Annotated in this window: 49 protein-coding genes and 2 tRNA genes (2 of these 51 running past the window's edge); 34 read left to right on the forward strand and 17 right to left on the reverse strand. The window is 62.7% G+C overall.

Features of this window, described 5'->3' with window-relative positions; genetic code table 11:
* The 3 genes from FFI94_RS09280 to FFI94_RS09290 all read left to right on the forward strand — a co-directional run.
* On the forward strand, nt 1–2,705 hold the 3' portion of the coding sequence (locus FFI94_RS09280; RefSeq protein ID WP_138872709.1) for a DEAD/DEAH box helicase. It extends 112 nt beyond the left edge of the window; the window shows 2,705 of its 2,817 coding nt (coding positions 113–2,817); its start codon lies beyond the left edge, outside the window; it ends in the stop codon at nt 2,703–2,705.
* Entirely contained in the window at nt 2,702–3,472 is a 771-nt protein-coding gene (locus FFI94_RS09285; RefSeq protein ID WP_138872710.1) for an SWIM zinc finger family protein, read from the forward strand. The genes FFI94_RS09280 and FFI94_RS09285 overlap by 4 nt, the downstream gene beginning before the upstream one ends.
* A gap of 107 nt (nt 3,473–3,579) precedes the next feature.
* Nucleotides 3,580–4,332: a GntR family transcriptional regulator gene (locus FFI94_RS09290; RefSeq protein ID WP_260684468.1), complete on the forward strand. Its 753-nt coding sequence runs from the start codon at nt 3,580–3,582 to the stop codon at nt 4,330–4,332.
* Nucleotides 4,333–4,389: 57 nt separating this feature from the next.
* On the opposite strand, the gene FFI94_RS09295 is transcribed toward FFI94_RS09290, so the two are convergent.
* The gene (locus FFI94_RS09295) at nt 4,390–4,851 is read right to left on the reverse strand and encodes a glucose PTS transporter subunit IIA (RefSeq protein WP_138872711.1); all 462 of its coding nucleotides are present in this window, start codon (nt 4,849–4,851) and stop codon (nt 4,390–4,392) included.
* Nucleotides 4,848–5,078, reverse strand: coding sequence for a glucose PTS transporter subunit EIIB (locus FFI94_RS09300; protein ID WP_045071371.1), 231 nt, complete (start codon nt 5,076–5,078; stop codon nt 4,848–4,850). The genes FFI94_RS09295 and FFI94_RS09300 overlap by 4 nt, the downstream gene beginning before the upstream one ends.
* A 310-nt stretch (nt 5,079–5,388) precedes the next feature.
* Here FFI94_RS09300 and FFI94_RS09305 point away from each other — a divergent pair, with 310 nt between their 5' ends.
* Genes FFI94_RS09305 through FFI94_RS09350 form a run of 10 tightly spaced genes read left to right on the forward strand, consistent with a single transcriptional unit; the run spans nt 5,389 to nt 16,609 of the window.
* The gene (locus tag FFI94_RS09305; protein WP_138872712.1) at nt 5,389–6,732 is read left to right on the forward strand and encodes a PTS transporter subunit EIIC; all 1,344 of its coding nucleotides are present in this window, start codon (nt 5,389–5,391) and stop codon (nt 6,730–6,732) included.
* Nucleotides 6,733–6,735: 3 nt separating this feature from the next.
* Nucleotides 6,736–8,418, forward strand: a complete 1,683-nt coding sequence (gene ptsP, locus FFI94_RS09310) for a phosphoenolpyruvate--protein phosphotransferase (RefSeq protein ID WP_138872713.1) — start codon at nt 6,736–6,738, stop codon at nt 8,416–8,418.
* Nucleotides 8,415–9,599, forward strand: coding sequence for an N-acetylglucosamine-6-phosphate deacetylase (locus tag FFI94_RS09315; protein WP_260683968.1), 1,185 nt, complete (start codon nt 8,415–8,417; stop codon nt 9,597–9,599). The genes ptsP and FFI94_RS09315 overlap by 4 nt, the downstream gene beginning before the upstream one ends.
* A complete protein-coding gene (gene nagB, locus FFI94_RS09320) occupies nt 9,599–10,378 on the forward strand; it encodes a glucosamine-6-phosphate deaminase (RefSeq protein WP_138872714.1) in 780 nt (259 codons plus the stop codon). The genes FFI94_RS09315 and nagB overlap by 1 nt, the downstream gene beginning before the upstream one ends.
* A gap of 1 nt (nt 10,379) precedes the next feature.
* Nucleotides 10,380–11,120, forward strand: a complete 741-nt coding sequence (locus tag FFI94_RS09325) for a copper homeostasis protein CutC (RefSeq protein ID WP_138872715.1) — start codon at nt 10,380–10,382, stop codon at nt 11,118–11,120.
* Between the two features lie 51 nt (nt 11,121–11,171).
* Nucleotides 11,172–12,689 carry a CoA-acylating methylmalonate-semialdehyde dehydrogenase gene (locus tag FFI94_RS09330; protein ID WP_138872716.1) on the forward strand — a complete coding sequence of 506 codons (1,518 nt, stop codon included), beginning with the start codon at nt 11,172–11,174 and terminating at the stop codon, nt 12,687–12,689.
* Nucleotides 12,690–12,703: 14 nt separating this feature from the next.
* Complete coding sequence (locus tag FFI94_RS09335; RefSeq protein ID WP_138872717.1) at nt 12,704–13,861, forward strand: isobutyryl-CoA dehydrogenase; 1,158 nt, start codon at nt 12,704–12,706, stop codon at nt 13,859–13,861.
* Complete coding sequence (locus FFI94_RS09340; protein ID WP_138872718.1) at nt 13,858–14,916, forward strand: enoyl-CoA hydratase/isomerase family protein; 1,059 nt, start codon at nt 13,858–13,860, stop codon at nt 14,914–14,916. Before FFI94_RS09335 ends, FFI94_RS09340 begins: the two co-directional genes overlap by 4 nt.
* Before the next feature lie 23 nt (nt 14,917–14,939).
* A complete protein-coding gene (gene mmsB, locus FFI94_RS09345) occupies nt 14,940–15,836 on the forward strand; it encodes a 3-hydroxyisobutyrate dehydrogenase (protein WP_138872719.1) in 897 nt (298 codons plus the stop codon).
* Entirely contained in the window at nt 15,833–16,609 is a 777-nt protein-coding gene (locus tag FFI94_RS09350; protein ID WP_138872720.1) for an enoyl-CoA hydratase, read from the forward strand. The genes mmsB and FFI94_RS09350 overlap by 4 nt, the downstream gene beginning before the upstream one ends.
* Nucleotides 16,610–16,675: 66 nt before the next feature.
* Here the strand turns inward: FFI94_RS09350 and FFI94_RS09355 are convergent, their stop codons facing one another.
* On the reverse strand, nt 16,676–17,188 hold the full coding sequence (locus FFI94_RS09355) for a MarR family winged helix-turn-helix transcriptional regulator (RefSeq protein ID WP_138872721.1): 513 nt from the start codon (nt 17,186–17,188) through the stop codon (nt 16,676–16,678).
* A gap of 85 nt (nt 17,189–17,273) precedes the next feature.
* Between FFI94_RS09355 and mraY the strand changes: the two genes are divergently transcribed.
* On the forward strand, nt 17,274–18,350 hold the full coding sequence (gene mraY / locus FFI94_RS09360) for a phospho-N-acetylmuramoyl-pentapeptide-transferase (protein WP_138872722.1): 1,077 nt from the start codon (nt 17,274–17,276) through the stop codon (nt 18,348–18,350).
* On the opposite strand, the gene FFI94_RS09365 is transcribed toward mraY, so the two are convergent.
* On the reverse strand, nt 18,347–19,579 hold the full coding sequence (locus tag FFI94_RS09365; RefSeq protein WP_397495557.1) for a multidrug effflux MFS transporter: 1,233 nt from the start codon (nt 19,577–19,579) through the stop codon (nt 18,347–18,349). The two genes, mraY and FFI94_RS09365, sit on opposite strands and share 4 nt — an antisense overlap.
* A gap of 69 nt (nt 19,580–19,648) precedes the next feature.
* Nucleotides 19,649–20,881 carry a hypothetical protein gene (locus FFI94_RS09370; protein ID WP_138872724.1) on the reverse strand — a complete coding sequence of 411 codons (1,233 nt, stop codon included), beginning with the start codon at nt 20,879–20,881 and terminating at the stop codon, nt 19,649–19,651.
* Nucleotides 20,882–21,135: 254 nt separating this feature from the next.
* Between FFI94_RS09370 and FFI94_RS09375 the strand changes: the two genes are divergently transcribed.
* Together FFI94_RS09375 and FFI94_RS09380 are read left to right on the forward strand one after the other, a co-directional pair.
* Nucleotides 21,136–21,209 (forward strand) — tRNA-Cys (locus FFI94_RS09375).
* A 571-nt stretch (nt 21,210–21,780) separates the two neighbouring features.
* Nucleotides 21,781–22,620 (forward strand): alpha/beta fold hydrolase, encoded by an 840-nt coding sequence (locus FFI94_RS09380; protein ID WP_138872725.1) that lies wholly within the window; start codon nt 21,781–21,783, stop codon nt 22,618–22,620.
* A 3-nt stretch (nt 22,621–22,623) separates the two neighbouring features.
* Here FFI94_RS09380 and FFI94_RS09385 read toward each other — a convergent pair whose 3' ends face one another.
* From FFI94_RS09385 to FFI94_RS09400, 4 genes are all read right to left on the reverse strand, one after another.
* On the reverse strand, nt 22,624–24,009 hold the full coding sequence (locus tag FFI94_RS09385; RefSeq protein WP_138872726.1) for an alpha/beta hydrolase domain-containing protein: 1,386 nt from the start codon (nt 24,007–24,009) through the stop codon (nt 22,624–22,626).
* A 62-nt stretch (nt 24,010–24,071) separates the two neighbouring features.
* Nucleotides 24,072–25,211 carry a sulfotransferase gene (locus FFI94_RS09390; protein WP_138872727.1) on the reverse strand — a complete coding sequence of 380 codons (1,140 nt, stop codon included), beginning with the start codon at nt 25,209–25,211 and terminating at the stop codon, nt 24,072–24,074.
* 7 nt (nt 25,212–25,218) lie between these two features.
* Nucleotides 25,219–26,001 (reverse strand): SDR family oxidoreductase, encoded by a 783-nt coding sequence (locus FFI94_RS09395; protein ID WP_138872728.1) that lies wholly within the window; start codon nt 25,999–26,001, stop codon nt 25,219–25,221.
* A 3-nt stretch (nt 26,002–26,004) separates the two neighbouring features.
* Nucleotides 26,005–27,171, reverse strand: coding sequence for a hypothetical protein (locus FFI94_RS09400; RefSeq protein ID WP_138872729.1), 1,167 nt, complete (start codon nt 27,169–27,171; stop codon nt 26,005–26,007).
* Between the two features lie 115 nt (nt 27,172–27,286).
* Here FFI94_RS09400 and FFI94_RS09405 point away from each other — a divergent pair, with 115 nt between their 5' ends.
* The 5 genes from FFI94_RS09405 to FFI94_RS09425 all read left to right on the forward strand — a co-directional run bounded on the left by FFI94_RS09405 (nt 27,287) and on the right by FFI94_RS09425 (nt 32,584).
* Complete coding sequence (locus tag FFI94_RS09405) at nt 27,287–28,210, forward strand: IclR family transcriptional regulator (RefSeq protein WP_138872730.1); 924 nt, start codon at nt 27,287–27,289, stop codon at nt 28,208–28,210.
* A gap of 93 nt (nt 28,211–28,303) precedes the next feature.
* Nucleotides 28,304–29,230 (forward strand): sulfate adenylyltransferase subunit CysD, encoded by a 927-nt coding sequence (cysD, locus tag FFI94_RS09410; protein WP_138872731.1) that lies wholly within the window; start codon nt 28,304–28,306, stop codon nt 29,228–29,230.
* Nucleotides 29,230–31,074, forward strand: coding sequence for an adenylyl-sulfate kinase (gene cysC, locus FFI94_RS09415; protein ID WP_138872732.1), 1,845 nt, complete (start codon nt 29,230–29,232; stop codon nt 31,072–31,074). The genes cysD and cysC overlap by 1 nt, the downstream gene beginning before the upstream one ends.
* Nucleotides 31,071–32,216 carry a 3'(2'),5'-bisphosphate nucleotidase CysQ gene (locus tag FFI94_RS09420; RefSeq protein ID WP_138872733.1) on the forward strand — a complete coding sequence of 382 codons (1,146 nt, stop codon included), beginning with the start codon at nt 31,071–31,073 and terminating at the stop codon, nt 32,214–32,216. Before cysC ends, FFI94_RS09420 begins: the two co-directional genes overlap by 4 nt.
* Nucleotides 32,213–32,584 (forward strand): limonene-1,2-epoxide hydrolase family protein, encoded by a 372-nt coding sequence (locus tag FFI94_RS09425; RefSeq protein WP_138872734.1) that lies wholly within the window; start codon nt 32,213–32,215, stop codon nt 32,582–32,584. The genes FFI94_RS09420 and FFI94_RS09425 overlap by 4 nt, the downstream gene beginning before the upstream one ends.
* 7 nt (nt 32,585–32,591) lie before the next feature.
* Here the strand turns inward: FFI94_RS09425 and FFI94_RS09430 are convergent, their stop codons facing one another.
* Nucleotides 32,592–33,740 (reverse strand): N(5)-(carboxyethyl)ornithine synthase, encoded by a 1,149-nt coding sequence (locus tag FFI94_RS09430; protein WP_138872735.1) that lies wholly within the window; start codon nt 33,738–33,740, stop codon nt 32,592–32,594.
* A gap of 234 nt (nt 33,741–33,974) precedes the next feature.
* Nucleotides 33,975–34,352 (reverse strand): MarR family winged helix-turn-helix transcriptional regulator, encoded by a 378-nt coding sequence (locus FFI94_RS09435; protein WP_138872736.1) that lies wholly within the window; start codon nt 34,350–34,352, stop codon nt 33,975–33,977.
* 85 nt (nt 34,353–34,437) lie between these two features.
* Here FFI94_RS09435 and FFI94_RS09440 point away from each other — a divergent pair, with 85 nt between their 5' ends.
* Nucleotides 34,438–35,985, forward strand: coding sequence for an MFS transporter (locus FFI94_RS09440; protein ID WP_138872737.1), 1,548 nt, complete (start codon nt 34,438–34,440; stop codon nt 35,983–35,985).
* Between the two features lie 89 nt (nt 35,986–36,074).
* On the opposite strand, the gene FFI94_RS09445 is transcribed toward FFI94_RS09440, so the two are convergent.
* The 4 genes from FFI94_RS09445 to FFI94_RS09460 form a co-directional block, all read right to left on the reverse strand.
* The gene (locus FFI94_RS09445) at nt 36,075–37,937 is read right to left on the reverse strand and encodes an FAD-dependent monooxygenase (RefSeq protein WP_138872738.1); all 1,863 of its coding nucleotides are present in this window, start codon (nt 37,935–37,937) and stop codon (nt 36,075–36,077) included.
* A gap of 2 nt (nt 37,938–37,939) precedes the next feature.
* On the reverse strand, nt 37,940–39,250 hold the full coding sequence (locus FFI94_RS09450) for an MFS transporter (protein WP_138872739.1): 1,311 nt from the start codon (nt 39,248–39,250) through the stop codon (nt 37,940–37,942).
* A gap of 128 nt (nt 39,251–39,378) precedes the next feature.
* Nucleotides 39,379–40,305, reverse strand: a complete 927-nt coding sequence (locus FFI94_RS09455) for a LysR substrate-binding domain-containing protein (protein ID WP_138872740.1) — start codon at nt 40,303–40,305, stop codon at nt 39,379–39,381.
* A gap of 84 nt (nt 40,306–40,389) precedes the next feature.
* A tRNA-Arg gene (locus tag FFI94_RS09460) sits at nt 40,390–40,465 on the reverse strand.
* A 198-nt stretch (nt 40,466–40,663) separates the two neighbouring features.
* Between FFI94_RS09460 and FFI94_RS09465 the strand changes: the two genes are divergently transcribed.
* The gene (locus tag FFI94_RS09465; RefSeq protein ID WP_138872741.1) at nt 40,664–43,033 is read left to right on the forward strand and encodes a phosphoketolase; all 2,370 of its coding nucleotides are present in this window, start codon (nt 40,664–40,666) and stop codon (nt 43,031–43,033) included.
* 48 nt (nt 43,034–43,081) lie between these two features.
* Here FFI94_RS09465 and FFI94_RS09470 read toward each other — a convergent pair whose 3' ends face one another.
* Both FFI94_RS09470 and FFI94_RS09475 read right to left on the reverse strand, forming a co-directional pair.
* Complete coding sequence (locus FFI94_RS09470) at nt 43,082–43,801, reverse strand: DUF305 domain-containing protein (protein WP_138872742.1); 720 nt, start codon at nt 43,799–43,801, stop codon at nt 43,082–43,084.
* Nucleotides 43,794–44,621 (reverse strand): DUF3105 domain-containing protein, encoded by an 828-nt coding sequence (locus FFI94_RS09475; protein WP_138872743.1) that lies wholly within the window; start codon nt 44,619–44,621, stop codon nt 43,794–43,796. Before FFI94_RS09475 ends, FFI94_RS09470 begins: the two co-directional genes overlap by 8 nt.
* Nucleotides 44,622–44,838: 217 nt before the next feature.
* On the opposite strand from FFI94_RS09475, the gene argS reads away from it, so the two are divergent.
* The 11 genes from argS to FFI94_RS09530 form a co-directional block, all read left to right on the forward strand.
* Nucleotides 44,839–46,491: an arginine--tRNA ligase gene (argS, locus tag FFI94_RS09480; RefSeq protein WP_138872744.1), complete on the forward strand. Its 1,653-nt coding sequence runs from the start codon at nt 44,839–44,841 to the stop codon at nt 46,489–46,491.
* Nucleotides 46,488–47,909: a diaminopimelate decarboxylase gene (lysA, locus tag FFI94_RS09485; protein ID WP_138872745.1), complete on the forward strand. Its 1,422-nt coding sequence runs from the start codon at nt 46,488–46,490 to the stop codon at nt 47,907–47,909. Before argS ends, lysA begins: the two co-directional genes overlap by 4 nt.
* Nucleotides 47,906–49,219, forward strand: a complete 1,314-nt coding sequence (locus tag FFI94_RS09490) for a homoserine dehydrogenase (protein WP_138872746.1) — start codon at nt 47,906–47,908, stop codon at nt 49,217–49,219. The genes lysA and FFI94_RS09490 overlap by 4 nt, the downstream gene beginning before the upstream one ends.
* Nucleotides 49,216–50,298, forward strand: a complete 1,083-nt coding sequence (gene thrC, locus FFI94_RS09495; RefSeq protein ID WP_003941280.1) for a threonine synthase — start codon at nt 49,216–49,218, stop codon at nt 50,296–50,298. The genes FFI94_RS09490 and thrC overlap by 4 nt, the downstream gene beginning before the upstream one ends.
* 44 nt (nt 50,299–50,342) lie before the next feature.
* Nucleotides 50,343–51,287: a homoserine kinase gene (thrB, locus tag FFI94_RS09500; protein WP_138872747.1), complete on the forward strand. Its 945-nt coding sequence runs from the start codon at nt 50,343–50,345 to the stop codon at nt 51,285–51,287.
* A gap of 528 nt (nt 51,288–51,815) precedes the next feature.
* Nucleotides 51,816–53,972 carry a transcription termination factor Rho gene (gene rho / locus FFI94_RS09505; protein WP_138872748.1) on the forward strand — a complete coding sequence of 719 codons (2,157 nt, stop codon included), beginning with the start codon at nt 51,816–51,818 and terminating at the stop codon, nt 53,970–53,972.
* Between the two features lie 234 nt (nt 53,973–54,206).
* Nucleotides 54,207–54,440 carry a 50S ribosomal protein L31 gene (gene rpmE, locus FFI94_RS09510; RefSeq protein WP_033236138.1) on the forward strand — a complete coding sequence of 78 codons (234 nt, stop codon included), beginning with the start codon at nt 54,207–54,209 and terminating at the stop codon, nt 54,438–54,440.
* A gap of 148 nt (nt 54,441–54,588) precedes the next feature.
* Complete coding sequence (gene prfA, locus FFI94_RS09515) at nt 54,589–55,668, forward strand: peptide chain release factor 1 (protein WP_045071323.1); 1,080 nt, start codon at nt 54,589–54,591, stop codon at nt 55,666–55,668.
* 50 nt (nt 55,669–55,718) lie between these two features.
* The gene (gene prmC, locus FFI94_RS09520) at nt 55,719–56,651 is read left to right on the forward strand and encodes a peptide chain release factor N(5)-glutamine methyltransferase (RefSeq protein ID WP_138872749.1); all 933 of its coding nucleotides are present in this window, start codon (nt 55,719–55,721) and stop codon (nt 56,649–56,651) included.
* Nucleotides 56,648–57,310, forward strand: a complete 663-nt coding sequence (locus FFI94_RS09525) for an L-threonylcarbamoyladenylate synthase (RefSeq protein WP_033236099.1) — start codon at nt 56,648–56,650, stop codon at nt 57,308–57,310. The genes prmC and FFI94_RS09525 overlap by 4 nt, the downstream gene beginning before the upstream one ends.
* 40 nt (nt 57,311–57,350) lie before the next feature.
* Nucleotides 57,351–57,671, forward strand: the 5' end (the start) of a protein-coding gene (locus tag FFI94_RS09530; protein WP_138872750.1) for a glycosyltransferase family 4 protein. It continues 864 nt past the right edge of the window; 321 of the gene's 1,185 nt are visible here — the first part of the coding sequence; the start codon lies at nt 57,351–57,353; its stop codon lies beyond the right edge, outside the window.

Raw genomic sequence — 57,671 nt, forward strand, 5'->3', positions numbered from 1 at the left:
AATTCCGGCATCGCGTGAGTATCGCGATGCCGTCCGTGCCGGGTGGCCCACTGCAGAGTGAATACGCTGCGGTGGCGCTGGCACCGGGCGACGCCGTTGACCTGCTACTTCGGATCAAACCTGCAGATGGCCGGGTTGCCGGCGACCTGCACTATCTTGTCCACGTTGTCCGGGGGATCGAGCGGTGGGTGCGGGCCGGCCGGGTTGTTCCAGAACTGGGCCGAGCGGAGGGCAGTTGGTGGCCGCGCTGGCGACTGTTGATCGACGAGCGTCAGCGCGCGTGGCTGGGCGAGTTGGTTGTTGCGATGCCTCCCGTGCAGCGCGCGGTGGGATCACCCCGAGCCGTCCTGGACGACGTAGTTCTCGAACTGACCGATTCGGTTGTTCGCCGAGTGCTGGGCGAGTCGGTCGACATTCCCACGACCGGGCTGTGGGCGGCATTGGTGCGCGGCGAGCAGTTCGACAATGCGGAATTGCGAGTTGCGTCGTCTCTGACGGAGTGGCGCGGCACTCTCACTGCTGACGAACCCGATTTGGTTCTGCGGTTGATCGAACCGGAACTGAGCGAAGATGCTGATGTCGATGCAGAAGCGCTGTGGCGACTGCAGGTATGCCTTCGGGCGGAAGGTGAAGCCCCCGAACGTATCCGGCTGCACCGTGCCGATGCCGCGCGCCTGCAAGTAGGTAGCCGAAAACTCGAGGAAGCCATCGCGGCCTACCCGCGCTTTCGGGATGTGCCCCGCGACGACGACAGCTTGGATCTCCTGCTGCCGACCCCTGTCGTGATGGATCTGGTCGGTCATGGCGCTATCGCGTTGCAGGAGAAAGGGATCACGCTCCTGCTGCCTCGGGCGTGGAGCGTCGTGTCGCCGTCGTTGCGCGTGAAAGTCACCTCGGCGTCCTCGCCGATCGTTGCGGAGAATCGCACGGTCGGTCTCGATCAGTTGGTGGAATACGACTGGGAGTTGGCGCTCGGAGACAAAGTGCTCACGCCGGAGGAAATGGGCCGACTGGTCGACGCGAAATCGGACCTTGTGCGTTTGCGCGGTGAGTGGGTCCAAGCCGATCGGGAGGTGCTCGCGCGCGCTGCTCGCTTTGTCGGCGAGCGCCACGCCAGCGGCGACCGGGCCATCATCGAACTGATCAAGGACCTGATCGCGGACGACCTCAAAGACCTGCCCGTCGAAGAGGTGACGGCAACGGGGTGGGCGTCGGCGCTGCTGAACAATTCGGTGGAACCGGCAGAGGTTCCGGTTCCGGCAGACGTCAATGCAGTGCTGCGGCCCTATCAGCGACGAGGGCTCAACTGGTTGGCGTACATGAGTGCTCTCGGGTTGGGGGCGGTGCTGGCGGACGACATGGGGTTGGGAAAGACGCTCCAACTGTTGGCGTTGCTCGCACACGAGAAGTCCACGACACCAACGCTGTTGGTGTGTCCGATGTCGGTGGTCGGCAACTGGCAACGCGAGGCGGCGCGGTTTGTTCCGAGCCTGCGGGTGTACGTCCATCATGGTTCCGATCGAGCAACGGGTGCGGCATTGGAGGCCGCGGTTCGAAACAACGACCTGGTCATCACGACCTACGCCTTGATGACGCGCGACGTTGCTGCCCTGAAGGATCTCGACTGGCGACGTGTTGTGCTCGACGAGGCGCAGCACATCAAGAATGCCAAGACGTCGCAGGCGCGCGCCGCTCGCAGCATTCCTGCGGCACATCGGGTCGCACTGACCGGAACTCCGGTGGAAAACCGATTGGACGAGCTGCGATCCATCCTCGATTTCGCCAACCGTGGTGTGCTCGGCTCGGAACAGATGTTCCGCAAACGCTTTGTCGTGCCGATCGAACGCGAGAAGGACGAACTTGCCGTCTCACGGCTCCGTGCCGTCACCTCGCCGTTTGTCCTGCGGCGCGTCAAGACCGATCCCGCTGTCATCTCCGATCTTCCGGAAAAACTCGAGATGACGGTTCGCGCAAATCTCAGCGAAGAGCAAGCAGCTCTGTATCGCGCAGTAGTCGACGACATGATGGCCCAGATCAAGGGCACGGAAGGGATGAAGCGCAAAGGCGCGGTGCTCTCTGCTCTCACCAAGCTCAAGCAGGTCTGCAACCATCCGGCACATTTTCTTCGTGACGGATCTGCGGTGATGCGTCGCGGTCAGCATCGTTCCGGCAAACTCGGTTTGATCGAAGATATCGTCGAATCGGTGACTGCCGAGGAAGAGAAAGTATTGCTGTTCACGCAGTTCCGCGAGTTCGGCGAACTGGTCGTGCCGTATCTCTCCGAGCGGTTCAGTACCGGGGTCCCGTTTCTTCACGGCGGCGTGTCGAAGGCCGGCCGTGACACCATGGTCGAGGAATTTCAGAGCGCCGGCGGACCGCCGATCATGGTGCTCTCGCTCAAAGCGGGCGGAACGGGACTGAATCTGACCGCCGCGAATCACGTTGTGCACATGGATCGGTGGTGGAATCCCGCGGTCGAGAATCAGGCTACCGACAGAGTGTTCCGCATCGGGCAGCATCGCAACGTCCAGGTCCGCAAGATGGTCTGTGTCGGGACATTGGAAGAACGGATCGACACGATGATCGACACGAAGAGTGAATTGGCCGAGCTGGCGGTCGGAACAGGAGAGAACTGGGTGACGGAGATGAGCGTCGAACAGCTCGGTGAGTTGCTCCGACTCGGTGACGATGCGGTGGGCGAATGAGTCCGCGTCGTGGAGGTCCCGATTTCAGTGAATACACGGGCGCACGTAAGCGAGCGGCGCCGATCAAGTCGCGCCCCGCTTTCGGCCGGACGTTCTGGGGCAAGGCATTTGTCCGGGTCATCGAGCAGATCGGCGACAAGGGTCGTGTCTCACGAGGTCGAACCTTCGCTCGCACGGGCAAGGTCCTGCCGCTCGATATTCGGCCGGGACGGGTGACGGGTGAAGCATGGGGGACCCAACTCGAACCCTTCACTGCCACTCTCTCGATCAGCACACTGGACAACACCGATATCGACGACATCATCACCAAACTCCGCAGGGTCCCTGGCTCATTGGCCTCGCTGGTCTCCGGGGTGGTGCCGGACATGCTCGCCGCGCAACTCCTGCCGGACGGGCCGGGCGCTTTCCAATTCGACTGCACCTGCCCCGACGACGGATGGCCGTGTAAACATGCTGCGGCCGTGGCCTTCCTGACCGCCGAGCGGATCGATACCGATCCGCTGCAGCTTCTGCTCCTCCGCGGGGTCGACCTAGGCGATGTGATCGGGGGAGTGGAAGACGAGACCACTATCGCGGTCGACGTGGAAAGCTGGTTCGGGGACTCGTCTCTTCTCCCGGGATTGCCGCGAGTCGAATTCCGGGCTGCGATAGACGATCTGGACCTCAATGCCTTGCGGGCCTCGGTGGCTGCACTGGGATTGGATTTGGCACAGCAAAACGTCGCGCTCGCGGAACTGCGGGCAATTTACCGGCAATTGGACTCCTGAGCCCAACCACTAGGATCCCGGTGCCTGTTCCAGTATCGTGAAGTGGACAGGTCCGGTAGGGACCTGTCGACGATAGATTCTTTCACTTCATGAAAGGGGCAGCCGCCGTGATGCCCGTACATCTGCGCGACAGCGCTATACCCAAACACGAGCAACTGCGAAACATTCTGCTGCACAAGTGCACCCGCGAGTTGCAGCCGGGCGACTTGATGACCAGTGAGCGCAACCTGATGCAGGATTACGGCGTCAGCCGAATCACGGTCCGCGAGGCGATCGGTCAACTCGTCAACGACGGCTATCTCGTGCGCGTGCGTGGCAAGGGAACCTTTGTCGCTCATCGTCAGGTTCAGTCCAAACTGCACCTGGCGTCGTTCACCGAGGAAATGCGAGCCCAGGGACACGTCCCCACCACTGTTGTCCTCGTCAACGAGGAAGACACCGTGCCGGACGCCACAGCGTCTGCGCTCGGAATGGAGCCGGGATCGGTGGGCTACCACGTCAAACGCCTGCGCTTGGCCGACGGTGAACCGGTGAGCGTCGACGACGGTTGGTACAACCCGCAGCAATTGCCCGGGCTCACCGACCTCGACCTGACCGGTTCGATCTATCGTGCGACGGCCGACAAGTACGACAAGCCGATCGACCGCGCGGAACAGACCGTCAGTGCCGACGGCGCAACCATTGAGATCGCTACTCTGCTCGGGACCAAGAAGGGCGCGCCGGTCCTGTACTTCGATCGAGTGTCCTTCAGTGAGGGCGCGCCGATCGAGCACACGTGCAGTTGGTACCGCTCCGATCGTTATCAACTGCAGATGGAAGTACAGGGAAACGAACGAGCAGGCACCCGCGTCGGGTCTTGAATCGCGAACAGCAGGCGGGCGCATCCTCTTTCGAGGGTGCGCCCGCCTTGTTCGTGCTCAGGTAGACCAGTTGAACAGGGTGTCGCCGGTCTTCACTTCTTCTCCCACAGAAGGGGATTCGACCGTATCGGGTTTGGAGTCCATGACCACGACCGGGCAGATTGCCGAGTAACCGGTGGTGTCGATGAACGCCGGGTCGAAGCTGACGACAGGATCTCCGGCCGCGACGGTGTCACCCTCGGCCGCGATGAGTGTGAAGCCTTTGCCTTCGAGTTTGACGGTGTCGATACCGATGTGAACCAGTACGCCGGTGGCCTTCTCGCCGAAGATGACAAATGCGTGGGGATGAAGTTTGAGGATCTTCCCGGCGATGGGCGCGACGACGGTGAGGTGGCCCTGGTCGCGGGCGGGTTCGAGAGCAACCCCTGATCCGACCATCTGCTGGGCAAAAACCGGATCGGGAACGTCGGCTAGTGCGCACACCCGGCCGGGAAGCGGAGCGAGGACGGAGACGGTCACAGGATGTCCCCGATGTCTTCGGCGAGGATGTCGGCCTCGGGTCCGACGATCACCTGGACGACGGATCCGGCTTTGAGCACGCCGTGCGCGCCGGCGGCTTTGAGAGCAGCTTCGTCGACCTTGGCGCCGTCCTTGACCTCGGTGCGCAGGCGGGTGATGCACGCTTCGATTTCGACGATGTTCCCGGCGCCGCCGAGGCCCTTGATGATTGCTTCCGCTTTCGACATTGCTGCTCCTGTGTGTGGTCGTAAATGCGTCGGTTCTTGTCGCTGGTGAAGCACTCTGGCTGATAGCGGGACGTGAGTCAACACGTAACTTAAATCACATTCCGGTCTTGACATCTGCGCTTCATCAGGCAAAACTACAACTGGTTATGACCGGACAGTACCCGTTAGCGGTGCAACGCCACAACAGTTTCGGCAAAACGAATTTTCGGCTCCTCGCGGTGGGCGAGGTGTCCACTTCACGTACCTCAACCAGCAGGCCGACCCGTTGCGGCCAAGCGAACAGAGGCCAAGCGAACAGAGAAGGTCAACGATGACGCTCGACGACACCCCCAAGAAGGAATCAACGTTCTTCGCCGGCGTACAACGCCTCGGTCGAAGTCTGATGTTGCCCATTGCCGTTCTCCCGGCAGCCGGCATCCTTCTGCGACTCGGCCAGGACGACCTGCTCGGCCGGTTCAGTCCCCTCGAGAGCGCGGCAACGGTGATTTCCGCTGCCGGTCAAGCCGTGTTTACCTGGCTGCCGCTGATCTTTGCCGTCGGCATTGCGATCGGGTGGGCCAAGAAGGCGGACGGATCCACCGCACTTGCCGCCGTGGTCGGATACATAGTGATCGACGGTGTTTTCAAGGCCATGTCGCCGATCGTCCTCGAAGGAAAAACCGACCCCAACGGTGATCAGTCACTGATCAATTACGGTGTGCTCGCCGGCATCGTGATGGGTCTACTCTCCGCAATTCTGTGGCAGCGCTTCTATCGAACCAAACTGCCCGACTACCTCGGTTTCTTCAACGGCCGACGCTTGGTTCCGATTCTGACCGCCGTCACCGGCCTGCTCGTCGGCGTCCTCATGGCATTTCTGTACCCGCTGTTCAACTCGGGACTGAACTGGGTCGGTGAAGCAGTTGCCTCGAATACCGTTGTGGGCGGCGGCATCTACGGCGCAGCCAACCGACTGCTCATCCCGACCGGCCTGCACCACATCCTCAACTCAGCCGTGTGGTTCCTGATCGGCGACTACCAGAACGCCAGCGGCCAGATCATTCGCGGCGACCTCAACCGGTTCTTTGCCGGTGACCCCACTGCCGGGACGTTCATGACCGGATTCTTCCCGATCATGATGTTTGCGCTGCCCGCTGCGGCGTTTGCAATCTGGCGCAATGCCAAGCCGTCTCAGAAGAAGCTTGTCGGCGGCATCATGCTCTCCACCGGCCTCACCGCCTTCCTTACCGGCATCACCGAACCCCTCGAATACTCGTTCATGTTTGTCGCCTGGCCGCTGTACGTCATCCACGCGCTTCTGACCGGTACATCGATGGCGCTGGTCAACGCACTGGGCATCCACGACGGATTCACCTTCTCCGCCGGCTTCTTCGACTACGTCCTGAACTTCGGCAAGGCTACAAACGCCTGGATGCTCATCCCGATCGGACTTGCCTATGCGGTCATCTACTACTTCCTCTTCAGCTTTGTCATCAAGAAGTGGAACCTGCGCACTCCCGGTCGTGAGGAAGACGCCGAGGTTACGGCCGGCGAGCCCGATGCAGCGCTCCTCGAAGCCGAACTGGCGCTTGCCGCCGAAGGTGACTCCCGCACCGACGCACCACTTGTCGCGGAAGTGGAGAAGAAACTCGACAAGGAACTGGAAGGTCGCTGACGCATGACGACGGCAACAATCACTCCGTTGAACCAGATCAGCGCACTCGGAGTCAGCGCCGGGGTCGTCTGCGCGCCCTGGTTGAGTTTCGCAGTGCCCGAACGCACTTCGGCACACGACCCGGTTACCGGCGAGCCGGAGTCCGAACTGGCACGAATTCGAGCGGCGCTCGAGAGCGTCAGTGCGGAACTCCTGCGCCGCGCCGAATCCGTCGACGGTGTCTCCGCGGACATCCTGACGACGTCGGCGGCGATGGTACGGGATCGGGCTATCGTCGGCGCAGCGCAGAAGAACCTCGAATCAGGTCTGCCGACAGCACATTCGGTGACGGTTGCCTTCGACGGATTCTGCGACAAGCTCGACGCGGTCGGCGGGTACATGGCCGAGCGGGCAACAGATCTGCGTGACCTCGCACAACGAGTGGTCGCAGTGCTGCGCGGCGAACCGATGCCGGGAATCCCCAACCCCGGTTACCCGTACATACTGGTGGCGCGGGATCTGGCTCCCGCCGATACGGCAACACTCGGCGACACCGACGTGGTCGGACTACTCACCGCGGAGGGCGGACCAACCAGTCACACCGCCATCCTGGCCAAGTCGCTCGGCATTCCGGCCGTGGTCAACTGCGTGGATACCGATCGGCTTGTCCCCGGTGCCGTTCTGATCCTCGACGGTTCGAGCGGGACGGTGACAATCGATCCGAGTCCCGAACTGTGCGCTCAGGTTGCCCGGGAAGCATCGTTGCAGGAAGCTCGCGCTGCGACTGCGAGCGGTCCCGGCCGCACCCGAGACGGGGTCGCCGTGCGCTTGGCGGCAAACATCGGGACCGTGGCCGATGCCGAACGTGCCGGCGACGCCGACTGTGAGGGTGTCGGCCTGTTCCGTACCGAGTTCTCGTATCTCGGTCGCCATGATGCGCCCTCCGTCGCGGAGCAGACTGCAACGTACAGAGCCGTTTTCGAGCACTTTGCCGGGCGCGCCGTGGTGGTGCGGACCCTCGATTCCGGTTCCGACAAACCTCTGCCGTTCCTGGATCTCGGGGTCGAGGAGAACCCGGCCCTCGGGATCCGGGGGCTCCGAGTAGCACATCTGTACCCCGACACCCTGGTAACCCAACTCGACGCCCTGGTTGCGGCGGCCGATGAAACCGGCGCGGATCTGCGCGTCATGGCACCGATGGTCGCGACAGCCGAGGAAGCTGCAGGCTTCGCTGAACTCGCCCGATCCCGCGGAGTTGGCAAGGTGGGCGCGATGATCGAGGTTCCGGCCGCGGCTCTGCGCGCCCGCGATCTCCTCGAACATCTGGATTTCCTGAGCATCGGAACCAACGACCTGAGCCAGTACACCTGTGCGGTCGACCGGATGACCGGTAGCCTCGCGCACCTGCTCGACCCGTGGCAGCCGGCAGTCCTCGACCTGATCGCAATGGTCGGTCAGGCCGGAGCGGCCGCCGGCAAACCTGTTGGGGTGTGCGGGGAATCGGCGTCGGATCCGCTGTTGGCGCCCGTACTGGTGGGTCTCGGGGTGTCGAGTCTGTCGATGTCCGTCGCAGCGATCGGGGCCGTTCGCGCAGAGTTGGCGGCCCTCGATCTCGAGGTGTGCCTGCAGATGGCGTCGGCGGCCCGCAGTGCTCGTACCCCGAGCGCCGGCCGGGCAGCGGTCGCGCGCATAAGGGATTCGTCGTGACCGAGTCACTCGTGCTGCGCGGCAGAGTTGTCGGCGGATCCTCCGGGACCATCGACGACGGCGTCGTCGTTGTCGACGGCGGGTTGATCAGCTGGGTGGGGGCGGCAGGGGACTGTGCCTTCGCCGAGGTCCCGGACGCCACCGACTGCATGATCCTTCCCGGCCTCATCGACGTCCACAGTCACGGCGCTGCGGGAGCGGGATTCCCCAACACCGACGCGGCGGGCGCCCGAGTGGCCGCGTCGCATCACCGTGAGCACGGAACGACTGGTCTGCTGGCAAGTTTGGTGTCGGCGCCGCGCGGGGACCTGATGCGTCAAGCCGCGATCTTGGCCGACCTGGTTGAAGACGGCGAGATTCTGGGTATCCACCTCGAAGGGCCGTTTATCAACTGTGTTCGATGTGGTGCCCAGGATCCCGCAGCCATAGTTCCCGGGGACCCTGACCTGCTCGAAGAGGTGTGCAACGCGGCCCGCGAGCACGTGTGTTCGATGACGCTGGCACCCGAGACGGAGAATTTCGAGGAACTGCTCGACATCATGCGTCGACGCGGAATTCTGCCCAGCTTCGGACACACCGACGCCGATGCGGCGACTACGTCGACTCGGATAAGGCAGGCGGCTCGCAGCGGTCGGGTGAGCGCAACGCACCTGTTCAACGGGATGCCGTCGTTGCATCACCGTTCGCCGGGCCCGGTTGCGGCGTGCCTCGCGGCCGCAGGGAGAGGAGAGATGGTGGTGGAACTGATCGCCGATGGAGTGCATCTGGCTCCGGAAACGGTGTCCATGGTGTTCGATACCGTCGGCGCAGACCAGATCACGCTGGTCAGTGATTCCATGGCCGCCGCCGGAATGGCCGACGGAAACTATCAGCTCGGCGCTCTGGATGTGGTGGTGAGCGGTGGCATCGCCAGACTTGCCACCGCCGACGGTTCGGTCGGGGCCATAGCGGGCGGAACGGCACGACTGCTGGATGTGCTGCGTAGCACCGTGTTCGACAGCGGAGTTGCACTCGCCGATGCCGTCATCGCTGCCACCCGTACTCCGGCAACACTGCTGGGACTGCACAATTCACACGGATCGCTGACTGCCGGCTACCGCGCCGACATCCTGGTCACCGATCGTCACCTGCGCCCGGTGCGCGTACTTCACGGCGGCCGGGCCGCCGGAAAGGAAATCTGATGGAAATTGTCATCATGCCTACCCCGCTGGAGGTCGACTCGACGGCAGCAGACATCGTCGAAGGCTATGTCCGGCGCGGTGCTACAACGCTCGGGCTCGCAACAGGTTCGTCGCCGATCGGGACGTACCGCGAACTGGCGCGTCGCCACCGGGTGTCTGGACTGGATTTCTCGCAGGCTCAGGCATTCTTGCTCGACGAATATCTTGGTCTGCCGAAAAGTCATTCGCAGTCGTACTATTCGGTAATTCGCGCCGAATTCGTCGATCACGTCAACCTGGATCCTGATCGGGTTTTCAGTCCGAACGGTGAAGCCGTAATTCCGGATGCGGAAGTGGAACGGTACGACCGTAGTATCGCCGAAGCCGGGGGAGTGGACGTGCAACTGCTCGGAATCGGCACCGACGGACACATCGGTTTCAACGAACCGAGTTCCGCACTGTCGTCGCGTACACGGGTCAAGACTTTGACGGAGCAGACGCGAATCGACAACGCTCGCTTCTTCGAGCGTCCCGATGACGTTCCCCATCACGTTCTCACCCAGGGTCTCGGAACTATCAGTGATGCACGGCATTTGGTGTTGATCGCGACCGGTGAAGGTAAGGCCGACGCTATTGCTGCAGCAGTCGAAGGTCCGCTGACCGCATTTTGCCCGGCATCGGTGCTGCAGTGGCACCGCCACGTCACCGTGGTCATCGACGAAGCCGCGGCCGGAAGGCTGAAATTGGCCGACTACTACCGGTACGCGCTCGAGAACAAGCCGCCGTGGCAGTCGTACTGACATGACAGCGCTCGAACTTGCCGTTCAGGATGTTCGTGGGGCGCAGACCGCACTCGCCGTGGGGGCGGCGCGTGTTGAACTCTGTGCGGCACTGGGTGCAACAGGCGGTCTCACCCCCAGTGTCGGATTGATCGAAGCAGTTGTGGCAGTAGGTGTTCCAGTGCACGTCCTGATCCGGCCACGGGCCGGTGGATTTGTGTACGGTGCCGACGAGATGGCGGTGATGCGCCGTGATGCACGTGCAGCAGTGGCGGCGGGCGCGTCCGGGATAGTGATCGGCGCTCTGACCGAGACCTCCGCGATCGATGTCGACGCACTGCGTTCGGTCATCGAGTGCGTCGATCCCGCGGTTGTCGAGGTGACCGCACACCGAGCCATCGACGTCGTGCCGGACAGGCGGGCGGCACTCGATGTCCTGGTGGATCTCGACGTGACCCGTGTCCTGACGTCTGGGGGCGCCCCGACCTGCGCCAAGGGGCTGGAAGAGTTGGGGGCCATGGTCGATCACGCCGCGGGGCGGATCCAGATCATGGCTGGTGGTGGGGTACGAATCGGTGATATTGCCGCGGTTGCGGCGACCGGAGTCGACGCGATCCACCTGTCCGCTCGCGCGATCGTCGAAGGTTCTGGTGGACCGGGTGGTGGTAGTGGTGGATACGAGGTCACCGACCGGGAAGTTGCGCTGTCCGCGGCCTCAGCTCTAGACATACATGGACATCCAACTATAGGATGGTCGATATAGTTAGCGCTGCTTCTCCGGCAGTCCACAACGAGCAAGGAACGGGTTAGCACAATGGTTGACAATGCGGCGGTTCAAGAGTTGACGCACTTCGTCGGTGGCAAGCGGGTTCCCGGAGCTTCCGATCGATTTGCGGACGTCTTCGACCCCAACACTGGTCAGGTTCAGGCGCGCGTTCCGCTCGCGAGCAAGGCGGAAACCGAAGCCATCATCGCCAATGCAGAAGAGGCGCAGAAGGTCTGGGCTGCTTTCAACCCGCAGAAGCGCGCCCGTGTCCTCATGAAATTCCTCCAGCTCGCCCAGGCTGAGATGGATTCCCTCGCTCGGCTCCTCTCGTCCGAGCACGGCAAGACCGTCGCCGACGCCAAGGGCGACATCCAGCGCGGCCTCGAGGTCATCGAGTTCGCCGTGGGCGCTCCGCACCTGCTCAAGGGTGAATTCACCGAGAGCGCAGGCACAGGCATCGACGTGTACTCGATGCGTCAGCCGCTCGGCGTCGTTGCGGGCATCACGCCCTTCAACTTCCCCGCGATGATCCCGCTGTGGAAGGCCGGCCCGGCCCTCGCAGCCGGCAACGCTTTCATTCTCAAGCCGTCCGAGCGCGACCCCTCCGTGCCGCTGCGCCTGGCCGAGCTGTTCCTCGAAGCCGGACTGCCCGCCGGCGTGTTCAACGTGGTCAACGGTGACAAGGAAGTTGTCGACGTCCTGCTCACTGACGACCGCATCAAGGCTGTCGGCTTTGTCGGCTCCACGCCGATCGCTCAGTACATCTACGAGACGGCCGCAGCTCACGGCAAGCGCGCACAGTGCTTCGGTGGCGCCAAGAACCACGCGATCGTCATGCCGGACGCCGATCTCGACGAGGTTGCCGACGCCCTGATCGGTGCCGGTTACGGCAGCGCCGGTGAGCGTTGCATGGCCATCTCCGTTGCCGTTCCCGTCGGCGAAGAGACGGCAGATGCGCTGGTCGCCAAGCTGAAGGAACGCGTCGCGAAGCTCAAGATCGGTCGCAGTGACGACGAAGGCGTCGATTTCGGGCCTCTCGTCTGCCAGGACGCGCTCGACCGCGTCAACAACTACGTGCAGATCGGTATCGACGAGGGCGCAACAGCAGTCGTCGACGGCCGCGGCTTCACCCTCGAAGGCCACGAAGGCGGATTCTTCGCCGGCGCCACCCTGTTCGACAATGTCACCTCGGACATGCGCATCTACAAGGAAGAGATTTTCGGACCCGTCCTGCAGGTTGTTCGCGCTGCCGATTACGAAGAGGCCCTGCGTCTTCCGACCGAGCACGAGTACGGCAACGGTGTCTCCATCTTCACCCGTGACGGCGACACCGCTCGTGACTTCACGGCCCGCGTCAACGTCGGCATGGTCGGCGTCAACGTGCCGATTCCCGTCCCGATCGCCTACCACACCTTCGGCGGCTGGAAGCGCTCCGGATTCGGTGACCTGAACCAGCACGGTCCCGACTCCTTCCGCTTCTACACCAAGACCAAGACCGTGACGCAGCGTTGGCCTTCCGGCAAGAAGGAAGAGACCAATCACTTCGTCATCCCCACGATGAACTGATCGGAAAACCTTCCATGTTTACTCTGACCGATGACGAGCGGGCGATTCGTGACACCGCCCGCGACTTCGCGGCCGAGCACCTGGCGCCGAATGCGGTGGAATGGGATCAGACCAAGCATTTCCCGGTGGACGTTCTCCGCAAGGCGGCGTCCCTGGGGATGGGCGGCATCTACATCCGTGAGGATGTCGGTGGCAGTGAACTGACCCGCGTCGATGCTGCTCGGATCTTCGAGGAGCTCGCCAAGGGTGATCCGTCGATCGCCGCGTACATTTCCATCCACAACATGGTCACGTGGATGATCGACCAGTTCGGCAACGACGAACAGCGCCACAAGTGGGTACCCGGACTGTGCTCGATGGATCAGTTGGGCAGCTACTGCCTGACCGAACCCGGCGCCGGTTCCGACGCTGCCGGCTTGAGCACCAAGGCCGTTCGTGACGGTGACGACTACATCCTCAACGGCGTCAAGCAGTTCATTTCCGGCGCAGGCACTTCCGACGTGTATGTCGTGATGGCCCGTACCGGAGCTGCAGGTGCCAAGGGAATCTCGGCATTCATCGTGCCGAAAGATTCGCCCGGCCTGTCGTTCGGTCCCAACGAGATCAAGATGGGCTGGAACGCACAGCCCACCCGTCAGGTGATCATGGAGGACGTGCGCGTTCCCGCGGCCAACATGCTCGGCGAAGAAGGCAGCGGATTCCGCATCGCGATGAAGGGCCTCAACGGCGGCCGCCTCAACATCGCCGCTTGCTCGGTGGGCGGCGCGCAGGCAGCGCTGGAGAAGGCCGTCGCATATCTGGTGGACCGCAAGGCATTCGGTTCGGCGTTGATCGAATCGCAGGCCCTGCAGTTCCAGCTCGCCGATATGCGAACCGAACTGGAAGCTGCGCGGACCCTGCTGTGGCGCGCTGCCGCAGCTCTCGACGAGAACGCGCCGGACGTGGTGGAACTGTGCGCTATGGCCAAGCGCTTCGCGACCGACAACGGTTTCGACGTGGCCAACCGGGCGCTCCAGCTGCACGGTGGGTACGGCTATCTTGCTGAGTACGGGATCGAGAAGATCGTCCGCGATCTTCGCGTTCACCAGATCCTCGAAGGCAGCAACGAGATCATGCGTGTGGTCATCGCTCGCAGTGTGATCGCAGGGCAGGGAAAGCAGGGAGCAGCATGACCGAAGAGAACGAAGTTCTGATCGAGAAGCGCGACGGACTGGGACGCATCACCCTCAACCGTCCCAAGGCGATCAACGCGCTCAACCACTCGATGGTGACGCAGATGGCTGCGGCCCTCGAGGCCTGGAAGTCCGACGACGAGGTCAAGGCTGTCGTCCTGACCGGTGCAGGCGAACGTGGCCTGTGCGCCGGCGGCGATATCGTCTCGATCTACCACGACGCCAAGGACGGCAAGACCGGCTCGCTCGACTTCTGGCGCGACGAGTACATCTTCAACGCCGAGATTTCGAACTACCCGAAGCCGTACGTCGCGATCATGGACGGCATCGTCATGGGCGGCGGAGTCGGAGTGTCCGCACACGGCGACGTTCGCATCGTGACCGAGCGTTCCATGATCGGTATGCCCGAGACCGGAATCGGATTCATCCCAGACGTCGGCGGAACGTACCTGCTCGCGCGTGCTCCCGGAGAATTGGGAGCACACATCGCGCTCACCACGGCACGCTTGAGCGCCGGCGACGCCATCGCGACAGGATTTGCGGACCACTTCATCCCCTCCGAGAACATCGAGACGTTCATCGAGGCGATCGCATCGTCGACGGTAGAGCAGGCCGTTGCTCAATTTGCCGAGCCCGCACCGGTTTCGGAACTACTGGCACAGCAGAGTTGGATCGACGCCGCGTACTCGGCGGACAATGTCGTCGCGATTGTCGAGCGCCTGCGCGCCAGCGGAATTCCCGAAGCCGAGAAGGCCGCCGAGCAGATTCTCGGTAAGTCGCCGATCGCGCTGTCCGTCACGTTGCGTTCGCTTCATCATGCCAAGGGTGCCAACAGCCTCGAAGAAGTTCTGAACGAGGAGTTCCGGGTCTCGACGGCATCACTGAGTTCACACGACCTCGTCGAGGGTATCCGCGCACAGGTGGTCGAGAAGGACCGCAACCCGCAGTGGCTTCCCGCGACCCTCGCGGACGTCACCGACGCCGCCGTGGAAGCGTACTTTGCGCCGCTCGGTGAGCGTGAACTCGGCCTCACCCCTCAATCGCAAGGCAACTGATCACCGCCGAAGGAGCATCACTAATGAGCACCATTGGATTTATCGGACTCGGACACATGGGTGGCCCGATGGCGGCCAACCTCGTCAAGGCCGGACACACGGTAGTCGGGTTCGACCTGGCGCCCGCAGCGCTCGAGCAGGCTGTCGAAGACGGTGCATCGGTAGCTGATTCGGCTGTGGATGCGGTGCGCGAAGCCGACGTCGTCATCACGATGCTGCCGAGCGGCAAGCACGTTCTGGGTCTGTACGACGATCTGCTGCCCGCCGCGAAGCCGGGCACGCTGTTCATCGACTGCTCCACGATCGACGTCGCAGACGCCCGCGAAGCACACGATCGGGCAGAGGCCGCTGGGCACCGTAGCGTCGACGCGCCGGTTTCCGGTGGTGTTGTCGGCGCAACCGCCGGAACCCTCGCATTCATGGTCGGCGGATCCGAAGAGGACTTCCTGGCCGCGTCACCGTTGCTGGACGTGATGGGCCGCAAGGTCGTTCACTGCGGCGACGCCGGTGTCGGTCAGGCCGCGAAGATCTGCAACAACATGATCCTCGGTGTCTCGATGATCGCCATCAGCGAAGCATTTGTTCTGGGCGAAAAGCTCGGACTGAGCAACCAGGCACTCTTCGACGTCGCGTCCAACGCGTCGGGACAGTGCTGGGCTCTCACGTCCAACTGCCCGGTACCCGGACCGGTACCCACCAGCCCGGCCAACAACGACTACCAGCCCGGCTTTGCGGTCGCGTTGATGGACAAGGACCTCGGACTGGCCGCAAACGCATTGCGTACCAATGGTGTTGACGCCGAACTCGGCCTCAAGGCCGCTGAGCTCTACAGCCAGTACCATGCCGCGGGCGCTGGTGGTCAGGACTTTTCTGCCATCATCAACGACATCCGAGACCGTTCGACCGAAGGACAGCAGTGACCGACTTCAACACCATCATTCTCGAGCGTAAGGGCCGCGTCGGCGTCATCACGCTCAACCGTCCCAAGGCGCTCAACGCCCTGAACTCCGAGCTGATGAACGAGGTGGTTGCCGCGGTAACCGATCTCGAAGCGGACAACAACATCGGTGCCATCCTGATCACCGGTTCCGAGCGCGCATTTGCCGCCGGTGCCGACATCAAGGAAATGCAGTCCAAGACGTACATGGACGCGTACGTCGAGGATTTCTTCACGCCGTGGGATCGCGTCGCTGCTTCGCGTAAGCCGCTGATTGCCGCTGTCGCCGGATACGCACTCGGCGGCGGTTGCGAGCTCGCGATGCTCTGTGACTTCATCATCGCCGCAGATAACGCGAAGTTCGGGCAGCCCGAGATCAAGCTCGGAGTTATCCCCGGAATCGGTGGCTCGCAGCGTCTTACCCGCGCGGTGGGCAAGGCCAAGGCCATGGAAATGTGCCTCACCGGGCGCAACATGGATGCCGAAGAAGCCGAGCGCGCCGGCCTGGTGTCTCGCATCGTGCCGGCAGCAGATCTGCTCGACGACGCATTGAAGACGGCAACCACCATCGCCGAGATGTCCCTGCCGATCGCGATGATGGCCAAGGAAGCGGTCAACCGCTCCTTCGAGTCCTCGCTCGCCGAGGGCGTCCGCTTCGAGCGTCGGGTTTTCCACTCGACCTTCGCTACCGAAGATCAGAAGGAAGGCATGGCCGCATTTGTCGAGAAGCGGTCAGCTGAGTTCAAGCACCGCTGACAAGTCCCCACGATCCTGAAGGATTCTGCTCGCTCAGCGAGTGAAATCCTTCAGGATCGTTGTCGTTTACCCCTCGAAATCCCCGGCAGTCTTGCGCAATTCAGTGAGGATTGTCACCAATTGCGTGAGCTTGTCCGGCTCCAAGCCCGGGTTCGCGAAGACCTTGGCATTCAGCAGCTCCGTAGCCTCGAGCGCCAATGCTCGGCCGGAATCCGAAATCTCGATGAGTGTTGTCCGACGATCGCTGGGGTGGGGGACGCGTCGTACCAATTGTGCATTCTCGAGGCGATCCACCGCATTCGTGACGCTGGTGGGGTGAACCTGCAGGCGTGCGCTGGCCTTCGTCATGGGCAGTGCGCCCGACCTCGTGAAGGTGAGCAGCGTCAGCAGTTCGTATCGAGCGAACGTCAGCCCGAGCGGCTTGAGCACTTCCTCGACTCGCGCCATCATGATCTGCTGCGCCCGCATCACCGAGGTGACAGCGGCCATCCCATCGGCAACGTCACTCCAACCGTGCTCGGTCCATTGCCGATGTGCCTCTTCGATGGGGTCGATGGGAAGCGGCGAAAGGGGAGGCATACGTTCGATCATCCCATGCCCGCCAGAGCCTGAGCGCCTTGTCTGATTATGTGTCGCGGGCGCTCACGTCTGTAGAGTCCTCCGAGTGATTTCAATCCTCGTCGCGGGTGGCGTCTCGTTGTTCGTCGCTCTGTTCTTGACGCCGTTTCTCATCCGAGTGCTGTCTAAACAGGGGCTCGGGCACGAGATTCGCATCGACGGTCCACAGAGCCATCAGGGCAAGCGCGGTACCCCGTCCATGGGCGGTATCGCGATCATCGCGGGAATGTGGGCGGGATATCTCGCCGCGCACGCCATCGGGTTCGGCTCGCGTCTGCCGAGGTTGTCGGCATCGGGATGGTTGGTACTGGCGCTGGCAACATCGCTGGGCGTTGTTGGCTTCCTCGACGACTTCATCAAGATCCGCAAGAAACGCAACCTCGGATTGAACAAGACCGCGAAGACTGTCGGGCAGTTGGCGAGCGCGATCATTTTCGGTGTGCTGTTCCTACAGTTCTCCAACAGCAAGGGTGTCACGCCCGGCAGCCAGTACCTCTCGCACGTTCGCGACATTTCGGTGTTCTCGATGGGAACGATCGGGTTCCTGGTCTTCTTCTGCGTGCTTGTCTTCGCGTGGTCCAACGCCGTCAACTTCACCGACGGTCTGGACGGCCTCGCAGCCGGGTCGATGGGCATGATCCTGGGTACCTACGTTGTCATCGCGGGATGGCAGTACCGGAACTCTTGCGTCCTCGATCCCGTTGCCGGGTGCTACGACGTTCGCGACCCACTCGACCTTGCGATAGTCGCGGCGGCGGCGGGTGGTGCGTGTCTCGGGTTCCTGTGGTGGAACGCAGCGCCGGCCCAGATCTTCATGGGCGACACCGGTTCGTTGGCTCTCGGCGGTTTGGTTGTCGGTCTTTCGGTCACCACACACACCGAACTTCTGATGGTCATCATCGGAGCCCTGTTCGTCGCTGAGATTCTGTCGGTGATCATCCAGGTGCTGGTGTTCCGATCGTCCGGCCGACGCGTATTCAAGATGGCTCCGATACATCATCACTTCGAGTTACTCGGTTGGCCGGAGACAGTGGTGATCGCCCGGTTCTGGATTTTCGTGGCCATTTCCTGCGTGATCGGACTGGCGACGTTCTACAGCGAATGGTTTGCGGCTGCCGGTTAAGCCTGAGATTTGCGGGTTGTCGCGACCAGAGCGATCAGTCCTACGGACACACATGCCGTCATCGTGACGGCAAGAGCAGTACTGGTGTTACCGAGAAGACCGACAGCCGGGGCGATTGCAGCGCCGACTCCGAACTGGAACGCGCCCAGCATCGCGGCAGCTGTTCCTGCGGCTTCTCCGTGCCGTGAAAGTGCCAGTGCCGGGGCGTTCGGTAGAACAAATCCCACGGCGCCGAGCATGATCCAGAGCGCGATCACGAAGCCGATCAGGCCGCCGAGGTCGAGCGCCGCAACAACGATGACCAAGGCTCCGGAGATAACTGCAGTGACGAGAGCCGACCGGGTGATCTGCTGCGGCGTCCAGCGATCCAGCAGACGGACGTTGACCTGCGAAGCGCCGATCAGAGCAATAGCGCCGGCGCTGAACAGCAGTGCAAACTCCTGCTGATTGAGGCCGTACTGATCCTGATAGACAAACGACGCACCGGAGACGTACGCGAACAACGACGCCATACCGACACTGGAGACCAGCGTCAGGACCATGAAGGTGCGATCTCGCAGCAATGATCCGTACATCTGGAGAACTGATCGCACGCCGCTGGGACGCCGCTTCTCGCGGGGCAGAGTCTCCGGAATCCCGAAAGCGCCGATCATGGCTGTGCCCACACCGATCAGGGCAAGAACAACAAAGATGCCGCGCCAATCCAGCGCGACCAACAGTGCGCCGCCGATACTGGGCGCCAGAATCGGGGCAACGCCGAGGACAAGCATCAGGCGGCTCATCACCACAGCGACGGTGTTGCCGCTGTACAGGTCGCGCACGATCGCCATCGTGACGACAGCGGCAGCGGCGGCACCCATGCCCTGGAACACCCGCAGGATGCCGAGAACAGCGATCGTGGGCGCAAACACGGCCAGCAGCGACGCCACGATGTGCACGCCGATGCCGGCGAGCAAAGGCTTCTTGCGCCCGAGGGTGTCCGAGAGCGGGCCGACGAGCAACTGCCCGAGTGCAAGTCCGATCAACGTACCCGTGATCGTGAGCTGGACCGTCGACGACGAGGTTCCGAGGTCGTCGGCGATATCCGGCAACGCCGGCAGGTACATGTCGATCGTGAACGGGCCGAGAGCCGTCATGGATCCGAGAGCGAGGATCTTTCCGATACTCGGCTTACGTTCAACGGTCCTCGGTGAAGCAGTGTGTTCCACGGGCGGGGGATCCACGGGCAGAGCGGTTGCGGTCTTCTCGGCAGTCACGAAGCAAGTCAGCACCAGGACGGTCCGATTTGTTCCCTCGCGTCAGGGAAGTGTTCGGAACGATCCGGATCCGACGATCTCGTCATCGGCTTCCACGGTGTAGTTGTACGTCGTGTTGGGGGAGAGGCTCGAGACGATGCTCAGAGTCCGCAGACCGGTTCGGGTTGTGTAGTTGTACACGTAGAACGGGCCCTGGGTGGCTGTGACCCGAAATGTGGTTCGACTGATGCCCGCGGGAATGGTGACAGCCAGATTCGCGCCGATCCGCGTAGGCGTGAGCGTGTAGTTCCACACGGCCGGCGGTGGCGTCGTGGTGGTTGTCGTCGTGACCTGGGGCGGTGTTGTCGTTGTCGTTGTCGTGGTGGTCGTCGGCGGCTGGGTCGTCGTCGGTTCAGGAGTAGCGGCGACCGTTGTGGTGGGAACTGTGGTGGAAACCTGATTGTTCGGAACATGATCGTCCAGGTGGCGCGCAAGAACTGCGCCGAATGTGCCCGAGAGGTTGTGGCCGAGGCCGGCGGGAGATTCGAGATCCGTCGTAAAGCCTTGTGCCGAATACCAAGCCGACCCCTTCTGGGCGTCGAGCACGGCGTTGTAACCGTCGCTGACATTGGTGCCGTTGTCGGCAGCACCGGTGTACCAGTGCATGGGAAGGTCTGCGACCAGGCCGCTGGCGAAGGGCTGCGCCGAGACTCGTGGCACGCCGCCGCCGCCGAAGACCACGGTGCCGCCGCCGTCGAGCCTGCTCGAGTACTTCGGTAGGAAGAACTGAGTGATGAACTGGGATCCGCCGCTGTAGCCGACGAGCCAGATGTCCTCGGTGTCGATGTTGTAGCCCGCTTCGAGACTGGTGAGCAGGTCGGCGACATAGTCGGCGTTTGCGCTCCCGTTTTCCCACCACGTGATTTCCCCGGCAGAGTCCGGAGTGCGTACCGGGACGGTGATGTAGCCCCGCGAGCGGGCCTGCGCCACGATGCCCGACGGGCCGCCGAGGCTGTACGACGAAGTGGGATTGGCAAATTCGTACGCCCCGTCGCCGTGGAACTGCAGAACCAGACCGGCGGCGTGGTCCTGCGGGATACCAGCGGCGTACACGTGGTACTTCGACGACAGACCGTTCGATGCGGTGAAGGGCTGGAAGGTCCGGTCCGAATAGGCCATACCGGTGCCGTTGGTGCTCTCGGCCGAGGCGATCGGTGGTGCAACGACGATCGCGACAAGACCCGTCACTGCGGCCAGTGCTGCTGTGGCCAGAGCTGTCAGTCGTGCTCGGGGCATCGGTGCCACCTTTCGTCTCGGGGGCGTCTCACTTCTCACGACAGACGCCAGGTGAGAAACAGGCGTAACTCGCGTCACTCCAGCCCCGAGTGAACCATGCCTGTTCTGGTACGGCACAGTCGGTATTTCTCAAGCGGGTACCCCGCCTTCGGAGGCATGTAACCCAGCAAATACCAAGCGATCAGCGAGGTCGCAATCACGCTGATCCAAACTGTGGTGTGGCGGTGATATCGGGGGCAGAGTTACTTCATGACGCGGGTGTGGCCGAGTGGCTAGGCACCGGCCTGCAAAGCCGTTCACACGGGTTCGAATCCCGTCATCCGCTCCAGCGACAAGCGGGGCCGACAAAAGTCGGCCCCGCTTGTTCTCGCCGATCGGTTGGCGAGTGTCCTGCAACGATCAGCTGTTCACCGGAATGAGCTTCAAGGCCTTCTGGATTGCTGCGAGAACGTCGATGACTGTGCTGAGCGTGCTGATGGAACCCACGAATGTCCTCCGAGTGTTGAAATGCTCGACGTTGTGCCGCGCAGGAGAAAGTTAGCAAGCCTGACAGCTTTTATGGGGTGTTTGCCGCTTTCGGAAGAATGAAATCTGGGTCAACATACAAAAACTGGCCGGACTCCCCGAGGGCCGGCCAGTTTCTTGTGAAGCATGGTGATCAGCTGAAGGCGGACACCGCGGTAAAGAAGGCGATAGCGGCAGCACCAAGCTTGAAAACCTTGGTGATGTCATCGAGGGTTACGCCTTCGGGCAATACGTCTTCGACAGACTGCATGTCGTAAGTCCTTACATTTGGGGGAACTGTGGTCCAGTACCGCTGCAAGCAAGATACCTAACGTCACGGTTCTATGTCGGTGGCATGGGTCACGAATGTCAGAAATCGGACATACGCTCGTGTCATGACGGTCCCAGAGGTGAGAATTCGGACGTACACACGATCCGGTTTGTCCTTCGACGTCCGCGACGAAGGTCCCGTCGGCGGACCGATAGTGGTCTTGCTCCACGGCTTCCCACAGGATTCGACCTCCTGGGATCGGCTGGTGCCGCTGGTGCACGCTCGTGGCTACCGGACACTCGCGCCGGATCAACGTGGATATTCGCCGGGTGCCCGGCCCACCTCTCGGCGCGCATATCGACTCGACGAGCTTGCCTCTGACATCGTTGCGCTGATCGATGCGGCGGGAAGCGCCCCGGTGCACCTGGTCGGCCACGACTGGGGAGCGGCAGTGGCCTGGCAGGTCGCCGCCGAGCGCCCGGACTTGATCCGCACATTGACGGCGTTGTCGGTTCCACATCCTGCGGCCTTTGTCCGGGCACTGCTGACCAGCAGTCAGGCTCTGCGATCCTGGTACATGCTTGCCTTCCAGTTGCCGATGCTTCCGGAATGGATACTGCGACGAAGCGGTGACAAGATCCTGGTCAAGAGTGGGCAGAGCCTCGAGCGTGCCCGCCGTGATCGGGACGCGATGGCGAAGCCAGGCCGTCTACGCGGTGGCCTGAACTGGTATCGCGCATTGGCGTTGAACAGCTCGAGAGCGGGTTCTGGACGCATCAGCGTGCCCACTCTCCACGTGTGGAGCGACCGGGACATCGCACTCGCGAGGAAGGGCGCCGAACTCACGACGAGATTCGTGGACGGCCCGTATCGATTCGAAATTCTTCGCGGCGTGAGCCATTGGATACCCGACGAGGCGCCGGAAGAACTGGACCGGTTACTCGCCGAGCACCTGCGTAATTGACCGCTACCGGCCGACGTCGCAGCCCTGAGCGTCGGCGATCAGAATCGCAGCGTCCTCGGGGAGTAGGAAACCGTCGTCGACGGCACGCGCAGTAGCGTCGGAGAAGGCGGTGACGTACGCGTCGTGACTCGGGTAGAGCGCAGCGAGCGTCGTGGCGTCGAAGGCGACGGTTGCGCCGTTCTGAGGCACGTGCACCAGTTCGCCCGTCAGCGTGGCGACCGGGACGTCGAGTTGAGGTGTGCGGACACCGCCGGTCGCATTGCCGTGCCGGTCCCGCAGCACCGCATTGTCAGCAGTGTCGATGACGGGCGCTGATGTGGGTGCCTCGCCGCCCGCAGCCCACTGACGCAAGGCGCGCAGGGCGGCGTTCGCGACGTAACGCTGCGGTCCGTCGTTGACGATCGGGAACAGTGCCGCCAGATCCCTGATGTCGGAGAACTGCCGAACATACTGTGGATGAAGGATTTTCAGAGAGTAAGCGTCGGAGTGCGATGTGCCGGCGATCTCCCAGGTCCGAATCATGTCGGTATCGGGTTGACGGGCGGCCACAAAACTGGTGGGGCCTGGTCCGCCGCACAGTTCGAAAAGCTCGGTCTCGGTGATCAGCTGGAACACCGGAACGTCGAGATCGGTGCGCACACGGGCCGGCGCCGGATCCAGGAGCATCATGCCGTCGGCAAGCGGAGCTCCGATGCCGCCGCGGGCATGAATGATCAGGCCGTCGAATACCCGTGCACGGGGATGAACGGCGTTGGCGTACGTCAACATACGGAACCCCGACTGTGACTGCCCGGTCGCGAGCAGTTGCGTCGGAAGCAGGCCACCGAGGGGGTCGACGTCCCCTGGTGTGCGCAGGGCTGCGCCGACCTGGGAAAAGATGTCGTACGAGTACCGGTCGCCGGGGTGATCCAGTGCGCCGTATCGCTCGGGATCCCAGGTGAGAAGACCTACGACGCCGTCGCCGAGGCCGCTGCCTCCGGTGCTGGTGATTCCGGCAGCCTGCGCGGAGACGCCCACCCACGCATACCCTCTCGTGATCTCCTCGTTCATGTGTCCGAAGTCGACATCGATATCGGTGTTGCCACTGACATTGAGCCACTCGACAACAACGGTTCCGTTGAATCGGCTCGGGTCGGCCGGTGTGCGCACGAGGATCCTGGTGGTGAACGGCGCCGAAGTATCTTCCGCCGCAGCCCAATGTCCGTCCGACGACCAGGTACCGTCCTCGCTGTACGACGCCGCGGACCCGCTGACGAAGAACTCACGTTCGGTGTAGCCCTTCGCCGCGAGGTCGAGCGAGGTCGAGGTCCCGGGGAAACCGTTCGATCCACCTTCGATCGGACCACTGAAGGTAACTGCTGATCGGACGGCGTCGGGATTCGCGTACATCTGGGCGATTCTGTCGCATGGCTCGGCGGTCAGACGACATGGTTCCCGATGAGCGGGACGCGTCAGCGCCCCCCGAAACGCTCCTCGACTTGCTCGGCGGTCAGCCCGAACTCTTCCAGGGTGTATTTGTGTGCGGGCTTGCGTGCGCCCGAACGGCTTTCGTCATGCATAGCCTCCATCGACTGCTGCGCGCCGGCGGTCAACGGAAGGTCGAAGTGGGTGTAGATATTCTCGACGGTGGCGAGCGGATCGGCAACAAAATCCTGGTAATCGATGTCGATGAATTGGGCGGGATCGTGATGTGCCCGCGCCGCGTCGAACTGTTCGAGTCCTCGGGCCCACAATTCGAGTTGGCTCTCTCCGATCACCTTGTCGGTGAACGTATTCGACCACCCCTGCGTGGCTTGCGCGGCGAGGCTGCACACCGACGGAATGATTGTCGTGGGCGAGCGGTGCGTCTGAATGATCAGTGCGTCCGGGTACACAGTCATCAGTTCGTCGAGCGCAAACAGGTGGCTGGGATTCTTGAGAACCCACCGGCGATCCTGATCCGGGAGTCCGATCAACTGGAGATTCTTCTTGTGGCGCGCATAGGCATTGGACCATTCCTGGCCTTTCAGCCAATTCGAGTACGTGGGCAGATTGGCCAGACACTCGTACGACACCGATTTGAACGTCTGCCGGAGCAGTTGCCAGCATTCTTCGACTTCGCTGGCAGACATGTAGTGCACACCCATGAACTCGGGGTGTTCGACGTGGTGTTGGCCGAACGTCTCCTCGATCTTGGCGAATACGGGGTTCGATTCCCAGGTATCGCGTGGCGGGCGAGGCTGCGGAAACTCCGTCAGCCACATCTCGAGACCTTGATGTGCCGGGTCCACCGTCAAGAGTCGGTGCAGCGCAGTAGTTCCGGTGCGGGGCAACCCGGTGACAAAAATCGGGCGTTCGATCTTGACCTCGGCATGCTCAGGATGCTGCTTCCACGCAGACTCACTGAGCAGGCGGGCGACCAAGGCTCCGCGGAGAAAAACGCGAGAGATTTTGCTGCCGAACGGCGTCAGGTCCTCGTCGCGGTCGTACGACTCGAGGAGAACTGACAGGGCTTCGGTGTAATCGTCGACGCCAAAATCGGTGAGCCCCGTCATCTTGGTTGCGGATGCATGAAGATCCTCGACGGTTCCGACATGTGTGCGCTCAGCCATGATGCTCCTAGTGATGGAATTCGCCGCAGTTGACGTCGATACATTGACCGGTGATGGCATTGGCCATCGGTGACGCGAGGAAGATTGCCGCGTCGGCCACTTCGTCGGTGGTGGGGAGGCGCTTCAAGTCGGTATTGGCGGCAGTGTGCTCGTAGATCTGTTCGACGGTCATGCCGAACTTCTCGGCTTGATGGGCGAAGTAGCCCTTGAGGGTGTCGCCCCAGATATATCCGGGTGCAATAGAATTGACGCGGATTCCCTGCGGACCGAGTTCGGTGGCCAAGGACTGAGACATCGCGAGCAGTGCCGACTTTGCCATCTTGTAGCTGCCGTACCGCTCCTGTGAGTGTCGCAGAACCATCGAGTTGATGTTCACAACCGAGCCGTTCGACTCCGCGAGCGGCGCTGTGAAGAGTTGTGTCAGCCGAAGTGCACCGAGAACAGTGAGTTCGATGCTGTCGCGGATGTGCTGATAGTCGGTGCGCGCCAGCGGTTTCATCGACGGTACGGAGAAGGCGTTGTTGATCAGCGTGTCGACTTTGCCGTAGGCGAATAGGGATTCGGCCACCAGGTTTTCGGCGGACGCCTGATCGGTGATGTCGGTGGCAACGGTGACAGCGCGTCCACCGGCGTCGACTATCTCCTTGGCAACGTCGTCCAATCGGGACTGTGTGCGCGCTGCGAGAACAAGATTCGCACCGGCCGACGCGCAGCGTAGTGCCAGTGCGCGGCCCAGTGCGGGGCCGACACCGGAAATGACAACTACTCGGTCTTTCAGCAATTCGGTCATCTGTTACCCCAGCATTCGATTGTCGATGGCGGCCTGGCGGGCGGCGATTCGCTCTGCCCAGTTGTCGGCGGTGATGGCATTGGTGTCGAAATGCGGCAGATGTTTCGGAATATCCTCAACGGCAACAATTTCGACGGTCGGCCCGTCCTCGGGCGTCAGTCCACGCGAGACCCGCTGCCAACGGAACTGAAGAATGCCGCGCGGATGCCCGACGGTTTCGACCCAGTTGGTGACGCCGGGATTCTTCTCGCTCACCACCATTCGGATCATGCCGTCCGGATCCACCTGAGCCTGACCGTTGTTGAGTGACGTCTGGTGATTGATGTAGTCGAGCGAGATGTACCACAGGCTACCGAGTTGAAAGCCCTGGTACGGCGCATCCGAGGCTGGAACGGTGATGATCATGGCCTGATCGTCGGTAAGTTCGTAATGCCCGACCGAGGAGTACTGCGTGGCGAGACCACCTGGGGTCAGCCGAGGCTCGGTCATCGTGTTGACTGGGAGCTTCATGTAGAACCATTCCGGGAACTGAAGCCACGTCTTGACCCGGGTGACCAGAGCCTTCCCGGCCCGCGCAAAACGCTTCTCGGTTTCCTCGGCGGTGAGCGGCGCGGGCGCCGTGCCGATCGAATCCGTCCGCTCGATCCGGATGACTCCGCGTTCCTGGCTCCAGTCGCTGTAGACCTCTCGCGCGACGAGCTGTGACGATCCCGGTGCGAGGGTGTAGTAGTTGGCGCGGCCGTCGGCCGGTCCGGGGCCGAACCACACGACAAAACTGCCGTCGTCTGCGATCTCGAGTTCACGGTCGTCGAACGCTATCTCGCTACCCGGGACATTCGAGTTGGTGTAGTTGCCGCTCAGGACCTGGAAGCTGAGATCGGCTGTGGTGCCGCGCTTTCCCGTGACCTTGTATTCCTGGTCGTCGTTGATACGCGCACCGAAGTACATCGTGTCGGGGTTGTCGAGCCCCATCTTTGTGAACGGCCCGGTTCCCTGGATGAAACTGGGGTGGGTTCTCTCGACGGCCCACGCTGCGTGCATTGTCGCGATGATTCCGCCCGCCAGGTATTGGTACCCCTCGAGGAGATCCTGTTCGGATCTGATGTGTGGCGCGGTCTCGATGAGTTTCTCGGCCTCGGCGATGGCCTGGGCAAACGGGTCCGTCAGCACGCTGGCTCCTCACAGTTCCGGCAGTCCTGCCGGCCCAGAGCGTCGTGGTACAAATATGTACCTATGGGGTAGATCTTGGTATTCTGACAATAGAACGCGTTCTAGGGAGTGGTCAATGGGTGAGCTCGAGAAGTCCCGTTCGGCGGGACGTCAGTCTCCACCCACCGAACGCGTCGTGCAGGTTCTCGACTACCTGGTGGCGCGCCCCGACCAGCGTTTCGGGTTGTCCGAACTTGCCAGAACACTCGAGATCAGTAAGCCGACCGCGCTGGGAATCCTGACGGTGTTGGCGGACCGCGGGTATCTCACGCGGGACGACGCAGTGAAAACGTATGGTCTGGGGCCGGCACTGATTGCGGCGGGCCGGGCGGCTCAGCGAGGATTCGCTGTCGGGCCTATTGCCCGCGCTCATCTCGAGAAGCTGAGCGCCGAATTCGATACGACGTGCACGGCGTCGGCGGTAGTCGGTGATCGGATCAGTGTTCTCGAAGTCACCGGGCCGGAAGGCATACGGAAAGCGGCGAGGGTCGGTCAGGTGTATCCGTTCGCTCCGCCGGTCGGATTGATGTACGTGCTCTGGGGAAGTGATCACGATCTCGAGAGTTGGCTGGCGCGAGAACCGAGCCTGCCGGTGCGTCTCGATCGGGATCGGTTGTGGACCGTGGTGCGCGACTGTCGCGACTCCGGGTATCTCGTCGAGAGTCTCGATCCGATCGGTCAGCGCCTGCACACGTTGATGGCCGGTGTTGTGACACATGATCTTCCGTCCGAGGTGCGGGAGTTGCTCGGCGAAATGGTGTCGAGTCTGGGGGAGCGGGTGTATCTCGGGCGCGACATCAGTTCGGATGAGGAGCATCCCGTGTCGTTGATTGCGGCTCCCACCTACGACGCCGAAGGTCATCAGGCGTTGGTGTTGACGCTGTACGTGGGCGGCTCGGTCACGGGCTCCGAGATCGAGCGACGCGCTACGGCATTGGTGGCCGCTGCCGATGCCGTAACTGCTGAGGTGGGCGGACGGGCTCCGGTTCGCAGTCATTGACCTCTAGGTAGAACGAGTTCTATTCTGTGAGTGCGTTCGTTCTCGAACCAGTCCGGTACAAAAATGTACCGACGCCGAGTAGGAGCTGAAGCGATGTCCGCACTCCAGGCCCCACCCGCCTATGAACTGTCCCATCTACGGGCGCTCGAGGCCGAGGCCGTCCATGTCTTCCGGGAAGTTGCCGCGACTTTCGAAAAGCCGGTACTCCTGTTCTCCGGCGGCAAGGATTCCGTGGTGATGCTCCACGTCGCGGCCAAGGCCTTCTGGCCGGCACCGTTGCCGTTTGCCGTCATGCATGTCGACACCGGCCACAACTTCGACGAAGTGATCGAGTTTCGTGATCGAACCGTGGAGCGGTTCGGCTTGCGAATGGTGGTTGCCAGCGTGCAGGACGATATCGATGCAGGCCGTGTCTCGGAGGAGACCGGCGTCGGGGCGAGTCGTAACCGCCTGCAAACTCACGCACTTCTCCGCGGAATTCGGGACGGAAAGTTCGACGCCGTATTCGGGGGAGCGCGCCGGGACGAAGAGAAGGCGAGAGCAAAAGAACGAGTCTTCAGTTTCCGGGACGAATTCGGCCAATGGGATCCCAAGATGCAGCGACCGGAACTGTGGAACCTGTACAACGGCAAACACCGTAAGGGCGAACACATTCGGATCTTCCCGCTCTCCAACTGGACCGAACTCGACATCTGGCAGTACATCGAAAGCGAAATGATCGACCTTCCCGGCATCTACTATGCCCATCGGCGTGAGGTGGTGCCGCGCGACGGAATGCTGTTGGCGCGCACACGGTTCCTCGAACTGCAGCCGGGAGAAGAATCTTACGAAGCGCTGGTGCGGTTCCGTACCGTCGGCGACGCCACCTGCACCGGTTGTGTGGAGTCGTCTGCCGAAACGGTCGCCGCCGTCGTAGAAGAAGTAGCCGCGAGCCGGATCACCGAGCGCGGAGCCACCCGTGCCGACGACCGAATCTCCGAGGCGGGCATGGAAGATCGAAAGAAAGAGGGGTACTTCTGATGCCGCAACTCCTCCGAGTCGCGACCGCGGGCAGTGTCGACGACGGAAAGTCGACGCTCATCGGCCGATTGCTCTACGACTCCAAATCGATCTTCGAAGATCAACTCGAAGCCGTCGAGCGCAGCAGTCGTGAACGCGGCGACGAGTACGCCAACCTCGCATTGCTCACCGACGGGTTGCGGGCCGAGCGTGAGCAGGGCATCACAATCGATGTGGCGCACCGATACTTTGCCACTCCGCATCGCAAGTTCATCATCGCGGACACACCCGGGCACGAGCAGTACACCCGCAACATGGTGACCGGTGCGTCGACGGCCGACCTCGCCCTCATCCTGGTCGACGCACGCAAAGGTGTGCTCGAACAAACGCGTCGGCATGCCTTCCTGTCAACACTTCTCGGGATTCCTCACCTCGTTCTGTGCGTGAACAAGATGGACCTGGTGGGCTGGTCGCAGGATCGGTTCGAGGAAATCAAGGAAGAGTTTCGGCAGTTTGCCATCAAGCTCGATGTTCACGATCTGTCCTTCATTCCCGTATCGGCGCTGTTGGGGGACAACATCGTTGCACGCACCGAGAACATGTCCTGGTACGACGGCCCGTCGCTGCTGCACCATCTCGAGCAGGTGCACATCGCGTCGGATCGCAATCTCATCGATGCGCGATTCCCGGTGCAGTACGTCATCCGTCCGCAGCAGCAAACCGACGCAGACCTTCATGACTTCCGCGGATACGCCGGGACAGTCGCCAGTGGAGTCTTCAAACCCGGCGACGAAGTAGTTGTTCTCCCTTCAGGTTTCACGTCGACGGTAAAGGCTGTTCACGGACCGGGCGGAACTGCGATCGCGGAAGCATTCGCGTCGTCCGCCGTGTGCATCGAACTGAGCGAGCACCTCGACGTCAGTCGCGGAGATCAATTGTGCCGGATCAACAACCGGCCGCAGGTGGGTCAAGAGATCGACGCGATGATCTGTTGGCTCACCGACCAATCGACATTGTCCGAGAACAACCGGTACTCGTTGCTGCACACCACGCGCTCGACCAAGGCGCAAATTGTGCGCCTCGACTACCGTCTCGATGTCAATACACTGCACCGCGACGAAAACGCGGAGGCGCTCTCTCTCAACGAAATCGGGCGCATCGCGATCAAGACGCAGCAGCCGTTGATGTTCGATCCCTACCGTCGCAATCGTGTCACCGGCAGCTTCATTCTGGTGGACGAGACCACCGGAAATACCGTCGCCGCTGGAATGATCAACGGACCGACACTCAAGGATTCCCACGTCGTCTGGCACAGTTCCGAAGTCTCGCGGGAAGAGCGCGCGACCGCAGGCGCCACCGTGTGGCTCACCGGGCTCTCGGCCTCCGGTAAATCCACGATCGCAGTGGAACTTGAACGCAGACTTGTCGCTGCAGGAACTCCGGCCTACCGGCTGGACGGCGACAACCTGAGGCACGGACTCAATGCCGATTTGGGATTCAGCGCCGAGGACCGGGCTGAGAATGTGCGACGAGTTGGCTCGGTGGCGCAGTTGTTCGCCGATTCCGGCGCAGTAGCCGTGGCCTGCCTGATCAGTCCGTACCGTCAGGATCGAGACCGCGTCCGCGCTGCTCACGAAGCGGCAGGACTGCGCTTTATCGAGGTGTACGTGGACACCCCGATCGAGCAGTGTGAAGCCCGCGATCCCAAAGGCATGTACGCCAAGGCCAGAGCCGGGGAAATCAAGGGCTTCACCGGAGTCGACGATCCCTACGAGGCTCCCGAACACGCCGAACTGGTAATTCGACCCGAAGACGGAACGCCTGCCGAACTGGCGCAGCGGATTATGGAAGTCTTGGCCAGGTGAGCGAACCTACGCACAGCCGAACTGCAGACGCCGAATTGGCGGCCGAACTGGCGGAAGCGGCCGGAGCGATTCTTCTCGGTATTCGGGCCGAGGGACTCGGTGTCAGCGATGGTAGGGAATTGGGCCGGCGCGGGGACAAGGCAGCCGACGTCTACATCCTCGAGCAGCTGGCCAAGACCCGTCCCGGTGACGCCGTCCTGTCCGAAGAGTCCGCCGACGATCGCACCAGACTCGAAGCATCTCGGGTGTGGATCATCGACCCTCTCGACGGATCCAAGGAATACGGAATGCCTGATCGTTCAGACTGGGCTGTACACGTTGCGCTCTGGGAGCGGGGACATGGCATCACTGCGGCGGCGGTGTCGCAACCGGCGCTCGGACAGGTCTACTCGAGTAACGATGCCGCGTTGGATGTACCGGCAAACCACCCGCTTCGCATCGTTGTCAGTGGTTCTCGTCCGCCGGCATTCACGGACGGCGTGGCAGCTGAACTCGATGCCGACGTCCTCTATATGGGATCGGCCGGAGCGAAGGCGATGGCCGTCGTACGCGGTGACGTCGACGCCTACCTGCATGCCGGTGGGCAGTGGGAATGGGATTCGGCCGCGCCCGTCGGAGTTGCCCAGGCGGCTGGATTGCACTGCAGCCGCATCGACGGTTCGCCGTTGTCGTACAACGAATCCCATCCGTATCTGCCCGACCTCGTGATCTGCCGACCCGAATTGGCCGAGTCGATCCTGCGCGCAATTGCCACGCACTCGGACGTGGTTGCCGTCAGTGGACGCGTCGCCATGGCGCGTGAGTACGTGAATGCGTTGCTCACCCACGACGCAACGAAGGTGCGTTTTGCGGCCGACGCGTGGCGCGTCGAGAACGGTCAACGGACCGGCGACACGGGCGCTTTCATCAGCAACGAACTCGAACAGGGGCAGCAGTACCGCGGAATCGTCGCGATACGTGAACTTGCACTGCGTGAGTGGGGCGAGAGCGTTGTGGCGCGGTACCTGCTGGACCTCGGAACGCCAGGACAACAACCGGCTACCACCGTGTTTGTCACCGAGTACTTCGCGATACCGGCCGGCGAGATCGAGAGCATCATGGCAATTATCGAACCCCACCCGAAAGAGGCTGACACACAATGACACCCGATACGTTGGTGACCGAATTCTGCAAAGAGTGGGCCGACGCGGACATCGCGAAAATCGTCGACTACTTCACCGATGACATCGTCTACCACAACATTCCGATGGAACCCGTGGTCGGGCGCGAGGCCGTCCGGGCGTTCATCGAGCAGTTTGTCGGCGCCTTCGGCAACATCGACTATCAGGTCAAACGTCAGGTTGCGAACGGCTCTGTGGTCATGAACGAGCGCGTCGACGTCTTCGCCATCAACGGCGCGGAGGTGGCGCTACCGGTCATGGGTGTGTTCGAAATCCGTGACGGGAAGATCAGCGCCTGGCGCGACTACTTCGACATGGCGCCGATCACGGCGGCAGCCGGCCAGGGCTGACAGTTCGTTACGTCAGAATCGCGTGTGGGTAGTCTGCCGAACGGTGCTGGAATCGGGTGATGGCCGGATTCACGATGACGCCGTCACGGATTTCGATTGCCCGCTCCAGGGTCTCGTCTGCTTTCCACGCCGTTTCTCCTGCCATGACGGCAGGCAGGTAGGGGAGAAGTGACTCGCTGATCTCCCACGACGCGGAGTTCCACAGGTACGACGGGCTGTGATCGACGCCGTAGTACGTGATGTTGTCGCCGACGATGAAGGTCGGCTCCGCGAACGAGGTCGGCCGAGCCCAACTGAAGCCCATTCCTTCGTCGCATGACACGTCGACGATGAGGCTCCCGGGTTGGAAGTCCACGAGGTCTTCCTCGGTGAGGAACGTCAGTGGTGTATCCGTGTTCTGCAGTACGCAATTGACGACGATGTCGTGCTCGGCGAGGAAGCCCGGAACCGGAACGCTGTGATTGTCGAGCATCACGTGGCTGCCGCGGACATCGCCGTTGTTGTTGTCGAACGAGACCATGCGTGCCGAGTGGATGGGAGAGCTGACGGCAGTGACTCCACGTTGGGTGAGCACGTCGACTTCATGGATACCGTGCGCCTTGAGGGCGGTGACGGCGCCGCGGGCCGTGGCCCCGAAACCGATGACGGCAGCGGTGAGGCGACGCCCGTAGTCGCCGGTGGAACCGATCAATTGCAAGGCATGGAGGACCGAGCAGTAGCCTGCCAGCTCGTTGTTTTTGTGGAACACATGCAAATTGAAGGATCCGTCACTGTGCCAGTGGTTCATGGCTTCGAAAGCGATGAGGGTCAGTTTCTTGTCGATCGCGATCTGGGTCAGCTCGGTGTCCTGGACGCAGTGCGGCCAACCCCAGAGGACCTGGCCGGTGCGGAGTTCGGCGAGGTCACGCACCAGTGGTTTCGGAAGGAGGACCACATCGGTTTCTGCCAAAATCTGCTTCCGAGTGCGGATTCCGGCGACCATACCCGAGAGGAAATCGTCCGAGTATCCGAAGGCATGGCCGTAGCCCTCTTCGAGGTAGATGCGCGAGCGAAGTTCAGCGTCGATCCGATCGAAATGGGCAGGGTGGATCGGCAACCGGCGTTCTGCCGGTTTGCTCGAGTGTCCGATGACTCCAAGGGTGCGTGCGTTGTTCAATTGTGTATCTCTCGATAGGAGCAGGTAGAGATGTCAGGCAGGAGCCTGAAGGAAGTGCAGAAGCCGCAGGAACGCTGGCAGAATGCCTGGACCAGGAGCGTTGGACGCGTGCTGGGTGCGCTGCTGTCGATCGCCGACGGCATCAGAAAAGCGCGTCGGTACGAGGTCAGTCTAGCCGGGGCTGTTCATTGCCCGGGGGTTGGGCGTGCGAGGGTACGTTCGCGGGTGTAAAAGCTACTGCTCGCGCAGGTGTGAATTCAGCACGGACAGTTGAATTTTGCTGGCATCCGCGTGGACTTCGCGCCCTTTGTCGGTGATGTCGATGAAGACTCCGCGTCGGTCGGCTTCGCACAGCGCGCGCTGAACGAGACCGGCTTTCTCCAAACGCGCAACGCTGCGGGAGAGTGCGCTCGGGCTCAGGTACATCTCCGAAGCCAGATCGTGCATGCGTGGACGGTCGCACGTGGTGTCCATCAAGCGGTCGAGAGCTTCGAAATCGCTCATGCTCAAACCGTGGGCCGATTGCATCTGTCGATCGAGTTCGCACGCAATGTCGTTGTAGCTGCTCGACAGCGAGCGCCACGTGCTGCGTAGTTCGGATTCCGACGTCACGACCGCATTCTAGTTGAAGACACTATTACTTGCAACTGCATTAAATGCTTGTGCATTAAGTGCATGTGCATCTATTCTCGCTGACGTGACTTGCACAGACTCGACACTGAAACCATTCGATTCGCCGGAAACCCCGGCTTCCACGGAATTCACGGCTTCTGCGGAATTCACGGACCCGGCCGCAGGGGAGGGTTGGTCCCTCAAGCTGTGGGGCATCCTTGCGGTGCTCTGCCTCGTGTTGTTCCTCGACGGCCTCGATGTGTCGATGGTGGGCGTCGCTCTACCGTCCATCGGCAATGAACTGGGCCTGTCCACTACCTCGCTGCAGTGGATCATCAACGGTTACGTCCTCGGATTCGGCGGACTGCTGCTCCTGGGCGGGCGCACAGCCGACCTCCTCGGACGTCGGAAAGTCTTCCTGATCGCACTCGCCGTGTTCGCGATCGCCTCGCTGGTCGGTGGACTTGTCGACAACGGAACACTGCTGATCGCATCACGATTCGTGAAGGGACTGGCTGCGGCATTCACGGCTCCGACCGCGATGTCCATCCTCACCACGACGTTCAAGGAAGGTCCGGCCCGCAACCGTGCGCTATCCGTGTTCTCGGTGTTCGGTGCCAGTGGTTACTCGTCCGGCCTGATTCTCGGTGGGCTGTTGACCAGCGCCGGTTGGCGATTCACGTTCCTGATGCCGGTTCCGTTTGCCGTCATCGCACTGATCGGTGGGTACTTCCTCATTCCGCGGGACCGTCCCGCGGACAACGGGGGACACGACCTGGTCGGTGCCGTCACTCTGGTGACGGGAATGCTGCTCACGGTCTACACGATGGTCTCGGCACCGGCCCGTGGTTGGGCGCACCCGATGACGCTGGGATCGTTTGCCGTGGCAGCGGTGTTGTTGGCGACGTTCTTCTTCGTGGAGAAGAAGGTGGCGCATCCGCTTGTACGCCTTGGACTTCTGCGCGTCGGAACCATCGTTCGTGCGAATCTGGCCATCATCGCGCTCTTCGGGTCCTACCTGAGCTTCCAGTTCATGATGACGATCTTCCTGCAGTCCGCCCTCGGCTGGTCGCCCCTGAAGATGGCGATGGCCCTGCTTCCGGCCGGCATCATCGTCGCCTTCGGGTCACCGTTTGTCGGACGATTGGTCGACCTGTACGGCAGTGCCAAGCTCATCATCGCCGCACTGACGTCGCTGAGCGTCGGGTACCTCTGGTTCCTGTTTGCCGGGAGTGATTCACCGTCGTACGTCGTGGCGATCCTGCCGAGCGTCATCCTGCTCGGACTCGGATTTGCGTTGGGCTACACCTCGATCATGGCTCAGGCCACCTCCGGCGTCGACGATTCGGAGCAAGGTCTGGCCTCCGGTCTGGTGAACACATCGGCTCAGGTCGGTGCGGCCCTGGTGCTTGCCCTGACTACTGCCCTGGTGACCGCCGGATCGCATACCGCGACCGGTGCCGGAACCGCTGGGTTCGAGCAGTTCCATCCCGGACTGATCCTGGTCACCGGCGTAGCGCTGGTGGGCTTGGCCATCACCGTCTCGCCGCTGGTGCGTGGAAGATCGGCGCGTGGAGGGAGCGCCGAAGCAGAGGACGAGTTGACACCCGTCCCCTCGACGACAACCGTCTGACCGGAACGCAAAAAAGTTCAGCCGCGCAGGAATTCCTGCGCGGCTGAACTGGTGTCGTTTGTGACTACCGTGAAGCGGACCCAACAGCGCTAACGCGAAGCGGACCCAAGAGCACTGTCGAAGTCTGCAGTGCTCGCCTGCGAACCGAGGACCAGGGCCAGGCGTACCAACAGGCCTTCACGATCAGCCGGGTCGGCCTGATCGAGTGCGTTGGAGAGTTCCAACCACACGTGCTCACGGCGGGCTTCGTCGCTGTTCCCTACAGCGGTCACCGTTGCGGCCGCGTCGAAGTGCGTCGGCGCGGTGCCCGCGGTGAGGTGCTTGGTTACATCGCCCAACTGCGCGGGATCGTTGATCCGGCACAGCACCAAGCCGTCGGGGCGGATCACGAAGATCTCGCCGACGCGTGCGCCGAGGGCAGACGCGAGGTCACCGCGAGCATCGTCGATCGTGGCGTCGGTACCGCCCACCGTGATCACCCGCACGGTTTCCGGTGCAAGTGCGCGGGCAAGAGCGTCGGCTTGCGTGTCGAGTTCGGATACCAGTTTGGCCGGCAAACCGAAGGCCAGAAGTCCGAATCCCGTTCCGCGCAGACGATTCAATGAGGTTGTCGAACCGTCCGCCGAGACCTCGACGATCCTGTCTTCGAGCGGATCGCCGGGCAGCACGCCTTCGGTGCCGGGCGCGGTGGGCCACGTCAGCGGCGACAGGTGGGCGTGCGTTGCGCTGGACTGGCGCGGATTGATCAGGTGCGCGAATTCGCCTCGGGTGGTGGCAAGTTCGAGCACGGCGTCACGGGTGGTTCGGTGTCCGTGGCTGCCCGGGGACATAATGAGCGTCGACTTGCCTGCATTGTCGACGTTCTGCTGCCACGCGCTGCGACGTTCCGTCGAATACGCGTCGAGGATGGCGGTATCGGATGCTCCGTTGATGACGGAGGCCAGCTGCCACACCAGTGTTTCGGCGTCTTCCATGCCGGAGTTGAGGCCACGAACACCGAAGATCGGAACGAGATGCGCTGCGTCGCCGGCAAACAAGACGCGGCCGTGAGTGAAATCCTCGAGGGCCAGTGCATGAGCGCGGTAGAAGCCGAACCACTCGAGCGTCCACGGGATGTCGCTCTGCAGCCATTCGAGGTGGCGCGTGATGCGGTCACGGATGCGATCTTCCTGCGTCTCGGCTTCGGGATCGTCCGACGCGTCGAGTTGGTAGTCGATGCGCCAGATGTCACGCGGCTGGCGGTGCATGATGATCGTGGAACCCGGGTTGCTCGGCGCGTCGAACCACACCAGGCGCTCGGCCGGGAGTTCCGATTCCCAGTGGATATCCGCGATGACGTAGTTGCCCTCGTAGCTGTTGCCCTGCAGGCGGATTCCGCTGAGTTCGCGCATCTTGCTGCGGCCACCGTCAGCGGCAACGACCCAGGCGGCACGCAGTTCGCGAGTTCCGAATGCGGTGTCGACGGTCAAGGTCACCTCGTCGTCGGCGGCTGTGATGCCCGCGATCGACGATGACCAGTGGAAGTTCACCAGGGGGTGAGCGAGCAGCTTGTCGGTCATGATCTGCTCGAACTCGGACTGCGAGACGTTGACCATGGGACCGCGTGCGTCATGATCGGCGGACGCCATGCGGAAGTGCAGTACTTCCTGATCGCGATAGTAGCTGCGGCCACCCACCCACGGCAGAACGATGTCTTCGAGTTCGGCGCCGAAGCCGAGACGCTCGGCAACTTCGAGGCTGTGGCGGGAGACGCAGATCGCACGGCTGCCGAACGAGACCTGATCTGCCGCTTCGAGAATTGTGACGGGAATGCCGCGCTGGGCCAAGCCCATGGCAACGCCCATACCGACGGGGCCGGCGCCGACGATCACCACCGGAAGCGCATCAGCTGACGGAGCCAGGGACGCAAAATCCTCGGGAGCGTACTTTTTCGGATGAAAGTAGGTCGACATGATCACGAGGCTTTCTGTGCGGCAGAAGGTTCAGGGAGCAGCAGGATCGAGACGAGGCTGATCACGGCGATTCCCACGAAGTAGACGGTGATGGCAAGTGAGGTGCCGAAACCGGCAAAGAGTGCGGTGGCGATCATCGGGGCCAGGCCGCCGCCGAGGATGGCGCCGATCTGGTAACCGAGCGACGCGCCGCTGTAGCGGATGTGAGCGGGGAACAGTTCGGCGAACAGCGCGGACTGTGGGCCGGCGCAGCAACCGAGGGTGAAGCCCAGGCCGATCATGGCAAACAGCATCGCCGGAATGATCGCGGTGTCCATGAGCGGGAAGAACGCTGCCGCGGCGACTACCAACGCGATGGAGCTACGGATGTAGACGGTTCGGCGGCCGATCGAGTCGGACTTGTGCGCGCTGAACGCCATTCCGGCCATCCAGAAGGGGCAGGACGCGATGAGCAGGAACAGCATCGTCGTCTTGCTGAATCCGAGTTCCTTCTCGCCGTACTTGAGGACGTACACCATGTACGCGTACGCAATTCCGTTGGTGGCGATGAAGGTTCCGCCGGCGAGTAGCACCGTCTTCCAATGCTTGGTCAGAACCTCGAGGATCGGCAGTGTCTCGGCGGGCGCATCATCCTTGGATGCGGTGAACTCGTCACTTTCCTCGAGCCCAAGTCGAATCCACATTGCTACGCCCACCAGAACTGCGCTGAGCAGGAACGGAATTCGCCAACCCCACGAGTTGAAAGTGCTGTCGTCCATGAAGGCGGCCAGTGGCAGGTACACGAGGTTGGCCATCAGAACACCGGCCGGAACGCCGATCTGCGGCGCTGCGCCGTAAAGGCCCTTTTTGCCTGCGGGTGCATTTTCGGTCGCAACCAGAACTGCTCCACCCCATTCGCCGCCGACGCCGAGTCCCTGGATGAATCGGAACGTCACGAGGAGGATGGGTGCGAAGACGCCGATCGAGTCGTAGTTCGGCAGTAGGCCGATGGCAACGGTCGCGCCGCCCATCAGCAGCAACGACAGCACGAGCATGGACTTGCGTCCGATGCGGTCGCCGAAATGGCCCATCACGATTCCGCCGATGGGACGCGCGATGAAGCCGACCGCGAGTGTCGCGAATGCTGCCAGGGTTCCGGCGAGTTCGGAGGTGCCGGGGAAGAACTGGGTGCCGAGTACGAGCGCCGCAGCGGTGCCGTAGATGAAGAAGTCGTACCACTCGATGGCGGTGCCGACAAAGCTGCCGAGGGCGGCTTTGCGCGCTTTGGCGCTCGCGGCAGCGCGCACCGTATGCGGCGTGGCGGTGGAGGTCATGAATTGCCTTTCGACATGAATATCGCTTGAAGACAGAATGACGCGCGCCACAACACTTGAAAAGCTAAAGAATTGGAGGTTCTTCCACGGAAAAATGATGGAAGGAGAGATTTTCCCTGGTGGGGACGTTATTGCTGATCGTCCCGTTGTGAAACGAATTCTATAAAACTTCGCGCCACTCGGCTCAAGCGTGCGTCCTGGTGCCAGGCGAGAACCACGTCGACGGAAGCAACAGCGGGCGACCCGATCGTTTTGACGACTACTTCGAGCCCCTCGTACGTGATGTCCATCTTCGGGCGTTGCAGTAGGAGCGTCCAGCCGAGGCCGCGCCCGACAAATGCTCGCGCCGTCTCGAAGTTCCCGGTCCGGTAGGCGACGTCGGGGACAAACCCGCCGAGGCGGCACACGTCGAGGGCGTGTTTGGTGCTCGGCGGCGCGTTGAGGAGGACCATCGGAAAGCCGGCGAGATCGGGAAGATGAATGGGGTGCTCGGACTGAGCCAACGGGTGTTCGGCGCCCATCACGATCAGAGGTTCGCGAGTGGTCAACGGAATCGTGCGTAGCTCCGACGAGAGATCCAGGTCGTACGCGATCGCAAGGTCCAACTCACCGTTTTCCAGATGAGTCTGCAGGCGGTTCTGGTTGTCCTCACGAAACTCCACCTGCGTTGCCGGGTACGCGCGTGTGAAGCCGGCGATCATCGACGGCAGAATCGTCGGTCCCAGTGCCGGATAGCATCCGATCGCGATGGGCCCGGAGACGGTGCCTGCAGTTCCGAGTGCGTCGGATTCGAGTTCGTCTGCTTGTTGTAGGAGGGCACGTGCACGCACCAGAACGGATTCGCCGGTGCGCGTGAGCTGAACGCCGAATGATCGACGACGAACGCACAGTTGAACTTTCAGGGCGCGTTCGAGTTCGGTGATGGACGCAGACAGCGCCGAGGGGGAGAGATGCATGAGGTCGGCCGCGGCGGTGATGGTTCCGGTCTCTGCCACCGCCACAAACGCAGCAAGCTGACGCATCGTGTAGGTCGGGGCAGAATCGCGTCGCGGCATGAAGCCAACGGTAGTCGCTGAGAAATGAAGCACTGAGAGATGTGGCACCGGGACGCGCAGGTTGTAGAAAAACCTGCGCTGTCGTGGTGCCCCCGGCAGGATTCGAACCTGCGGCCTTTCGCTCCGGAGGCGAACGCTCTATCCCCTGAGCTACGGGGGCGCACCGATAGAAACCGGTGTGCCGACTTGGGCTGCGTTAGCGTAGCGCATCACACCCGCCTGTGGTCAAACCGGCCCCATGTAAGGGTGAGTCGAGTGCCGGTAACTAAGACATCCGTGCGATTTCCCCCTAGGCTCGCCTCTGGGCACAGGTTCGGGCGGACCGCTCGGGCACCCTCGTGAAGTACGGGAGTCGACGATGACCGATCACCAGTATTCCGACGACGATCTTGCGCTGGACCTGCAGTGGTGGGCGGCCGCGAACTATCTGACCGTCGCGCAGATCTACCTCAAGGACAACACTCTGCTGCGAGAACCGTTGCAAGCGAAGCACATCAAACCTCGACTGCTCGGGCACTGGGGAACCAGTCCGGGCTTGTCGATGATCTACACGTTGCTGAACCGGCACATCGTTTCCACCGACGCGGATTGGCTGTACGTGACGGGGCCAGGACACGGCGGGCCGGCGTTGGTCGCGTCGACGTACCTGGAGGGTACGTACTCGGAGATCTACCCCGACGTTCCGGCGGACGGCGAGGGCATTCATCGGATGTGCCGACGGTTCTCGGCTCCGGGCGGCGTGCCAAGTCACGTCAGCGTGCAGACGCCCGGCAGTATCCACGAAGGCGGCGAACTCGGATACGCACTCGCGCACGCGGCCGGTGCCGCGTTCGACCATCCGGACCTGCTGGTGGCGTGTGTCATCGGTGACGGCGAGGCGGAAACGGGACCGTTGTCGGGATCGTGGAAACTCCCGGCTTTCCTCAATCCGCGTCGCGACGGAGCGGTGTTGCCGATCCTGCACGTCAACGGCGCCAAGATCGCGGGACCGACGGTGTACGGGCGCAGCAGCGACGAGGACGTCAAGGCGTTTCTCAGCGGTCAGGGATGGGATCCCGTTGTGGTGAGCGGAGACGATCCCGGTACGGTCTTCCCGGAACTGTACCGAGCAATAGTCAACGCTCACAACATGATCCGCGACAGGCAGGCGAAGGCACGCGCCGGCGAGGAGTGGTCAGGCAAGTGGCCGGCGATTGTCCTGCGCACACCAAAGGGGTGGACCGGGCCGCACACGGTGGACGGAAAATTGGTGGAAGGCACCCACTGGGCGCATCAGGTGCCGCTCTCGGGAGTGCGCACCAACGAAGCGCATCTGCGCCAACTCGAAGAGTGGATGCGCTCCTACCGTCCGGACGAGTTGTTCGACGCAGACGGATCATTGCGCGAAGATCTGGCCGCGCTCGCCCCCGTCGGCGACAAGCGGATGGGCAGCACGCCGTACGCCAACGGCGGACGACTACGCGTCGACCTTCCCGTTCCGGCACTCGAGAAGTACGCACTCCCCATCGAATCTCCCGGTTCGACCTTCCACGAGACCACCAGAGTGCTCGGAGAACTGCTCCGAGACATCTACGCCGCCACCGAGACCGACGACGGCGGCGGAATCTTCCGGCTCTTCTGCCCGGACGAGACGTCGAGCAACCGACTCGGCGCTGTCTTCGAGACAACCGAGCGCTGCTGGCAATTGCCGATCACCGAATTCGACGACGGACTCTCCCCAGACGGCCGGGTTATGGAAGTGCTCAGTGAGCACCTGTGCGAGGGGTGGCTCGAAGGCTATTTGCTCTCCGGCCGGCATGGAATGTTCGCCAGCTACGAAGCTTTTGCGATGGTGAGCGTCTCGATGCTCATCCAGCATGCCAAGTGGCTTCAACACGCCGTGGAACTGCCGTGGCGCGCCCCGGTGGCATCACTGAACGTGCTGCTCACCAGCACGTGTTGGCGTAACGATCACAACGGTTTCAGTCATCAGGGGCCGGGGATGATCGACGCGGTGATTCCCTTGGCGCCCAGCGTGATCCGAGTGTGGTTGCCGCCGGATTCCAATACGCTGCTGTCGATTTCGGATCATTGCCTGCGCAGCACCGATCACGTGAATCTGATCGTCGTCGACAAACAGCCGCACCTGCAGTACCTCACGCTCGAGCAGGCGCACGCTCACTGCGCCGCCGGCGCTTCGGTGTGGGATTGGGCGGGAACGGAGATTCACGGCGAAGAACCCGATGTTGTACTCGCCGCAGCGGGAGATGTTCCGACACAGGAAATTCTTGCCGCAGCCCAATTGCTCCGAGAGCACACGCCGGACCTGCGAGTGCGGGTTGTCAACGTCGTCGATCTCATGGCACTGCTGACGCCGACCGAGCACCCGCACGGATTCGGTGAGCGGATCTTCCTCGATCTGTTCACCGCGCAGACCGACGTCGTATTTGCCTTCCACGGATACTCCCGCGCAATTCACGAACTCATGCACGGGCGGCCGTCGCCGGAGCGGTTCCACGTTCGCGGATTCAGCGAACAGGGAACCACCACAACACCCTTCGACATGGTCGTGCTCAACAAGATGAGCCGCTACCACCTGGTGATCGAGGCACTACGACGCTCGAAGCGGCGGACGGCCGGATCCCCGGAACTGGCAGAGTTCTGCCGGGCCCAGCTGGAAAAGCATTCCCGCTACATCGTCGAACACCTCGAAGACATGCCGGAAGTAGAAAACTGGACCTGGTCCTGAAGTAATTTTCAGGACCAGGCCCAGTTCGGGTCTGCAAGAAATGCCAGGTTAATTCATCGGCAGGGGAGCGGCTCCACGCGCGGCCAGCATGTTGGTCATCAGCGTGGACTCGCTCTGCTGCGTGTCGACCATGGTCTGGGCCAGGGAGCGCACGGGGCCCTCGGTGGCGTCGGCCGCGGCGTACTCCATCATCGGGAGTCCGCCCTCGTGGTGGCGCAACATCAGCTGCAGGAACAGAACGTCGAGCTCAGTGCCAGACGCGGCGCGCAGTGCGGCCAGATCCTCGGGAGACGCCATGCCAGGCATGGTGTCGACCGGGCCCGAATGATCCATGGTCATCGTCGACGACGTGCCGTGTGATCCGTGTCCGGACATCGAATCGGACGACATCCACTCCATGTACGGGCCGACCTTGCTGAGCGGTTGATCCCACATCGTCAACCAGGCCTGCATCTGGCCGAGCTGATTCTGCTGTGTGGTCAAGATGTCGTAGGCCAGCGTGCGCACGTCGTTGTCCGTGGACTTCGTCAGCGCGATGGAGGCCATGTCGACCGCCTGGCTGTGATGCACGCTCATGTCCTGCGCAAAGCCCACATCGACGGAGTCCGATGCCGGGACGGTCAATGAAGACTCCGCGTCGGGGCTCAACAGATTGGTGAGCGCACCGAGGGCAAAGCCGATGGCGATAGCGCCGATCAGCCCGATGATCAGCAGCGCAGTGCGCTGACTGGGCTTCGACGGCTGGTCGGTGTCCGGCACGTTATCCACCCGCGGGAATCTGCTCGTCGGTAGCTGCAACCGTGCCTGAGCCGTCCATCGGAACGGCGTCGGGACCCGGAGCGGTGGGATCGAACGGCGACGTTTCCGGACTGAACAGCGGGTTGGAGCAGCTCGCGCCGACCTCGGGGTAGGTGTTCGGGTTCTGGTTCAGCGCGGTGATGAACTGGTCGATGCGCTCGTCGTCGGCGTTGTCGACCTCGAGGCGATGGCCCCACGACTGGAGCGAGATGGGGCTGCTCTGGCCCGGGTACGGCGACATCAGCATGTAGGACTTGCCGTTGACGCGAGCCGCCAAGCTGTCGATCTGGTCCTGGTCGACAAGATCGGGGTTGTACGTGATCCAGATGGCGCCGTGCTCGAGCGAGTGGACGGCGTTCTCGGTCCGGATCGCGTCGGCGTACACGGTTCCGGTGCAGTTCGCCCACGTGGAATCGTGCGGGCCACCGAACGGCGGGGTCTGGTCGTAAGCCACGCGCTGAGTTGCCTCGACGTGCTGACCGGCGGGGTACTCGATCTTGAGGACACCGTCGATCTTGTCCGACGGATCCTGGTTCTCCGAGCTGTACTTATAGGGCTCGAGCGCCTGCTGCTCCTCCACCTTCGGCCACAAGTTGACGGCGAGTACCGCAATCAGGGCAACCACGACCGCACCGGCGCCGATCGTCAGCCACGGGATCTGGCGAGGGGCGGGAACGCCTCCCTTGCCTTTCTTGGCCGGACGGCCACCCTTGTTGGCAGCCTTGATGGCTTTGGCTGATTTGGCCCCGGATTTGTTCTTGGGACCACGACTATCCGAACCGCTTGGCATCGATTGGGCTCTTTCGGTGTGTGGGCAAATATGCAGCAGACCCTTCCGTCAGACGTACTTGACGGTAGCTCGGGCATTACCACTGTACTTTCCGAGTCTGAGGGCAATCTGGGAGAGTGGCGTGCGACACGCCCAAATCGGTCGTCAGCCTACCCGCAGGCGGCCGGGCGTGAGGCGAGTCTCCACCTCGAGTGTGCAGGCAATAAGATGAATACCTGTGACTCCAGCTGACCTTGCCGAACTGATCCGCGGAACCGCTGCGAGCGTCCTAGCCGAACGCGGCCTCGACGTCTCGGTGCTCCCACAAACCTTGACCGTCGAGCGTCCTCGCAACCCCGAGCACGGCGACTACGCCACCAACATTGCCATGCAGGTAGCCAAGAAGGTCGGCACGAATCCCCGCGAGCTGGCGGGCTGGATTGCCGAAGCCCTCACCGCCGCCGACGGAATCGAATCCGCCGAGATCGCCGGACCCGGCTTCCTCAACATTCGGCTGGACAAGGACGCCCAGGGCGCCATCGTCGTGTCGGTTCTCGAAGCCGGTGCGTCGTACGGCTCGGGTGACTCCCTCGCCGGCAAGAAGATCAACCTCGAGTTCGTCTCGGCCAACCCCACCGGCCCGATTCACCTCGGTGGAACCCGTTGGGCCGCAGTCGGAGACGCGCTCGGACGCATTCTGTCCGCACAGGGCGGCCTGGTCACCCGTGAGTACTACTTCAATGATCACGGCGCCCAGATCGACCGCTTCTCGCGTTCGCTGATCGCGGCCGCCAAGGGCGAACCGGCACCGGAGGACGGCTACGCCGGCGCCTACATCGCCGACATCGCCCAGTCCGTCATACAGCAGCGTCCGGACGTCATGGACCTGCCCGCCGACGAGCAGCAGGAAACCTTCCGCGCCATCGGCGTCGAATTGATGTTCACGCACATCAAGCAGACGCTCCACGACTTCGGCGTCGACTTCGACGTGTACTTCCACGAGAACTCGCTCTTCGAATCCGGCGCAGTCGAAAAGGCCGTCGAGTCGCTGAAGAGTTCGGGCAACCTGTTCCACGAGGACGGTGCCTGGTGGCTCAAGAGCACCGACTACGGCGACGACAAGGACCGCGTTGTCATCAAGAGCGACGGCAACGCCGCCTACATCGCCGGTGACATTGCTTACTTCCAGGACAAGCGTGCCCGCGGCTTCGATCTGTGCATCTACATGCTCGGCGCCGATCACCACGGTTACATCGGCAGGCTCAAGGCCGCCGCTGCCGCCTTCGGTGACGACCCGGACACCGTCGAGGTCCTGATCGGCCAGATGGTCAACCTCGTCAAGGACGGTTCCGCCGTCAAGATGAGCAAGCGCGCCGGCACCGTCATCACCCTCGACGACCTGGTCGAGGCCATCGGCGTCGACGCGTCGCGCTACGTCATGATCCGCTCGTCGGTCGACTCCAGCATCGACATCGACCTCGACCTGTGGACCAAGACCAGCAGCGAGAACCCGGTCTACTATGTCCAGTACGCACATGCCCGCCTCTCCGCGATCGCCCGCAACGCCGCAGACCTCGGACTCTCGGCCGACGCGAGCCATCTTGCCCTGCTCACGGTCGAGCAGGAAGGCGATCTCATTCGCACGATCGGCGAGTACCCGCGCGTCGTGTCCAGCGCTGCGAACCTGCGTGAGCCCCACCGCATTGCCCGCTACCTCGAAGAACTCGCGGGTGCGTACCACCGCTTCTACGGCGCGTGCCGCATCCTTCCGCAAGGCGACGAAGACGCCACCGACGTGCACCGCGCACGTCTGGCACTCTGCGCCGCCACCCGACAGGTCCTGGCCAACGGCCTCGAACTGCTCGGCGTCACCGCACCGGAGCAGATGTGAACGCGCACCCCGCCGGCCCCAAGCATGCCGAGCAGTTGCAGGCCCCCGGTCTGCCCGACCGTCCCACCAGCCCCGAGGCTTTCGGCGAACTCTCACCGCAGGTGTGGCCGCGCAATGCTTCTCGCGGCGACGACGGTGAAGTGACTCTCGCGGGCGTCAAGGTCAGCGAGCTTGCCGAGAAGTACGGCACCCCGCTGTTTGTCATCGACGAGGACGACTTCCGTTCGCGGTGCCGCGACATGGCCCGCGCGTTCGGCCCGGATGCCAAGGTGCACTACGCATCCAAGGCATTCCTGTGCGGCGAGATCGCACGCTGGGTCGCCGACGAAGGCCTCTCGCTCGACGTCTGCTCCGGCGGCGAACTGGCGATCGCGTTGCATGCCGATTTCCCGGCCGAGCGAATTGCCATGCACGGCAACAACAAGTCCGTCGCCGAACTGACAGCCGGTGTTGCCGCTGGTGTCGGACACGTCGTCCTCGACTCGGCGATCGAAATCGGCCGACTCGACCGTGTCGCCGGTGAAGCCGGAGTTGTTCAGGACGTGCTGATTCGCCTGACGGTCGGCGTCGAAGCACATACCCACGAATTCATCTCGACCGCACACGAAGACCAGAAGTTCGGATTTTCGCTGGCCGGGGGAGCGGCAATCGACGCCGTCCGCCGCGTCTTTGCCGCGGACAACCTGCGTCTCGTCGGACTGCACAGCCACATCGGATCGCAGATCTTCGACGTCGACGGCTTCGAGGTGGCGGCGCACCGCGTCATCGGACTGCTTCGCGACGTTGTCGCGGAGTTCGGCGTCGACAAGACCAAGCAGATTTCGATCATCGACCTCGGCGGCGGCATGGGAATCTCGTACATCCCGTCCGACGACCCGCCGCCCGTCGACGAACTTGCAGCCAAGCTCGGTCACATCGTTCGCAACGAGTCGGCACTGGCCGGACTGCCCGAGCCGACACTTGCCGTCGAACCCGGCCGCGCCATCGCCGGACCAGGCACGGTGACGCTCTACGAGGTCGGAACTATCAAGGACGTCACGGTGGGCAGCGCGCTGACACGCCGCTACATCAGCGTCGACGGCGGCATGAGCGACAACATCCGCACATCGCTCTACGGTGCGGAGTACGAAGCCAAATTGGTTTCGCGAACTTCCGAGGCTGATCCTGTTGTTGCACGTGTTGTCGGAAAGCACTGCGAATCCGGTGACGTCGTCATTCGGGACACCTGGATGCCCGAGGACGTCGGACCTGGTGATTTACTTGCGGTAGCAGCGACCGGTGCATACTGCTATTCGATGTCGAGCAGGTACAACCTGCTCACCCGCCCAGCCGTGGTGGCGGTGCGTGACGGAGTTTCACGCGTGATTCTGCGGAGGGAAACAGTGGAAGATCTGCTCAGCTTGGAGGTATCGCAGTGACGAGCCAATCGGCGCATCGCGCTATCGGTGTGGCCGTTCTCGGCCTCGGTAACGTCGGAAGTGAAGTTGTCCGCATCATTCGTGAGCAGGCCGACGAGCTCGAAGCTCGCGTCGGCGCTCCGCTGGAACTGCGGGGAGTTGCCGTTCGTCGTATCGGCGCCGACCGCGGAATCCCCGAGGACATGCAGACGACGGATGCAGAATCTCTGGTCGCCCGCGAAGACGTGGACATCGTCGTCGAGGTGATCGGCGGAATCGAGCTCCCTCGCAAGCTGATTCTCTCCTCGCTCAATTCGGGCAAGTCCGTCGTCACCGCCAACAAGGCGCTGCTCGCGGACCACACCGGTGAATTGGCCGAGGCTGCCGAAGCCAACGCGGTCGACCTGTATTTCGAGGCGGCTGTCGCCGGCGCGATCCCGGTCATCCGCCCGCTGACGCAGTCGCTTGCCGGCGACCGAGTCAACAAGGTTGCCGGAATCGTGAACGGCACCACCAATTTCATCCTCTCCGCGATGGCCGAAACGGGCGCAGACTACGAGGAAACCCTCGCTGAAGCCGGCCGCCTCGGATACGCGGAAGCCGATCCCACGGCTGACGTCGAAGGCTACGACGCCGCAGCAAAGGCCGCGATCCTCGCGTCCATCGCATTCCACACCCGCGTCACCGCCGCCGATGTGTACCGCGAAGGAATCTCCAGCATCACCTCCGCTGACTTGGCGTCGGCAAAGGCACTGGACTGCACGATCAAGCTGCTCTCAATCTGCGAGCGAATCGTCACCCCCAAGGGCAAGGAGCGGATCTCCGCTCGGGTCTATCCCGCACTTGTTCCGCTCACCCATCCGCTCGCCACCGTTAACGGCGCGTTCAATGCCGTTGTCGTGGAAGCGGAAAACGCCGGCCGGCTCATGTTCTACGGCCAGGGCGCCGGCGGCGCTCCTACCGCTTCCGCGGTGATGGGCGATCTCGTGATGGCGGCGCGCAACAAGGTTCACGGTGGCCGCGGCCCCCGCGAGTCCAAGTACGCCAAGCTCAAAGTCGCCCCGATGGGCGACATCCTCACGCGCTACTACGTGAACATGGAGGTGGCGGACAAGGAAGGCGTGCTGTCCGCAGTCGCCGCCGAGTTCGCGAAGCACGGCGTGAGCATCTCCGTCGTCCGCCAGGAAGGTGCCGGAGCCGGCGCCCGACTGGTGGTCGTCACTCATGTAGCAACCGACGCGGCTCTCTCCGACACCGTGGCGGCCCTCAACGAACTCGAATTCGTCACCGCTGTGACCAGCGTGCTGCGACTGGAAGGCACTGAACAATGACCGGCATCGTCAATCCCGTCCACAAAGCTTGGCCGGGACTCATCGAGGCATACCGGGATCGTCTGGCAATCGGCGACAACTGGAAGACCGTCACCTTGCGTGAGGGCGGCACGCCGCTCCTGCCCGCCGGTCATCTCTCCGAAATCACCGGTTGCGACGTCTACCTCAAGGTCGAGGGCCTCAACCCCACCGGTTCGTTCAAGGACCGCGGCATGACGATGGCCGTCACCGACGCCCTCGCTCGTGGCCAGCGCGCCGTGCTGTGTGCCTCCACCGGCAACACCTCCGCCTCGGCTGCCGCCTACGCAGCCAAGGCCGGTATGACCTGCGCCGTCCTGATCCCGCAGGGCAAGATCGCCATGGGCAAGCTTGCTCAGGCAGTCATGCACGGCGCCAAGATCATTCAGGTGCAGGGTAACTTCGACGACTGCCTCGAACTGGCGCGCAAGACCACCGCCGAATTCCCGACCATCGGTCTGGTCAACTCCGTCAACCCGGTGCGCATCGAAGGTCAGAAGACCGCAGCGTTCGAAATCATGGATGTCCTGGGTAAGGCTCCCGACGTGCACGCACTCCCGGTCGGAAACGCCGGAAACATCACCGCATACTGGCGCGGATACTCCGAGTACTACGCAGACGGCCTGACCACGGTCAAGCCCCGTATGCTCGGCGTCCAGGCAGCCGGAGCCGCACCGTTGGTCAACGGCGCCCCCGTCAAGGATCCCGAGACCATCGCCACCGCCATCCGGATCGGTTCTCCCGCATCCTGGAACGGCGCTGTCGCGGCCAAGGAAGAGTCGAACGGCGCATTCCGCGCCGCCACCGACGAGAAGATCCTCGAGGCGTACCGCCTGATCGCCGCTACCGAAGGTGTCTTCGTGGAGCCGGCGTCGGCAGCCAGCGTCGCCGGCCTGCTCGCCGCACGTGCAGAGGGCTGGCTCGAGCCGGGCCTGACCGTCGTGTGCACCGTGACGGGTAACGGCCTCAAGGACCCCGATACCGCTCTGAAGGGCATGCCGAACGTCGAGCCCATCGGTGTCGATCCCGTTGCCGTTGCGGCTGCCCTCGAGCTTGCATAGTGTCCGTGGACTCGTCAACCACTCCGCGGAATCCGGTATCTGACATGACCAGAACCCTCCCTGTGGGTATTTCGGTGACCGCACGCGTCCCGGCCTCGAGTGCAAACTTGGGGCCGGGGTTCGACACACTCGGTTTGGCTCTGGGGCTGTACGACGAGATCGTGGTCACCGCAACGGATTCCGGTCTGAACATTCAGGTCGAAGGCGAGGGCGCTGCAGACGTGCCTTGGGGCCCTTCGCATCTGGTCGTTCGGGCCATCGAGCGCGGACTCGAAGCTGCCGGCGTGTGGGCCAGCGGCCTGGATGTGCTGTGCCGCAACGCGATCCCGCATTCACGTGGGCTAGGTTCGTCCGCGTCGGCGGCCGTGGGTGGGCTTGCTGCCGCAAACGGATTGGCCCGCGCGCTCGACGCCGAGATCGGTCTCACCGACGAGCAGTTGGTCCAACTGTCCTCCGAGTTCGAAGGGCACCCGGACAATGCGTCGGCAAGTGTCCTGGGCGGCGCTGTCGTCTCGTGGAGTTGCCCGTCCGCCGTCGATGGTGACGAGCCGATCTACTCGGCCGCGAAACTCGACGTTCATCCCGATATCCGTGCGGTAGCACTGGTTCCGGAAGAACGATCCTCCACCGCGCATACCCGCGGACTGCTGCCCGAGATGGTTCCGCACCAGGATGCGTCGTTCAACGCAAGCCGCAGCGCCCTGGCCGTTGTCGCCCTGACGGCGCGTCCGGATCTGTTGATGGCAGCCACCGAGGATCGTCTGCATCAGAGTCAACGCGCTCCCGCGCTGCCGTTGACAACCCGATGGATCGCGATTCTTCGCGAAGCCGGTATCGCGGCCACCGTTTCCGGCGCCGGCCCCACCGTGCTCGCGCTCAGTACGGAACCGTTCCCCGCGCACTTGGCGGAAGCCGCGCGCGCCGACGGTCTCCGGGTGCTCGAACTCGAGATTGCTCCCGGTGTCGAGGTTCGTCCGACCCTGGCCTGAGTGGCGAGGTCGATCGGCCCGGACTGAGTCGGGGTCGGGGTCGGTCCGACCGTGACAGGGATTGCTCTCGGCAGGATGTCCGGTAAGTGAATTGACACACGCGGGTTTCGGATAATCTTGCCGGACTCGTGGATCGGCGCTATCCTGGGCAATGTCCGTACATCGTGCGCGTCAGTCGCCGGTGCATCATCAAGGGGCCAAACTCCTACCCAGTCGGGAATTGGGGTCCACAATCCTTGACGTGATCCTCGCACTTGTACCTTCTTGAGAAGGTCTGAATCCTCGATGGCCACAACCATCGATGTTTCGTCAGTCGCGGCAGGTGTGCGACAGCATGTCTGTTTGAAACAGGGGCGTTTCGAGCACCGGTTTCCGACGGCCATGTTGATGACGGGCAAGCCGGTAGTTCTTGACATGCAACTCTCGACATGCAACTAAGTACGGCACCTCCGAGTTCGGTAATCAATCGAAACTTCGGGACGAACCCTCGACTCTGCGCCGCGCAAGTGAGGGAAGGAAAGGACCTCCGTGACCGATACGGACCTCATCGCCACCACTGCACCCAAGGCGAATTCCGCTGGGGCACAGTCAGGCGACAATTCTCAGGCGTCATCTTCAGCACCCAGCGGTGCGGTGGCGACCTCCACGAAGCGTGCCGACGCACGTCGTGGCGCCGGACTCTCCGGCATGGTGCTCACCGAACTGCGCAGTCTTGCCGGTGAACTGGGCATCAAGGGCACTTCCGGGATGCGCAAGGGCGACTTGATCGCCGCGATCAAGGAACGTCAGGGCGGCAGCGCCAAGGCGGCACCCGCTCAGAGTGAACTCACGCTCGACGACGCACCGGTTACCCGCACACGCGCCAAGAGCACTCGCACCGCGCGCACCGAAACTGTTGAAGCGCCGGCTCCTGTCGAAACTCCGGCAGCCGAGCCCGCCGCAGCGGCACCTGCCACTGCTGAAGAAGCCGAGGCGGGAGCTCCTCGTCGTGGCCGTCAGCGTCGCGGCGCTGCACGTCGCGCCGGGTCGCCCGACCAGGGCGAGCTGAACATCGAGCAGGACACGGCACCGGCCGCCCGCGTCGAAGCCACACCGGCAACCGAAGCACCCGTCGAGCGCAAGCAGAACGAGCGCACCGAAACCCGGACCGATTCCGATCAGTCCAGCTCGGCCGAGCAGACCACCGAGCGTCCCCGTCGCGAGCGCAACAACCGCGACAACCAGGGACAGCGCGACAACCAGGGGCAGCGCGACAACCAAGGTCAGCGCGACAATCAGGGTCAGCGCGACAATCAGGGTCAGCGCGACAATCAGGCGCAGCGCGGTAACCAGGATCGTCAGGATCGCGGAAACCAGAGCACTGCCGGCCAGAACAATGCGGGCCCGCGTACCGACAACCGCAACAACGGTCCGGACGACGACGAAGAGGGTGGCCGCGGACGTCGTGGACGCCGCTTCCGTGAGCGTCGTGGCCGCGGTCGCGAACGCGGCGAGGGTGGTGCACCCAGCGAGTCACGTGAGACCGAGATCCGTGAGGACGACGTTCTTCAGCCGGTAGCCGGCATCCTCGACGTGCTCGACAACTACGCCTTCGTGCGCACGTCGGGATACCTCGCCGGACCCAACGACGTCTACGTCTCGATGAACCTGATCCGCAAGAACGGCCTACGCCGCGGCGACGCCATTACCGGTGCTGTACGCGTGTCTCGTGACGGTGACCAGAGCAACCAGCGTCAGAAGTTCAACCCGCTGGTGCGCATCGACACCGTCAACGGTGGCGACGTCGAGGCCGCGAAGAAGCGTCCCGAGTTCAACAAGCTCACGCCGCTGTACCCGAACCAGCGTCTGCGTCTCGAGACCGAGCAGCACATTCTGACGACGCGTGTCATCGACCTGGTGATGCCCATCGGTAAGGGCCAGCGCGCCCTCATCGTGAGCCCGCCCAAGGCCGGTAAGACCAGCGTGTTGCAGGCGATCGCCAACGCAATCGCAACCAACAACCCGGAGTGCTACCTCATGGTCGTCCTGGTGGACGAGCGTCCCGAGGAAGTTACCGACATGCAGCGCAGCGTGAAGGGCGAGGTTATTTCCTCGACCTTCGACCGCCCGCCGGGAGACCACACCTCGGTTGCCGAGCTCGCCATCGAGCGTGCGAAGCGTCTCGTGGAAATGGGCAAGGACGTCGTGGTTCTGCTCGACTCGATCACTCGATTGGGCCGTGCGTACAACAACTCCTCACCCGCGTCGGGACGAATCCTCTCCGGTGGTGTCGACTCCACGGCTCTCTACCCGCCGAAGCGTTTCCTCGGTGCTGCCCGCAACATCGAGCACGGTGGCTCGCTCACCATCATCGCCACCGCGATGGTCGAGACCGGTTCCACCGGCGACACCGTGATCTTCGAAGAGTTCAAGGGCACCGGCAACGCCGAGCTCAAACTCGATCGCAAGATCGCCGAGCGTCGTGTGTTCCCGGCCGTGGATGTCAACCCGTCCGGTACGCGTAAGGACGAGCTGCTCCTGAGCCCCGACGAAGCCGCTGTGCTGCACAAGCTGCGTCGTGTGCTGTCCGGACTGGACTCGCATCAGGCCATCGATCTGCTGATCGATCGTCTGAAGAAGAGCAAGAACAACCTCGAGTTCCTGATGCAGGTCTCGAAGACCGCACCAGGCGCAATCGACGACTGATCTTCAGTCAGATGCGAAGAACCCCACAGCCCACGTGGCTGTGGGGTTTTCGCGTCTGTGGAACAAACTGGCGGGGGAGTGCGTTATGGAGTTCGTACAGCCCACTTCCTTCAGGAAGTTCAGACGCGTATTACCGGCTCTACCACCACGTCTGGCATACTGAACGGCCGAGTCCGGTTCCGGTTCACGATGTCGATTGGCGACGTCGACCCGGCGACCATTGAAAGGGACACCATGAAGGCAGGAATCCACCCAACCTACGTAGCGACCACCGTCGTTTGCGGTTGCGGTAACACGTTCGAGACTCACAGCACCAAGGAGTCCGGACGCATCAACGTCGAGGTTTGCTCGCAGTGCCACCCCTTCTACACGGGTAAGCAGAAGATTCTTGACACCGGTGGACGCGTGGCTCGCTTCGAGGCTCGCTACGGCAAGCGCGCTGACAGCAAGGTTCAGACCGAAGACTAGCTGTTCCGCCGACGCCCGATTTGCCTTGTGCAGATCGGGCGTCGGCTTTTTTGTGCCTGCACTCGGTTTTGCGCGTTTCCCGGGTAGTAGCGTCGAATTATCTTTAAAGCGCGCACCGTAGGAAACGAAACTCAGAGCGGAGCGAACCATGGCAGGCGCAACCAAGCCCTCGGCCATCGACGACATCCTGGCAGAACATGCCGGTCTCGAAGCGCAGATGTCCGATCCGGCGCTGCACAACGATCCGACGGCTGCCCGCCGCGTCGGAAAGCGGTTCGCCGAGCTCTCGCCCATCATGTCGACGTACAACAAGCTCACTGCTGCGCAGGACGATCTGGAAGCCGCGCGTGAACTTGCCGCCGACGATTCCAGCTTTGCCGCCGAGATTCCGGACCTCGAAGCCGAGGTCGCACAGCTCGAGCAGACGCTGACCGATCAACTTGCCCCGCGTGACCCTCACGACGGCGACGACGTCGTCCTCGAAGTGAAGTCGGGCGAAGGCGGCGAAGAGTCTGCTCTCTTTGCTTCCGACCTGGCCCGCATGTACGTCCGCTACGCGGAACGTCACGGCTGGCGCGTCGAAATCCTCGATGCGACGGTTTCAGACCTCGGCGGATACAAAGAAGCAACCATTTCGATCAAGAGCAAGTCCGACACCCCGGACGGTGTGTGGGCACGACTCAAGTTCGAAGGCGGCGTTCATCGCGTCCAGCGCGTGCCCGTCACCGAATCCCAGGGGCGCGTGCACACTTCCGCCGCCGGTGTTCTGGTGTACCCGGAACCCGAAGAGGTCGAACAGGTTCAGATCGACGAGGGTGATCTGCGCATCGACGTCTACCGTTCGTCCGGCAAGGGTGGTCAGGGCGTCAACACCACCGACTCCGCGGTGCGAATCACTCACCTGCCCACCGGAATTGTCGTTACGTGCCAGAACGAGCGCTCGCAGCTTCAGAACAAGGCCCGTGCCATGCAGGTGCTGGCTGCTCGTTTGCAGGTTGTCGCGGAGGAAGCCGCGGACGCGGAAGCGTCGGCCGGGCGTCAAAGCCAGGTTCGGACCGTCGACCGCTCCGAACGCATCCGCACCTACAACTTTCCCGAGAACCGCATCACCGATCACCGCATCGGATTCAAGTCGCACAACCTCGACGCAGTGCTCGACGGTGAGCTCGATCCGCTCCTCGACGCATTGGGCAAGGCGGACCGCGAAGCCCGCCTTGCGGCCGAATAGGCGGGCGACATGACAACTCGCGAAGCGGTCACGCGTGGCAGGCTGTACGCGTGAGCAGACTCCCACTCCGTTTGGCGCTGATCGAAGCCGCCAAAGAGCTCGATGCGGCCGGCGTGCCCAGCCCACGTACTGATGCCGAACTACTGGCGTCGCACCTGCTCGGGGTCGAGCGCACGCGTTTGGGCCTGGTTCCGTTGGTCGATGCCGAGGTGATCGAGGCGTTCAACGGCATGGTTGCGCAACGCGTGAAGCGAATCCCGTTGCAGCACATCATCGGCAGTGCGTCGATGGGCAATATCGACGTCGCCGTGGGCCCAGGTGTGTTCATTCCCCGTCCGGAAACCGAGTTGCTGATGGGCTGGGCGCTCTCGTTCCTCGAAGGATGCGGCAGTAGGCCACCGGTCGTGCTGGATCTGTGCACCGGCTCCGGAGTGCTTGCGCTGTCCATCGCCGAGGCGAGGCCAGACGCCGTGGTGCACGCCGTGGAGAAGGAACCGGCAGCGCTCGCGTGGGCGCGTCGTAACGCCGCGGACCGCGAAGCCGCCGGGGATACCCCGATTCATCTTCATCAAGGTGACGTCACCGATCGAAATCTGCTGCAGGCACTCGAAGGCAAAGTCGATCTCGTCGTCTCCAACCCGCCGTACATTCCCGAAGGGGCGCAGTTGCAGCCCGAGGTCATGGATTACGACCCGCACACGGCTCTCTTCGGTGGGCCGGACGGTTTGTCCGTGATCAAACCCATGATCAGCAACATCGCACGCTGGCTGCGGATCGGCGGTGCCGCGGGGATCGAACACGACGACACCAACGGTGACGGCGTCGCGGCACTGTTCTCGGGTCGACGGGTATTCGGCGAAGTCGAGCAGCATCCGGACCTGGCCGGTCGCCCCCGTTTTGTTGTCGCGAGACGCGTCGCCACGAGTGTGGAAGCCCAGCGTGAGCGAGACCACGGAATGCCGAGTGACAGGATGGTCCAGTGAGCACCGTTTACGACTGTAGTGAAATTGATACCCGCACGGCAGGTCTAGCTGCCGCTAAGAATGCACTCAAAGCCGGACGCCTGGTTGTCCTTCCGACGGACACTCTGTACGGATTGGCTGCCGATGCCTTTGACAGCGAGGCGGTCACGAGCCTCCTCCGCGCGAAGGGGCGCGGCCGGGACATGCCGGTTCCCGTTCTGGTCGGATCCTGGAACACCATCGACGGACTCGTCTACAGCGTGCGCCCGCAGGCACGCGATCTCGTTCGGGCATTCTGGCCGGGCGGGCTGAGTTTGGTTGTCGAACAAGCGCCCTCGTTGGCCTGGGATCTCGGCGATACACGCGGAACGGTCATGCTTCGGATGCCGCTGCACCCCGTCGCCCTCGAATTGTTGCGCGACGTCGGGCCACTGGCCGTGTCCAGCGCCAACATCTCCGGACGGCCACCGGCCACCACGGTCGACGAAGCCCGCGATCAACTCGGCGGCTCGGCCAGTGTCTACCTCGACGGCGGCCCGGCAGCACATGCAGTGGCGTCGACGATCGTGGATCTGACCGGCGACTCGCCCCGAATCCTGCGGGTCGGCGCTGTGTCCGCGGAAGACATCGCCGACGTGTTGGGCACCACCCCGGAAAGCCTTGTAGAGGGAGTTTCGTAACGATGGTCGGTGCCCGCCAGAACACGGGTGATTATCCCCAGTGATCACGACGCACCGGGCCACCGAGATCCTCGCGCAGTCCAGCGGGGGAGTGGGCGTACCGATCCGAGAACTCCTCCTGGTTCTGTGCACCGCTGCTGTGGTCACCTATCTGGCTACCGGCGCCGTGCGGGTCCTTGCCATCCGGTTCGGCGCGGTTGCGATACCGCGCGACCGTGACGTTCACGTCAAGCCGACCCCCCGTCTCGGTGGCGTCGGCATGTACGTCGGCCTGGCTGCCGGTCTGCTCTTCGCGCAGCAATTGCCTGCTCTGACACGAGGATTCGAGTTCGACAGTCATGACGTTCAAGCGGCTCTGGTG

Origin of the sequence: Rhodococcus sp. KBS0724 (genome assembly GCF_005938745.2) — a bacterium.
Classification (GTDB): Bacteria; Actinomycetota; Actinomycetes; order Mycobacteriales; family Mycobacteriaceae; genus Rhodococcus_F.

Bases quoted from the DNA above. Each gene is read 5' to 3' on its own strand.
- FFI94_RS09285 (WP_138872710.1), top strand. From the start codon at position 2,702: ATGAGTCCGCGTCGTGGAGGTCCCGATTTCAGTGAATACACGGGCGCA.
- FFI94_RS09300 (WP_045071371.1), bottom strand. From the start codon at position 5,078: ATGTCGAAAGCGGAAGCAATCATCAAGGGCCTCGGCGGCGCCGGGAAC.
- FFI94_RS09305 (WP_138872712.1), top strand. From the start codon at position 5,389: ATGACGCTCGACGACACCCCCAAGAAGGAATCAACGTTCTTCGCCGGC.
- ptsP (WP_138872713.1), top strand. From the start codon at position 6,736: ATGACGACGGCAACAATCACTCCGTTGAACCAGATCAGCGCACTCGGA.
- nagB (WP_138872714.1), top strand. From the start codon at position 9,599: ATGGAAATTGTCATCATGCCTACCCCGCTGGAGGTCGACTCGACGGCA.
- FFI94_RS09325 (WP_138872715.1), top strand. From the start codon at position 10,380: ATGACAGCGCTCGAACTTGCCGTTCAGGATGTTCGTGGGGCGCAGACC.
- FFI94_RS09330 (WP_138872716.1), top strand. From the start codon at position 11,172: ATGGTTGACAATGCGGCGGTTCAAGAGTTGACGCACTTCGTCGGTGGC.
- FFI94_RS09335 (WP_138872717.1), top strand. From the start codon at position 12,704: ATGTTTACTCTGACCGATGACGAGCGGGCGATTCGTGACACCGCCCGC.
- FFI94_RS09340 (WP_138872718.1), top strand. From the start codon at position 13,858: ATGACCGAAGAGAACGAAGTTCTGATCGAGAAGCGCGACGGACTGGGA.
- mmsB (WP_138872719.1), top strand. From the start codon at position 14,940: ATGAGCACCATTGGATTTATCGGACTCGGACACATGGGTGGCCCGATG.
- FFI94_RS09355 (WP_138872721.1), bottom strand. From the start codon at position 17,188: ATGCCTCCCCTTTCGCCGCTTCCCATCGACCCCATCGAAGAGGCACAT.
- FFI94_RS09370 (WP_138872724.1), bottom strand. From the start codon at position 20,881: ATGCCCCGAGCACGACTGACAGCTCTGGCCACAGCAGCACTGGCCGCA.
- FFI94_RS09380 (WP_138872725.1), top strand. From the start codon at position 21,781: ATGACGGTCCCAGAGGTGAGAATTCGGACGTACACACGATCCGGTTTG.
- FFI94_RS09385 (WP_138872726.1), bottom strand. From the start codon at position 24,009: ATGTACGCGAATCCCGACGCCGTCCGATCAGCAGTTACCTTCAGTGGT.
- FFI94_RS09390 (WP_138872727.1), bottom strand. From the start codon at position 25,211: ATGGCTGAGCGCACACATGTCGGAACCGTCGAGGATCTTCATGCATCC.
- FFI94_RS09395 (WP_138872728.1), bottom strand. From the start codon at position 26,001: ATGACCGAATTGCTGAAAGACCGAGTAGTTGTCATTTCCGGTGTCGGC.
- FFI94_RS09405 (WP_138872730.1), top strand. From the start codon at position 27,287: ATGGGTGAGCTCGAGAAGTCCCGTTCGGCGGGACGTCAGTCTCCACCC.
- cysD (WP_138872731.1), top strand. From the start codon at position 28,304: ATGTCCGCACTCCAGGCCCCACCCGCCTATGAACTGTCCCATCTACGG.
- cysC (WP_138872732.1), top strand. From the start codon at position 29,230: ATGCCGCAACTCCTCCGAGTCGCGACCGCGGGCAGTGTCGACGACGGA.
- FFI94_RS09425 (WP_138872734.1), top strand. From the start codon at position 32,213: ATGACACCCGATACGTTGGTGACCGAATTCTGCAAAGAGTGGGCCGAC.
- FFI94_RS09445 (WP_138872738.1), bottom strand. From the start codon at position 37,937: ATGTCGACCTACTTTCATCCGAAAAAGTACGCTCCCGAGGATTTTGCG.
- FFI94_RS09450 (WP_138872739.1), bottom strand. From the start codon at position 39,250: ATGACCTCCACCGCCACGCCGCATACGGTGCGCGCTGCCGCGAGCGCC.
- FFI94_RS09455 (WP_138872740.1), bottom strand. From the start codon at position 40,305: ATGCCGCGACGCGATTCTGCCCCGACCTACACGATGCGTCAGCTTGCT.
- FFI94_RS09465 (WP_138872741.1), top strand. From the start codon at position 40,664: ATGACCGATCACCAGTATTCCGACGACGATCTTGCGCTGGACCTGCAG.
- FFI94_RS09475 (WP_138872743.1), bottom strand. From the start codon at position 44,621: ATGCCAAGCGGTTCGGATAGTCGTGGTCCCAAGAACAAATCCGGGGCC.
- thrC (WP_003941280.1), top strand. From the start codon at position 49,216: ATGACCGGCATCGTCAATCCCGTCCACAAAGCTTGGCCGGGACTCATC.
- thrB (WP_138872747.1), top strand. From the start codon at position 50,343: ATGACCAGAACCCTCCCTGTGGGTATTTCGGTGACCGCACGCGTCCCG.
- rpmE (WP_033236138.1), top strand. From the start codon at position 54,207: ATGAAGGCAGGAATCCACCCAACCTACGTAGCGACCACCGTCGTTTGC.
- prfA (WP_045071323.1), top strand. From the start codon at position 54,589: ATGGCAGGCGCAACCAAGCCCTCGGCCATCGACGACATCCTGGCAGAA.